The following is a 56,186-nucleotide window of genomic DNA, read 5'->3' on the forward strand; positions in this document are numbered from 1 at the left end:
CCAGCAGGATCCATAGCACCTTCGCGCCGGTCGATGCCCCCGAGCCGAAAATGTTGACGATGGCCCAGATATCCAGGGCCAGAATAATAAGCCCCAGAATCCCACCGTATTCCATACTCATGCTTTTCTCCCGTCTCGCTGACGCACTCGTGAATTGGTATCGGGCAAACGTCGCCCGCGGCGTAAAGTTCCCGGGTGGCGGTCCCGTCAGGACGCCAGTTCGAGCGGCTCCATGGCGGCCAGCACCGCCTTCTTGCGCGACTCGAAGCTCTTGCCCATGGACTGGGCCGCTTCCTCGCTGAGTACCTCGCGGGCCTCGGTGAAGGTCTCGCCCTCTTCCTCTTCCATGTGGTGCTCCATGAGTTCGCAGAGCACGCCGAACTTCGACGCCCACTGGGCGCTGTCGACAGGGACCGAGTCGAGCTCTTCCAGCAGACCGTTGGCGACATGGTGTTCGTTCACCGCCTCGAAGGCTTCGTCGCGCGTGTCGCGCTGCTTCATGAGCGTGTTGTAGAACACGGCCTCCTCGATCTTGTGGTGCGCCCACATCTCGCGCTTGAAAGTGTCGAACAGTTGGCGACGCGTCTTTGCAGCGCGCTCGGTGGTGTCCTTGATCTCCGCCATCAGGCCACGCGCCTCGTCATGATCCTGCTTGATCCGGTCGTAGATGTTCATCATTTCCTCTCGGTGATTGGCAGTGCATCGCGACCGCGCCGCGCGGCGCTGTGACTGTGCGATGGCAACGCCGGGCTGCAGCCGCGAGTTCCGACACGGCGACGTGAGGCCACGGCCATGCGAAAGGGGCCCCGCCTTTCAGCGGAGCCCCTTCCCTTCCGGCCTTGCGGCCACTGCGCGATGCTTACTGCTGGGCCGAAGTCGTGCCGATCTGTTCGGCGTACATGCCGCGAGCAACGATCTCGACGCGGCGGTTGGCCTGCTCGGGCACACCGTCCGGCGTGGACACGGCGGGATCTTCCTCGCCCTTTGCGGCGGTCTTCAGCTCGTCGAGATCGCCGACGGTGATGCCCTCGCGGATCAGCGACTGGCGCACCTGCTCGGCACGACGTTCGGAAAGGTCGATGTTGTAGCCGCTCGGGCCGGCGCGGTCGGCATGGCCTTCAACGAAGACGACGATGTCGTTCAGACCCTTCATCTGCTCGACGAAGGTGTCGACCTTTTCCTGCGACACCGGCCTCAGGTCCGACTTGTCGAAGTCGAAGTACAGCACCATTCGGGCCACTTCCTCGCCGATGACCATGCGCGGCTCCGGCGCGGGCTGCGGCTCAGGAACGACCTCCGCCGTCTGCATGGCGCCATTCAGGTTATCCATCGCGATCTCGAATTCGTCGCGGCAGGCGGCGATATGCGCCGGCTGATGGCCTTCCTCCTGCTGCTCAACCCAGCAGTCGTACTTGGCCTGGGCGATTGCGGCCGCTTCCGGCGCCTTCTCCTTAGCGCCCTTGTCGAAGGCACCCATCAGGTTCTGGCGGGCCGCGACCAGGGCCGGCATGTGCGCCTCGTCGATACCCCACTCGCCCGGATTCTCCGGTGCGATGTTCTTGTGCTCGTTCGCCATCAGCGCCTTCTCGGCGAAGTAGTCGGCGTCGATCCAGTCGTACATCTGGTCCGCTTCGAAGAGGAAAAAGTCACGGTACTCGCGGGCGAGGTAGTCGTCGAAGGACGCACCGGCGGGCTGCATCTCGCGCGCCCGATCCATCTCGTCGCCGTAAAAGATCACCGCATTGGCCGCACCGCTGGCAAACACGACGAAGGAGGATGCGACCCCACCCAACAAAATCTTGCGAAGCATATCTGTCTCCTATTGTTTCTTGTCTGGATCTGCCAAGCATCGCTTGACGGCGGCGGCCCCTCTGTCTTGTCCGCTCCGCCCTCGGCACCGGCGTCTCGCCGCGACCGATCAACCTTGGCGCTCTTTCATTCCGCCCAGTGAATGCATGCGCGGCGCAAAGGTTCCGAAATTGAACGCGAAAAGCGTTTGCTTGAAAGTTGGGCGCAACCCGCACGGCAAAGAAAAACGGCGCGCCGCAGTGCCGCGGGCGCGCCGTTCTGTCTCAGCGAACTGAGAGATCAGTTCATGCGGGCGCTGCTTTCAAAGAACAACGCCTGGCTGATCGCAGCCTTCACCGTCGCCTCCTGAAAGGGCTTGGTGATGAGGAAGGTCGGCTCCGGCCGTTCGCCGGTGAGCAGGCGGTCCGGATAGGCGGTGATGAAGATGACCGGCACTTCGAAGTCGTTGAGGATATCGGTCACCGCATCGATGCCCGATGACCCATCGGCGAGCTGGATGTCCGCCAGCACCAGACCGGGATTGTGGCTGCGCGCGGCGGCGACCGCCGAACTGCGGGTGTCCGCAATGGCGGCAACCTTGTGGCCGAGGCCTTCGACGATGCCCTCAAGGTCCATGGCGATGATGGGTTCATCCTCGATGATCAGCACGTCGGTCGCGGTCTGCCGGTCGATCTCCTCGATGGCCTTGGCCAAAAGGCCCATGATCTCGTCTTCATCGGCGTCCAGGATCTGGCCGGCCTCTTCGCGCGTGAAGCCTTCCATCGCGGTCAGCAGCAACGCCTGGCGCGAACGCGGCGTCAGGGACGACAGCCGCCGCTGGGTTACCTTGACCCGCTGGTCGTCGGCCTCTTCCGGCACCTCGTAAGGCGCCTGCGCGCCGGACCAGATTTTCTGGAAGATGCGATAAAGGCCGACTCGCGGCTCGACGTCCCGGGGGAACTCTTCCGGTGCCTCGAGAATTGCCTCCAAGGAAGCAGCGACGTAACGGTCACCACTGTCCTGGGTGCCGCTCAGCGCACGCGCGTAGCGGCGCAGAAAAGGCAGATGTGGACCGATCGCTTGGGAAATTGACATCGACGAACTGAGCTCCCTTGAAGGTATTCTAACGAAGGCCGGTTCTTCATGGACGGACCTTCTTGACCGTAAATTCCCCCCAAGCAAAAAAGTTCCTCGCAAGCGGAACTTTTTTGCTATCTACACGTTTAAACCACGCAAAGTAGAATGTTTTCATAGACTTGGCGCCAGGGGAAGCATTGCTGGTTGCCATAGAAGGCATCTTAGGAAAAGATACAGCCCGGGATAGGGATATGATGTCAAACGAAGAACGTGAGAAGTCGCCGGCGGGCGGAGCTGCCCCGGGCCGCGCCAGGAAGGCTCCCGCCGGCAAGGAAGACTGGATCGGGGCCAATCTGCGCAAGGTCTACGACGAGGCGCTGAACGAACCGGTGCCCGACCGGTTTCTCTCCATCTTGAAGGAGATCGAGAAGAAGGAACGCGGATCTTGAGCACAAGGGATCCCCATTCCGCCCTCCACGACCAGATCGTCGAGGTCATTCCCAATCTGCGCGCTTTCGCCCGCTCGCTGGTGAGCAATCCGGCCCAAGCTGACGATCTTGTGCAAGGCGCCCTGATGCGCGCCCTCTCGAATCTCGACAAGTTCGAGGAAGGGACTAATCTGCGGGCCTGGATGTTCACCATCCTGCGCAACCTGTTCTATTCCGAACTGCGTAAGCGCAAGCGTGAGGTGGAAGACGCCGATGGCGGCTATGCCGCTACCTTGTCCACGCAGCCCAACCAGATCGCCTCCCTCGAGTTGAAGGATTTCCGCAAGGCCCTCGCCAAGCTTCCCGAGGAGCAGCGTGAGGCGCTAATCCTGATCGGCGCTTCGGGATTTTCCTATGAGGATGCCGCCAACATCTGCGGCTGCGCCATCGGCACCATGAAAAGCCGCGTCAACAGGGGCCGCAACCGGCTGGCCGACCTCCTCCAGATCGATCCGGCCAGCGATCTCGCCGGCGATCAGGCCATGGCGTCCATGCTCGAAAACAAGCAGGCGCTCCTTGCCGGTTGCTGAACTTGCCGCCAGGTAGGCGAAACCCATGCTGCGTTCCCTCAGATCCCGCCTGATTGTTTTGCTGGCGCTTGCGCTGCTGCCGGCCAGCACCCTCGCCATCATTCAGGCGGTGAGCTACTACCGCCAGGTCACGGCGCTGACGGAGCGCAACCTGCTGCAATCCTCGGCGATCATCGCCGCCGAAGAGAAAAACGTCATCGTCGACGCGCGGCGCATCCTGGAAAATCTCGCTACCCTGCGTGAAATTTCCGCCTTTACGCCCGGGGCCTGCGGCCAGACCTTGCTGCGGACCCAGAAAGAAGCGGTGGCGTACAGCCTTCTGGTCGTCCTGCGTCCCGACGGCACGGTCGCATGTTCGACCGATCTCGATTCGCCGGCCACCTTCGCCAATGAGGACTGGTTCACCCGCACGGTCGCCAACGACGGCTTCACCGTCAGCGGCAATGTGGAACTGCCGGGCGGCAGCGGGCCCACCCTGATGACCACCCTGCCGCTGCACGCGCCAGAGGGACCGCTCATCGGCATGGTCGGGCTTGCCCTTAACCAGGCCTGGCTGGGACATCTCGTGAGCCGCCCTGACGGCGGACCATCCCTGGCCAATACCAGCGTCGCGCTGCTCGACCAGCGCGGTGCCGTTCTTGCCGAGTCCGCTGTCGGCAGCCCGGCACGCGATTGGATGCCGGCAGCTTTCGTCGTCGGGACCCGTCTCAGCGGCCAGGCCCAGGTCTTCCGAACCCAGGGCCGCGACGGCATCGAACGCATCTTCGCCCTCGCCCCCCTCTACGAACAGCAGGTCTTCGTTGTGATGGGGGGTGTGTCCGGCCACCTGCTGGCAAACCCCAGCTTCCACCTGGTCGCCGGCCTCGCCTACCCGGTTCTCATGTGGTCCATTGCCATTGCCGTCGCCTGGTTCGCCGTCGAACGCCTGGTCCTGAAGCAGGTTCTGCGCCTGCGCAAGACCGCCAACGCCTATGCCGAGGGCCACTTCGAGGCGCGCACCCCCGGCATCGAGCATGCCCCCCAGGAGATCCGCGAACTCGGCATGACCATGCACAAGATGGCGGACGTCATCTCGCTGCACGAAAGTGAACTGCGCAAGTCGCTGCAGGAGCAGAAGGCACTGCTGCGCGAAGTCTACCACCGGGTGAAGAACAACCTGCAGGTCGTCTCCAGCCTGGTCAATCTACAGGTCTCCCGCGCCAGGAACGAGCACGAGCGCGGCGCCCTGCGCACCACCCAGGATCGCATCCACGCCCTTTCCATGGTGCACAGCAATCTCTACGAGACGCCGGAGTTGCATCAGATCAAGCTGCAGGAGTTCGTGCCGCAGCTCTGCGAGTACCTGCGCCAGGCGCAAGGCGATGCCGCAGAGAGCGTGCGCATGACCTTCGATATCGATACGATCCAAAGCGACCCCGAGCGCGCGGTGCCGCTCGCCCTGCTGATCACGGAAGTGGTCACCAACGCGCTGAAGCACGGCTGGCCGGAAGGCGAACCCGGCCGCCTCGCCGTTGCGCTCAAGCAGGTGGGCGAGGACGGCCTGGAGATGACGATTACCGACGACGGCAGCACCGCCGAATCCGCCTCCCCGGAGAGCCTCGGCGGACGCCTGATTCACGCCTTTGCCAAGCAGCTGGGCGGCAGCGTGACGATCGAAAACGGCAACGGGTTCCACCTGACCCTGCAGGTGCCCAGCAGCGCGGCGCCCTCCTCCCTGTCCTGAGCCGGCGCGGGTGCATCCCGGCCCTCGAACGCGGAACCTTCGCAGCCGACCGGCGTTATCACAGGAATCGGCAACGCAGGCAAATCTGCCCACCGCGTCAAAGGCTTGACCGAAAGTACGCCGCTGGTGCGCCCGCCACGCCATCCTCAAGGCCATATCAAGGAGAGTGCCATGCTTTATTGGGCCCTTGTGTTCTTCATCGTCGCGATCGTGGCCGGCTTCTTCGGCTTCGGCGGTGTCGCCTCCGCTTCGGCCGGCATCGCGCAGATCCTCTTCTTCATCTTCCTGGTGCTGCTGGTCGTCTCACTCATCATGCATCTTGTGCGCGGCCGCCGCGGCTCCATGTAGCCCGCGTCCCCAGCACCAGGCGTGCCGCCCCTCGGTCCGCGTTGCGGCCGTGGGGCCGGCACACGCCTGCATCCCTTCGTAGTCCTCCGCTTAAAGCTCACATCGAACCGGCGGCGCGGCAATCTTCGCCCGCCGCCTTATCCTATGTTGCAGCGGCCGTCACCCGAGCCGGCTAGTCTGGGCAATCGCTGAAGTTGCACAGACTGGCGGCATCCCTGCCGCCTTTCCCCGTTTGAGGAAGGCTTTCCCAGTGACGAAGATGCCAACAAGGCGCGTCCTGCCGCCCATGCTGCGTGTGCTGATCGTCGAGGACAATATGATCATCGCCCTCGATGCCGAAGACATGCTGACGCGCAATGGCGCCGCGGGTGTCGACATCGCCGGCAGCAGCGCCGAGGCTCTGCGTATGCTCGCAGATCCCTCCTACAGCTTCGCGGTGGTCGATCTTCGGCTGCCCAACGCCGAGAGCCTTGCGATTGCATGGCGGCTGCAAGAGTTGGGTATCCCTTTCATCTTTTCCGTCGGCTATGGGGAGCAAGTGATCAATCCGCCGGCATTTCCGGCGGTGCCCGTCGTCGGCAAGCCTTTCAGCGAGTCCTACCTGATGGCGCGCCTCGCCGACCTGCTGGAGGCTGAGGGCAGGCCCTAAAGAGCGGCAGCCGCCGAGATCGCCGTCTCGGTCTTGCGCGGCAAGGGCTGGGCGTCGAGGTAGTGCGGAGAAAACTCGGCGGCGCTGACCAGGGCCTCCAGGTCCTCGATGACCACGCGGTCGCCGCAGATCCGGAGCAAGCCGTTTTCACGCAGGCGGCGCAGAGTGCGGTTCACGTGCACGATACTGAGGCCCAGGGTATCCGCCAGGATCTCCTGGGTCAGCGGCAGTTCGAACGAGTTCAGCCCGGCCTCGTCAACCAGGCGCAATCGGTGCAGCAGCTCCACGATGATGTGCCCGGTGCGCTCGTAGGCGCTACGCCGGCCGATGCGCACGACCTGCTCCGCCAGGATCGCCTCGTCGCGCCCGGCGCACCAGGCGACCGCTGCACCGAGGCGTGGACAATTTCCGAACAGATCGACCAGGAAAGCCGGTTCGACAGGGTGCAACTCCAGGTCTGTCAGTGCGGCGACGGAATGATCCGCCACCTCGAAAAGCGGCGAGAACAGCCCGATGAAATCACCCGGCAGCACGAAATTGAGGATCTGGCGTCGCCCGTCGGACAGCGTCTTGAAGCGGATGGCCCACCCCTGCTTGACGATGTAGCTGTAACCGTAGGGCTCGCCATCGTGGACGAACTCCGTGCCTTCCGGCACGGCCTTCACCCGCTTCTGCATGGCCTCCAGGCAATCGATCTCCGCGTTGCTGAGCTTGATCACAGAACTCAACTTGCGCCCGAGAGCGCCATGGGCCTTCTCAGTCTTCAATGCCATCGTCGTCCCCACTCTCCATCCCTCCGTCCGCCACTGGCGGCCGCGATTTATGCAGCACACAGAAGCCGATTATTAAACGCACGAACCGCCCAACGGTTCCAGCGCGTACGCTTCTTTTCCGCATCTTAGCCTAGGTTAAGAGGTGACCGTAAACAGACTGCCATGATGAGGTTTGCCGCAATGCGTAGCGCAAGGGCGGCCGCACAGCCTTCACGGCAAGCGCTAGGAGGGCCATCGCCCCATGAGCAAGTATCCTGCGACCAAATCCCCTGCGATCGAGCGTCCTGCCACCGATCGCCGCAAGCTGCCGGAAACACAGACGGCTGCTCTCGCCGCGCTGTCGATCAGTGAATCGCTCATTCTGACGCTGGTGGAAACCGGCGCGCTTGAAGCGCAGGCGGCGCGCCGCTGTCTGCTGGACGCCGCCGCCGGCTTCGACACCGGCGCCGCGCCTCGCGAAATCCGCGGTCAGACTGCCGCCCTGATCGACAGCCTGTTGCAGCAGATCGACGCGGTCTCCCCCACCGAAGTATCAGGCGAGGACCAGGACGGCGATGTCCTGCTGCCCCGCTAGGCGCCGCGCCACCTGCAACGAGGGAACCTTTGCCCGCGCTCTCGTGTTTCCATGCCAGAAGCCTCCCCCGTGCGGGAGACAGCCGACAAAGCAATGGAGAGTTGATATGAGCACGCTTTTCGACGGCCTGCGCCGCAATGGCCATAGAGCCTTGCTGGCGGTGATGGTGGCCACTTTCTCCGCCGCAGCGCTTTCAGCCTGCAACACTGTCGAAGGTGCCGGGCAGGACATCGAAAACGCCGGCGAAGCCATCGAAGACAGCGCCAACGATTGATCGATCGGCTTAGCGCTCGCTGTTTCAGATCGGAGGACTACGAGATGACCGATAAGAACGAAGGCGAAGGCAATCGCACCGCCGCTCGCCGTTACAACAAGGACACCACCGAATTCGTCGAGTCCGGCAAGGTCGACGCCAACGCCAAAAAGGCGCGAAAGGCCGTCGAAGGCAAGGAAAACGAAGAGCTCAAGCGTGCCGAGAAGGCCGGCCTGAAGCCAGGCCGCCACTGAGCCAACATTTACCCGGAGCATGAGAAATAGAATGAGCAAGACGATACAGAGGACTGCGGCCGCGACGGCGCTGGCTTTCGTTGCCGCCCTCACCCTTTCCGCCTGTGAAGAGGAAGGCCCCGCCGAGCAGGTGGGCGAGTCGATCGACAACTCGGTTGAAGAGCTTGGCGACGCGGTCGAGGAGGCGGGCGACGACGTGAAGGATGCGACCAACTGATGCGAGCCAACAGGCTGGCGTAGCAATCGAAAAAGGCGGCTCTGCCGCCTTTTTTTGTGTCCTGCCGAAAGAAAGAAGGGCGACCGCGGCTGCGGTCGCCCAAAACCTTGTTGGCGCTTACTGCTTCTTGGGAGCATCCATTACGCCGCTCGCCCAGCGGTCAGCCTCCTTCTCCGCTTCCTCGCGGGCAAGGCCATAGTGCTCCTGCAGGCGCCCGACAAGCTGCTCGCGGCTGCCAGCCACCACGTCCAGTTCGTCGTTCGTGAGGCGACCCCACTTCTCCTGCGCCTTGCCTTTCAGCTGTTTCCAGTTTCCTTCGACCTGGTCCCAGTTCATTGCATATCTCCATTCATTTTGGGTGATGTAAGAACAACGCCGAGCAGCACTGCGCGGTTCCGCCTTGCTCCGTTACCGGCCGGCGATGTCACAGAGCGTCCCCGCGGACATAACGAAGGCGCGCCGCTTGCGCGGCGCGCCTTTTCGCTAGGACCCATCGGGTCCGACTCAACCGTCGTTGGGAGTCAGCACCGCCTCGGCCTGCTCGATCGCCTCAAGACATGCCTGCTCGTCGCCGCTGCCCCGCGCGTCGCGCGCTTCATCGAGGTGGGTCAGCACCGCCGACTTGTCCTTCTCGTTGGTGAACCATTGCTCGCGTGGCGTCGCGGGTCCACCCTCCTGGTAGACAGTCGTGCCGCCATCCTCCTGCACAGCCCCGCCGTTCTTCACCATTTCCTCCGTCGCGGCTTCCTCGCCGCCGGGAACGGCGGGCGCCTGTTCGGCTGCGGCGGCGGTGCCTTCCGGGTTTTCGAGGATCGCGGGATGGCTTTCAACCGCCTCAATGCGTTGGGCACAGTCGGCGTAGGCAGGCAGCGGCAACACGAGGGCGGCTGCCGCCAGCAGGCAAGGCAAGCGGGACATCTGAGGTCCTCCTTTGAAGGGATTACGTATCGGCTGGACAACGTCCCTCGATGAGCGAGGGTTCCCGGAGGCCGCCGTGGCGCGGCTCAGGCGCTGCGCCTGTCGGAAATGTCGCGCGCCTCGGCGACCAGGCGGGCGAGCGCCTGCCGGTCGGCGTCGAGCAGCAGTTTTTCCATGCCGAAGGCCTCTGCGCGCCGGGCTTCGTCCATGATGTCCTCGAGGTAGCAGGGCGCCGCGGACTCGGCCAGGTCCTTCAGCACACCGGCGATCGCGCAGATGACCTCGGCATGGCTTGCACCGTCGCGCATCACAGGCCGAAAGGCGCGCTCCAGCATGGCCGCAAAGCCAGGCCGCGTGAACTCGACACGCCCGTCCGGGCTCTGCGACGGCGGATAATCGCCGGGCGGCCGCTCCCCCGCTATGGCGAGGAGGCTACCCAAGTGCTCAATGCAGGCGAGCGCCGACTGCGGATCATTGATGCCGGGCGACAGGGCGCGGCAGGCGACCTCCGCCAGTAGTTCGAAGCCGAGGCGCGGGTCGCCCTCGTGGCTGCGCTCGAAGCCGACGACGGCCGTCCCCTGGAGGGAGGCGCGCGCCTCGTCGTCGGATACCTTGCCGGTCACCGTCATCAGGCGGCGGTGCGGATGCACGAAGTCGCCTTCCTGGACGCAGAGCCGCACGAAGAGGTCGTGCTCGCAGGCAAGGTTGTGCAGTGTTTCGCTGTCGATCAGCTGGACGTAGCCGGTGCCCGACGGCCGGATCACCATTTCGCTGGCTGCACCCGGCGTGGCCGGCTCGCAGGCCGCCGACGGCGCGGCATCCAGATAGGTCTCCAGCACGCTGCGTGCCTGGCGGTGGATGCTGTGAATAATCCGGTTGACCTTCAGGATCTCGGCGACGTGGTGAATCCACTGCACCAGGTAGCGCACGGCGTTCATCGCCAAGAGCAGGGCGCAGAGAAACGTCATGGTGACACCAGGCCCGGTGACCATGTGAAAGCCGAACAGCAGCAGGGCGGCCAGGGAGAAGACGAAGGTGGCGAGGAAGGTCCCTAGGGCGTTCTGCGTGACCGGGTCGGCCATGATTTCCGGGACCGCACGTGGCGACACCTGGCCGGCAGCGAGGCTCAGCACCAGCATCAGCACCGAAAGGGTGACGGTGGCCACTGTGAGCATACTGCCGGCCAGCAGCTTCAGCAGTTCTTCCACCGTCTCCCGTTCGACATCGGGCAGCCATGTCAAGGTGTCCTTGGGTAGGAAGCCGTCGACCGTGGCCACCAGCAAGGCGACCAGGGCGGCAGCGATGCAGTAGGCACCGGGACGAAACCACAGGGCGGTGCGGACCGCCCGAATCTCGTTCTTCAGGACCGGAAAAAATGCTTCACCCGAACCGGCGACCGCCATCGGCTGCTCCCCCTCGTCTGACGTTTGCCCACAGGAAACGGCTCGGGCCCGGCTTCCCCCAGGCCTTGCGTTTAGGCAATTCCTGGAAGGAACGAATGGACCGCTGGAAAGTTCCTATAAGGCCGGCGTGACGCTTTCCGCCGGTTGCCGATCCGCCGGGCCCGGCCCGGTCGCCAAAGGGGGAGTTCTCGGGATCATGGTCATGTCTGACGGACCGGCGCCAAGCGGCGACAACCGCGCCCTCACGGTCGCAATGGTCACCGTTGCCGCGCTGGCTGTACTGGCAGCCCTCTACTTCGCCCGAACGCTCTTCATCCCGATCACCGTGGCCTGCGTGCTGGCGCTGGTGCTGGCCCCCATCGTGCGCCTGCTGAGCAAGCTGGGCCTGCCGCGGACCCTCGCCTCCGCCGTCGTGGTCCTGACCTGCTGCGGGTTGGCCGCCGCCATTCTCTTCCGCCTGTCGGCGCCGGCCGCCGAGTGGCTCGCCCGCCTGCCTGAGGCCGTGATCCGCCTGCGCTACACCTTCAGCGAGGTCGTCGGAGCCATCCAGGACGTCCGAGAAATCACCCAGGACATGGCGCGCCTGTCGCCGGGTGAGGAGGCCAGTGAGGTCGTCATCCAGGGCCCTGATCTGGCGCAGATTTTCCTCACCAACACAGGCCAGTTGGTGACCATCGTGGTGGTCGCCGCGATCCTGCTGTTCTTCCTGCTTGCCAACGGCTACCTCTTCCTGCTGAAGACGGTCCACATCCTGCCGACGCTGCGCGAGAAGAAGCGCGCCGTCGAGATCGGTCGCGACCTCCAGGTCGAGGTCTCGCGCTACCTCTTGACCATCACGCTCATCAATGTCGGCCTGGGCTGCGTTACCGCCGCCACCATGGCCGCGTTCTCCATGCCCAATCCGCTGCTGTGGGGCGTGATGGCAGCGACGCTGAACTTCATACCCTATGTCGGTGCGATCCTGACCGCCGCGGCGATCCTGCTGGCGGCGGTGCTGACTTTCCTGTCGCCGGTCGAGATCTTCCTGCCGCCGCTCGCCTTCATCGTGCTGACCGCCCTGGAAGGCAATGTCGTCACCCCCGCGGTGGTCGGCCGGCGCCTGACCCTCAATCCGGTCATTGTCTTCGTCTGCCTGCTGTTCTGGGGCTGGCTGTGGGGCGTTGCCGGCCTGCTCATCGCCGTCCCCTTGCTGGTCGTCTTCAAGATCCTCTGCGACCACATCGAGCCGCTGCAGGTGGTCGGCGAGTACCTCAGTTCGCTGCAGCCCACGCCCGCCAGTCCCTCCACGGACGAAAAGCCCGTCGGCAACAGCTGACCGGTGTAACCCAGCCCAGACCCGGCCAAAGAAAACCCGCCGCTGCCGGCAAGGCAGCGGCGGGTCGGGCCCGTATCCGATGGGGTCAGGCGGTCAGGCGAGGCCGAGGAACGACAGCAGCGCCAGCACCACCACCACGACACCGATAATGTAGAAAATATTGTACACGGGAGAGTACTCCTCCAGCTGTCGTCGGGACTAAAACGGGTGGCGGCGGAGAGGCTCGGCCTCTCCGCCGCTGCGCCGTCACGATCAGCTGATGGTGCCGGACCGGCCGGCGCCGGCAGCCTTTGCCACCTCGTCCGCGTCGCGCTGCAGCGAGTCAGCGTCCGGCGCCTTGGCGGCAGCCGTGTCCTTGGCTTTCTTGACCGCGGCCTTGGCGGCCTCCTGGACCTTGCGGCCCTCCTTCACGGCGGCGTCCTTGGCGGCCCGCTTCACCTGGTCGCTGCGTTCGCCGAAGGTGCGGTCCTCACGGCCCGAGCGCGGCAGCGAGGCAGCCACGGCGGCACCCAGGGCGACGCCTGCGGCGGCGACCAGGATCGGGTGGTCATGCACGAAGCGTCCCGTGCTCTCCTTGGCACGCTCCGCCTGGCGGCGCGCCTGGCGGCCCACCTTGCCGGCGCGCTCGCGCACATCGTCGCGCACCGCCGCCGCCCGTTCGCGTAACCTCTGCCCCGTCGAACCTTCGGCACTGGTGAGGTCATCGTAGTCATCGTAATCATCGTAATCATCGTAGTCGTCATAATAGTCCGCCTGCCGCTTGGCCCTGGCGTTGAGGGCCAGCCACAGGATGCCGGCACCGATCATCGCTGCCGGCACGGGATTGTCGCGCACAGTCCGCCCGATTCCGCCGGCGATGGCGCCGCCGTTGCTACGGGCGAAATCGACGACATTGTCGACTACCTCGCCCGGTGAGAGGCGCTGCTGGATGCGCTCGATCTTGTCGTCGATGCTGCGTCGGGTCGAATGGATCTCGTTCTCGATGTTATCGGTCCCGGGAGTGGTCTTCACCATTTCAGAGTCTCCTTAGATTTCTGAGCTGCTGCGCGCGGCGCGCAGCGTGCGTTGCGGAATGAGATTTTTGGCCTGCAGGTTCTTGCGCCCCTGGCGGATCAGCAAAAGAGCTACCAGCGCCAGCACGCCGCCAACAGCGACAGAAGCCAGCCAAGCCGGCATGACGTTGCTGAGCGCGAGGACGACAGCTTGCACCAGGATCAGCAGTGCGCAGAAAGCGACCAGAAGGCCGGTGATGACGGCGTAGAGGCCGGTCTGTGCCTGCTGCAGCTTCTCCGAAGCCTCGGCCTGCGCCAGGCGCAGCTCCTGCCTTACCAACTGGCCGAGGTCGTGAACCAGTCCTGACAGCAGGCCGCCGAGCGAAGAGTCCGCGATGGTCATTCGCCGCCCCCCGCTCCGGCCCCCATGCCGGCACGGGCACCGGGAGTCGCCGACGGCGCCTGCGTCTCCGGCATCTCGGCGATCTCATCCTCCGGCTCTGCCTCGGGCTCGGCTGAACTTTTCAGGAAACGGGCGGCGCCAAAGGCGATCGCAAAACCGGCGCCGAATACCAGCGCGGGGTGCTCACGGGCGAAATCTTCGACGTCATGCCACAGATCGCCCGGATCGCGCCCCTGGAGGCGCTTGGCAAAGCCGCCGACCTCGTCGGCAGTGCGCGCCACGGTCGCCGCACTGCGGCCGTAACCGGCGGCTTCCAGGTCTTCGGCGCCGTGGCTGACGGCATCGGCCAGGGCCGCCACGTAGTCGGCCAGGGCATCGCGCTGTTCGCGAGCCACCTTCCCTGCGGCAGCCTTGGCCTCGCCGGCGACCTGCCGACCTTCTCGCTTCAAAGCGCCGCCGGCCTCCTTCAAGACCGAGGTGCTCTCTGTGGTATCTTCGCTCATTGCTGTCGCCTTTCGATGTCTCACGAGGGTTTGGGAGACAACGAAAGGCCGGCGGAAATGGTTCCGTTTCCGGGCTGGGACAACAAAGAGGCCGCTGGGGGCCGGCCTCAGGCGCCGGGGAAGACTTCCTCAACCGCCTCGCGCATGGCGCCGACGACAATATCCGCCTCGGCCTCGCTGAGGCAAAGCGGCGGCGCGAAGCCGAGAATGTCGCCCTGCGGCATGGCCCGCGCGATGACGCCGCGTTTCAGGAGGGCGGCAGCGACCTTGGGGCCGTGCTGGCCCGCGGGCTCAAAGAACCTGCGCGCGTCCTTATCTTCCACCAGCTCGACGGCGCAGAGCATGCCCTCCCCGCGCACCTCGCCCACCTTGGGATGATCGCCCAGGGCCTTGCGCATCGCCGTATTGAAGTAGCCCCCGGTCGCGCGCGCGTTGCCGACCAAGCCGAGATCGTCGATCAGCTTCAGGTTGGCAATGCCCGCCGCCGCGCCGATGGGGTGCGCCGAATAGGTCCAGCCGTGGCCGATCGCGCCGTTCTCGTCAGTGCCCTGCTCCAGCACTTTCCACACCTTCTCGCCGATGAGAGAAGCCGACAGGGGCGCGTAGGCGGAGGTCAGCCCCTTGGCCGAGGTTATGATGTCCGGCCGGATCCCGTAGTGGTCCGAGCCGAACATCGTGCCGAGACGCCCGAAGCCGGTCACCACCTCGTCGGCGATCAGCAGGATGTCGTACTTCTCCAGGACCTCCTGAATGGCCTTCCAGTAACCTTTGGGCGGCGGCACCAGGCCGCCCGTACCAAGGGCCGGCTCGCCGATGAAAGCGGCGATGGTATCGGGACCCTCGGCCTGGATCAGCTTGTCCAACTCGCTGGCGCAGTGGGCGGAGAATTCCTCCTCGCTCATCGCGTCAACCTTGCGGCGGTAATAGTAGGGCGCTTCGGTATGGATCACCTGGGCGAGCGGCAGATCGAACTTCTTGTGAAACAGCTCCAGGCCCGTCAGCGATCCGGTCATCAGACCGGAGCCGTGATAGCCGCGCCAGCGCGAGATGATCTTCTTCTTCTGCGGGCGTCCGAGGATGTTGTTGTAGTACCAGACCAGCTTGACGTTGGTTTCGTTGGCATCGGAACCCGAAAGGCCGAAGTAGACTTTGCTCATGCCTTTGGGTGCGCGGTCGATCACCATCTTCGCCAGGGTGATCGAGGCCTCGGTGCCGTGGCCGACATAGGCGTGGTAATAGGCCAGTTCCTCGGCCTGCTTGGCGATGGCCTTGGCGATCTCCTTGCGGCCATAACCGACATTCACGCAGTAGAGGCCGGCAAAGGCGTCGAGCAGCCTGTTGCCCTCGCGGTCGCGGATGTAGACTCCCTCGCCGCCGGTGACCACGCGCTGCGGCGCCGCGCCGCGCGCGAACTGCGCCAGATGGGTGGAGGGATGGAAGAAACAGTCCCGGTCCCAAGCTTCCAGTTGATCGTTCTTAAGCATCGTCTCTCACTCTCTTTCCTGTCAGGACCAGTCGCGGCATACGTACTTCACATCGGAGAAGGCCTCAATACCAAGGCGCGATCCCTCGCGTCCCAGGCCCGACTGCTTCATCCCACCGAAGGGGATCGGTGCGCCGGTCACCTTGGTGCGGTTCACCGCCACCATGCCGAATTCCAGCGCCCGTGACAGGCGGTAGATGCGCGCGGGCTCCTTGGTGTGCAGGTAGGCGACCAGGCCGTACTCGGTGGCGTTGGCGCGGGCGACGACCTCGGCCTCCCTGTCAAAAGGCGTGAGGGCCGCCACGGGTCCGAAGGTTTCCTCGCGCAGGATCTTCGCCGCGTCCGGCACATCGGCCAGCACCGTCGGCTGGAAGAACAGCGGACCGAGGTCGTGGACCGCGCCACCGCACAGCAGGCGCGCGCCCTGCGCCAGGGCGTCGGCGACGTGCTCCTCTTGCTTGGTGACAGCCTTGTCGTTCATCAGAGGTCCGATGTCCGGATCGTCCAGGCCCTGGCCGACGGTCAGGGCCGCGGCCCGTTCGGCGAAGCGGCGGCAAAACTCCTCATAGACCGGGCGTTCGATGTAAAAGCGATTGGCACCGAGGCAGTCCTGACCGGAGGTCGCGAACTTCGCTTTCATGGCTTCGTCCACCGCCTTGTCGAGCGGCGCGTCCGCGAACACGATGAAGGGCGCATGGCCGCCCAGTTCCAGGCTGAGGCGTTTGATGGAGGGCGCACACTGCTCGTAGAGCAGGCGGCCGATCTCGGTCGACCCGGTGAAGGAGAGCGCGCGTACCCGGGTGTCCGCAGTCCAGGCCCCCACGATCGGCGCCGGCTTGCCGACCACCACGTTGAAGACGCCAGCCGGAAAGCCGGCGCGCCGCGCGAGTTCGGCCAGCGCCAGGGCCGAAAGCGGCGTCTCGCTGGAGGGATGCGCCACCACGGTGCAGCCGACCGCCAGGGCGGCGGCCGCCTTGCGGGTCAGCATGGCGTTGGGGAAGTTCCACGGCGTCACCAGCGCGGCGACGCCGACCGGCTCACGCCAAAGTTCGACCTCGGCATTGGGCAGATGCGAGGTGACGCTCATGATGTCGGGACGTTTGGCCTCTTCCGCGAAGTACTCGGCGAAGGAAGCGCCGTAGTCGATCTCGCCGCGTGCCTCGGAGAGCGGCTTGCCCTGTTCCAGGGTCATGAGACGCGCGAGGTCTTCCTTGTGCTCAACCATCAGCACGTACCAGCGGCGCAGGATGTCGCTGCGCTGCTGCGGCAGCAGGGCGGCCCAGGGCGCAAAAGCCTGTTGCGCGGCGTCGACGGCGTACCGCGCGCCGGCCTCGCCGAGCGCGGCGACCTCGGCAAGCAGCGTGCCGTGGGCCGGGTTCGTCACGGCGAGGCTACCCGCCTCGCCCGCCTCAACCCACTCGCCGGCGATGTAGGAGGCAGTGGCCAGCAGCCCGGGATCCTCCAGGCCGAGGCCGGTGTCTGGCATCTTGCGCTGCGGCGATAACGTCATCGGGGAAGCCTCCTGGCGGCAGAGGGGAAAACTGGCCGGAGGGTATCGATCCCGGAGAGGAAGGTGGCTCGGATTTGCGGCGACGGCGGCGGCGATTCGGTGGCGTGGCCGCGGCCGGGGTTAATTTTCTTCGGCAACCTGGCGGAGGGCGTCCTCGCGCAGCAGCGCCAGCGGCGGCGGTGCGTCCTTCACCGGCTTGGTCACCACGAAGGTGAAGTAGCGCTTCACGCCGATGCGCCGCTCCAGGATGTCGTCGATGAGGGCCTGGTAGGCGGCGACGTCGCGCGCCACCATCTCCAGGAAATAATCGACGCCGCCGCCGACGGCGACGCAGCGGACCACCTGCGGCAGGGTCCCGATCGCGTCCTCGAAGCGCTGGAAGTCCGCCGCCTGATGGCTTTCCAGCTCGACCTGGACCAGGAAGTGGGAGACCGGGGCGATCTTCTCCAGGGCGACCTCGGCCCGGTAGGCCCGGATGTAGCCGGACTGTTCCAGGCGCTTCAAACGGTCCCAGCAGGCCGCCGGCGACAGGCTGACCCGCCCGGCCAGGGCCGCCTTGGTGATGCGCCCCTCCTGCTGGAGGATGGTGAGAATCTGCAGGTCGCGGTTGTCGAGCTTCATGGCGGGGATCATAGCCCGGTCTGGCGCCAAACCGAAGAATCTTCGGCTGAGCAACCACTGCGAGCAAAGAGAAGACCTGGGGGTGCGCGGACCGGGTCCCCTCGACCACCCAGGAGACTGATAGAAGCGGCTACGGTTTCGCCATAGCCCGGCGATTTTCACTGCCCTTCGGCAAGGCACGAAACGAGGTCGGATCTATGCGCCTGACCTGGCCATGGTCGGGGTTCTCTCGCGAGAATGTGGTCAGATAGCCGCGAGGGTTATTCCTCACGGGTTCCCTGCCGGAAGCACACCCCATGACCGCTTGGATCGTGGTCACATTGTCGAGATCTGGCGCAAGCCACGACTGGCACGCTTCGGGCAGCCTTACCAGGTTCAATATGGACGATCGTTCCTGCACCGACGCCGGCGGCCACTCGTCGAACGGCTTGTCCCAGTCGACAGTGAACGAAGAGCCGTGGTCACCCTGGAAGACGATAATCGAGTCGGGATCGAGAGCGATGATCTCGTCGGCGATCCGCGCAGCGCTCAAATTCGCGCACAACAGATTATCAAGAAAATATGGCTTTGCGCTTTCTGGCCATCCATCCAGATCCAGTTCGTACTCATCCCGCAAGCTGCAGTCCGCCTGGAACAAATAAGGCGCGTGCGGTGACAAGTGATGAACAAATGTGAAAGTCGGCGTCAGCGGCGCGCCTGACTCCTCCAACCGCTTGCGCAGTTTACCCATGGCATCGACGTCTGGCACCTCATCCGCATCGCCAGATCTCGCCGCTGCGGAGATGACCAAGCTTGGGGTGGCACTCCAAAACACGTCAGCCAGGTACGCGCTGCCCTCCGCTTCCGCATAGCACGACACCCAGGGACCTGCACATGGCGCCCAGTAATTTCCTACCAAAAAGAACTCATATCCCTGCTTTCTGGCATCGGCAACAAGGCTCGGTGGAACATGCGCATTCAGAAGCGCCGGATAAGTCAGCCGTCGCTGGCGCCATTCAGCGAGGGTCATCTCATCGGCGATGAAATAGTCTTGAGCAAAAATTGACGCGAGAGTGAAAACGGTCCGATTGTAGGATGAAATAGCTTCTCCCGCGTGATAGAAGCCGCGTTCCTCCATCGCCTCGATAAACGGCGAATTGTCGTAGCCGAAATTCTGCCGGATGGCGGTGCTGCTGCCATATGCATCCAGAATAAAGTAGTAGACGTTTGGCCGAGACTCAGCAGCGATCACACTCGGGTTTCCGGAATTGGCGTATCTGAACAGCACAGTTTGCGTGGCTTCGATTGCCGTTCCCGAGAGCGACGGCAGTGCAAGCGTAAAATTCGCCGTGGCGAAAATGAGGATCGCTATCAGGGCACCAGAGTGCCTTGCCAGCCTGAACAGAAGCGCGGCAAAAATCGCGATTAATACGAAATACAAGCTTACAGGAATCCACTCATCAACAGTCTCCGGAAGCAGCTGATGATAAGGATAGTGATAGAAGAAAAGTAGAAAGAACGCGCCGCTGACCGTGATCAGTGCGCGCGAGAGAGAGTGAGAAGCGTATCTGGACGCACTCAAGTGAAGCAGAACGACTAGGGCGACGACACCTGCAAAGACCAGTGGCACTGTCTGCAGAACGAACCAGGCGAAATTTATGGAGATGAAAGAGCCGTCACCGTAGTTCGTTTTCGCGAAATTGGCGAACGGAAGCAACACCAGAAAGAAGGCCGCAGCGCCCGCGATCCAGATCCGACGATTAGCGCTCATAAGTGAAGATCCTTCTCCCGGATGAGGAGCTTTGCGCTTCTGAAGTAATCGTGGCGACGCGCGCAAGCTCCTGCCGAAACTTCTCTTCCGTGTAGTGCAGGAACATATCGCCTCGATGGGCAAGCATCCCCTGCACCATGGGATCGCTCTTGGGAACAAATTCGAGCAGGCCCTTCGGTGCCAGATCGACCATCCATTTAATGGCCGCGGAGAAGGGAATGTTCTTCCCGATGGCCAGGTGGTGAAAGACAGCCAGCGCAATGACCGCATCAGGCTGCACCCGCTCGACGAAAGCGCCGCGCTCGCTCGCGGCCCATCCCTGAGAGGAACTGGGGTTCGTCAGGTCCTGATAGATCGGCAAAATCGGCAAACGCTGTTCGTCCGCTCGAGACACCGCCGCTTCCAAGGCGCCTTGGTCGAAATCCACCCCGACGGTCGATTTGGCGCCTGCCGCAATGGACAGTTCACTGAAGTCGCCGCTATTGCAGCCGAGGTCGACGAGAAGCGCGGGCTTTGCGTTTTCAACGAAGGCTCTTACCGCCGTCCGCTTGCGCTCGGCATCTTCTGGCAGATAGGAATTGTTGAACTCGTAGTCCTTCCAATAGGTAGTCTCCAAACCTCTCGGTCGGAGCGACCGGACATAGCTCAGCATGCCTCTGAGAATGCCCTTCAACGATGCCAGGGGAAGCTGCCCCTGTTTGGCAGCGAGACCACCGTCGTGCGACTTGATCCGCCGCATCAGTCGCGCGTGCATGAAGACATGCATCTGTGCCTGAAGAGAGAATCGGGCACGTGCCGGAAGGAGCTTGGCGAGTGATACGAGGTCGAGACCACTTAAGTTGCCTCTGTACCATTCGTTGAAGGGGACGCCTCGGTACGCGGTCAACAGCAAGGGAGCAAGGAATTCCTCGCAGAACTGCTTATAGCCCGACCAGTAAGAGCCTGCCTTGTAGCGCCGGAAAGACAGCACATCGATGAAGAGAGGACGCGTGCCGACGAACTGCACGTTATAGGCACTGGAATCGGAAAGATCGAAGCCTTCCTCCAGGGCTTCGAGATGGATCTCGAGATGAAGTTCCGCCGCCCGTTTCAGAAGCGAAAACGGCCACTCAAAGGGATATGAAATCACCTCGAGCCGCTCGTGTTCGATGACAAGGGGGAACTCGCCAGGGATCGCCGACGTCACGCTTTTCCGGTCGTGGTCGGACGGCACCCAGGTCTGGACGATTGAAGCACCCGCGCGCCGCCTGAAGAACGGGGCGTCAAGGACCGCCTTGGTCTCCTCCGCCTTCTCGGGTGTGATTACGCGAAATATGCGATCGCCCTGCCGGACAACACGACCGGCAGGGTCCCGAAACGATCCGGGATCGAAGGCAGCCACAGCCGCCTACTTGTCGTCGGAATCCCCGGCCGCGAGGCTGTGCTGCGCCCCACGCCCGAGCGTCCTGGAAAAGAATGATTTGACGCGCTGCCAATAGATAGCGCCCGCTGCGGCGGCGGCGGCGATGCCACCGATAATTCCCTGCAAGATGATACTTGCGGTGCCCGGGTCCAAGTACGCGTGGGCATCATGGGCGAAGGTGACCAGTCCGATCCCCGACAAAACTACAACCATAAATGCGTTTCGTAGCATGGAGCTCCCCCCGCCAATGCTTTCAATGCGTTACGCTGCCGTTCAAAACGGACTGCATTTACAACCTTCGAATGAGAAGATGAATATTAGGTGAATGGAGAATAGGTTTCTCGCGCCAGAGCTGCCGGCACGCCGGCCTCTGCCAGCGACCGCACCTTTAGAAGCAGCTGCTCTATTCCGCTTAGCTCTGGGGGCTCTGCAGCAGCGTCACGCCACCGCTTCGGCGAGCAGCGGCATCAGCAGGGAGAAGAGCTCGGCCTGGGAGGAGATGGCGCACTTCTTGTAGAGCTGCTTGCGGAAGACCTTCACGGTCTGCGGGCTGATGCCCAGCCTGAGGCCGATCGAGACCGAGGAATGCCCCTTCAGGATCAGCATGGCGATCTCGGCCTGGCGCGGGCTGAGGGCAATACCGTGCGCGCCGCGCAACCGCTCGATCAGCCGCTGGGTCAGACCCGTCTCGGTGAAGTCGCCGCTGGAGCTCAGGCTCGACCAACGCTGCTCGATCAGTCCGCAGACGATCGGCGCGATACGCTCGGCGCAATCGAGGTCGCGCGCGGTGAAGCGGCGGCCGGAGGTCGCGTCGCGGCCGAGGCAGATCTGCACCGAGACGCCCTCGCCCGGATAGGCCACGTAGGCGATCTCGTCGACCAGGGTCGTCGCCTGGTAATAGACCGCGAAGTACTCGTTGCGCTGGAACTGGTCGGGCGCGATGTCGCGCAGCCGGTAGAGGCCAGCCGGCGCGCGGTCGACATGCAGCGCATGAAACGGATCCAGCAGGTAGGCGCCGCCGATGTAGTCGGTCTCGAGCCGTGCATGCACCCGGCGCTCCGCGGCCTGGGTAAAAAGGGCCTGCGGCACCCGGTCCTGGAAATAAGCGAGCATCGTCGTGTTGTCGATCTCGAAGCAGCGCGCCAGCCACTGGTAGAGGGCGCCTTCGAAGCTGTCGTCCTGCAGGCGCGCGATGGCACGGCCGAGGTAGCCCTCGGTCAGGTTCGGCAGATGCCGCATCATACCTCTCCAGGGGTATATACCCCCCAAACGACCCTCTATTAGGGTATTACTGGCATTTTGGGTGGTATTCGGCAAGGGGCGCCGCGTATGGGGGGCAGCAGGGTCGCGATTTCCATCGACAGGGTGGTGAAGCGCTACGGCGATTTCATCGCCCTGCACGGCGTCTCGCTCGACATTCTGGCCGACGAATTCTTCACGCTGCTCGGCCCGTCGGGCTGCGGCAAGACCACCCTGCTGCGCTCGATCGCCGGCTTCGAGGAGATCAGCGAGGGATCAATCCGCCTTCACGGCGAGGACATCGCCGCGCTGCCGCCCCATAAGAGGCCGGTCAATACGGTGTTCCAGCACTACGCGCTCTTTCCGCACATGACGGTGCTGGAGAACGCCATGTTCGGCACCTTACGGCTGGGCTGGAGCCGCCAGGAGTCCGAGCAGCGCGCGCGGCAGGTGCTCGACCTGGTCCGGCTCTCCGACTTCGTGCAGCGCAAGCCAGCGCAGCTCTCCGGCGGCCAGCAGCAGCGCGTCGCCCTTGCCCGCGCGCTCGCCCCGCGCCCCAAAGTGCTGCTGCTGGACGAGCCGCTCTCCGCCCTCGACCTGAAGCTGCGTCAGGCGGTGCGCGGCGAGTTGAAGCAGCTGCAACGCGAGACCGGCATCGCCTTCGTCTTCGTCACCCACGACCAGGAAGAAGCGCTCACCATGTCCGACCGCATCGCGGTGATGTCGGACGGGCGAGTACAGCAGGTCGGCACGCCACGCGAAATCTACGAGGCGCCGGTGAACCGCTTCGTAGCCGATTTCATCGGCGAGACCAACCTCATCGAGGTCGAGGTCCTGGAAGTTTGCGACGGCCAGGCCCGGATCCGCCTGCCCGGCGGCCACGCCCTCGCCTGTCCCGCCGCGCCGGGCGCCGCACCGGGCAGCGGCCATATCTCGCTGCGCCCGGAACGGGTCTCGCTCTGCCCGCCCGATGGTGGCGAGATCCGGGCGCAGGTCGAGCACCAGGTTTATCTCGGCACCGACATCCAGCTGCTGACCCGACTGCCGGACGGCGAGCCCATGGTGGTGCGGGTGCAGAACAGCGATGCCGACCGGCTGCCGCAGTCCGGCGCCCAGGTCGGGCTGAAGCTGGAGGCGGACGCGGCGCGTCTGCTGGCTGACTGATGGCGGCCGCGCCCGGCAGCGGCGGCGGCTCGTCCGCCATCTACCACCGCAGCGCGGTGCGCCTGATGCTGCCGACCTGGATCGTCATCGGCATCCTGCTGCTGCTGCCGGTGCTGCTGATGGGCGTCTACTCCTTCCTGACCAAGGAGTTCCGTGGCGGCGTCATCTGGAGCCCGACGCTGGCCGCCTACGACCAGTTCTTCCTCGATCGCGGTCTCTTCGGTGACGAGCCGCCGAGCATCGAGTGGACCTACATCGGCATCTTCTGGCGCTCGATCTGGCAGGCCGGCACCGCCACCCTGCTGTGCTTTGCCGTCGGCTTCCCGACCGCGTGGTTCATCGCCACGCGTCCGGCGCAGCACCGCACCGTCTGGCTGTTCCTAGTCACCATCCCCTACTGGGTGAACCTGCTGATTCGCACTGTTTCCATGAAGTTCCTGATCCGCGACGAGGGGCCGCTGAACGCGATGCTGTTGTGGAGCGGCGTGATCGACCAGCCGCTGGGACTGGTCAACACCAACCTCGCCGTGCTGCTCGGTCTCTTCTACAGCTACCTGCCCTTCATGGTGCTGCCGATCTACGCCGCCGTCGAACGCTACGACTTCGCGCTCTCCGAGGCGGCAGCCGATCTCTACGCCGGCACCTGGACCACCCTGCGCCTCGTCATCCTGCCCGCGGTGCGCCCCGGCATCATCGCCGGAGCGATCCTCGTCTTCGTGCCTTCGCTGGGTGCCTTCCTCGCACCCGACCTGCTGGGCGGCGCCAAGACCTTCATGATCGGCTCGCTTATCGAGGAGCAGTTCAAAGGCGCGGCCGGCAACTGGCCCTTCGGCGCCGCGGTCGCGATGATCCTCATGACCATCGTCATGGGCGTGCTGCTGATCTACGCCCGCGGCCAGACACGGCGGTCGCAGTGATGGCCAAGGCCCGCACCGACCTGCGCCGCTTCACCGGCTTCTTCCCGATGACGGTGCTGTGCCTCGTCGTGCTCTATGCGCCGCTGGCCGTGGTGGCGGTCTACAGCTTCAACGCCTCCACCTCGATCACCCTGTGGGGCGGCTTCTCGCTGGACTGGTACCGCGACGTATTCTCCGGCCCGGAAGCGCCAAAGTTCCGCCAGGCCACGATCAACTCCCTGGTCGTGGCGGTGGTCGCGGGACTGGCCGCCACGCTGATCGCGACCTCGGCCGCCGTGGCGATGCACCGGGCCGGCCGCTTCCGCGGCAAGACCGCGAGCTTCGCCCTCATCAACCTGCCGCTGATGGTCCCCGAGGTGGTCACCGCCGTCGCCAGCCTGATCTTCTTCACGGTGATCGGCTTTCCCGGCGGCATCGGCACCATCCTGCTGGCGCACATCACCTTCTGCATTCCCTTCGCCTACCTGCCGATCGCGGCGCGGCTTGCGACGCTGCCGGACAGCTACGAGCAGGCGGCGATGGACCTCTACGCCACGCCATGGGAAAGCTTCCGCCTGGTGCTGCTGCCGCTAATGGTGCCGGGCATCATGTCCGGCTTCCTCCTGGCCTTCATCATTTCCCTCGACGACTTCCTGATCACCAACTTCGTCAAGGGGGCCGGCGTCGAGACCCTGCCGACCGCCATCTTCGGTGCGGTCAAGCAGGGCATCAAGCCGAACATCATGGCCATCTCGACCCTGATGCTCGCCATTTCCGTCGTCTTCGTCGCGCTCTCGTGGCTGATCGGGCGCAACGGCAAGACCCAACAATAACCAGCCAAGGAAACAGTGGAGACCGTTATGAAAAAACTCATCGCCGCCTCAGTCATGGTGCTCTGCTCCGCCACGGCCGCCTCCACGGCCGCCCGGGCCGAAGGGCAGCTGATGCTCTATAACTGGTTCGAGTACATGCCGCAGGAACTGCTGGACAAGTTCACCGCGGAGACCGGCATCACGGTCACCATGGACACCTTCGACAGCAACGAGGCGCTGCTGGCCACCCTCAAGGCCGGCAAGCTCGGCAGCTACGACCTCGCGGTGCCCGGCGACTACATGGTCGAGATCCTCGGCGATGCCGGCATGCTCGACACCTTCACAGCGGAGGAAGTGCCGAATCTGAAGAACGTCGCCGCGGAGTGGATGGACGTGCCCTTCGATCCGGGCCGCAAGAGCTCGATCCCCTACCAGTGGGGCAGCACCTCCTTCGCCGTCAACCGCGACATCTACAAGGGTGCCATCGACAGCACGGCGATCATCTTCAACCCGCCGGCCGAGCTGAAGGGCAAGATCAACGTGCTCGATACCTCGGGCGAAACCCTCACCCTGGCATCGCTCCACCTCGGCATTCCCCAGTGCACCGCGGACCGCGAGCAGCTGAAGGAACTCAATGCCCTGGTGATGGAAGCCAAGGCAAGCTGGGCCTCCTTCGGGTCCGACGTCGCCAAGGACGTCTTGGTCTCCGGCGATGCCGCCGCCGGCATGATCTGGTCGGGCTTCGCCTCCAAGGCGCGCGACGAGGGCGCGCCCATCGAGTACGCCTTTCCCAAGGAAGGCTACATCGTGTGGATGGACAACCTCGCCCTGCTGAAGGACGCCCCCAACCGCGACAGCGCGCTGGCCTTCCTGAACTTCATGCTGGAGCCGGAAAACGCCGCGACGCTGACCAACTATGCGAAGTACTCGGCCGGCGTGACGGGCGTGGAGCCGTTCCTCGAGCCTGACGTCGCCAACTCGCCGGAGTCCAACCCGCCGGCCGGCCCGAAGGGCGTCTTCGTCCAGGCCTGCCCGCAAGAGGTCCAGGTGCTCTACGACGCCATCTGGACCAACCTGAAGAAATAGCGGCCCGTGCCATGAAGCTCGCGCTCCATCAGGGCCCCGCCATCGGCGGGGCCACGGAGGAGACCTTCGGCGTGATCCAGTCCCGGCTGGCCGCGGCAGCGGCCGCCGGGGCCCGGATGATCGTTTTCCCGGAACTCTTCCTGCCCGGCTATAACCGGCCGGACCTGCACGGCCCCCTCGCCCAGCCGCAGGGCGGCGCGTGGGGGCAGCGCCTCTGTGCGCTCACCCGCGCGGCGGGCTGCGGCCTCGCCATCGGCTGGGCCGAGCGTGACGGCGAGTGCGTATACAACGCGGCGAGTTGTTTTTCCGCCGCCGGCGAGCAGATTGCCCACTACCGCAAGATCCAGCTGTTTGGGCCGATGGAAAACACAAGCTTCCGGCCCGGCGGCGGCTATTGCCTCTTCGACCTGGAGGGACTGAAAGCCGCGCTCCTCATCTGCTACGACGTCGAGTTCGCCCCCCACTGCCGCGCCCTGGCCGAACAGGGTGTGGAGCTGATCCTCGTGCCGACCGCCAACCCGGCGGGCTTCGAGCACGTCTCGGCGCTGCTGGTCCCGGCGCGCGCCGTCGAGATGGGACTCACCATCGTCTACGCCAACTACTGCGGCCGGGAGGGCGACATCGCCTATGCCGGGCGCTCGGTGGTCGCCGGGCCGGACGGACAAATCCTGGCCGCCGCCGGGCCTGGCGAGACGCTGCTGGTCACCGATCTCGCGGTAACCGCCGCGATTCCGCAAACGCTGCTATCGCGGCAGCTCGACGACTACAGGACACCCCAGCCATGAACCTCACGACCGACGCCATCCTGACCGCCGACAGTCACCTCATCCAGTCCTTCTGCGACCTCAACGCGCTGAAGCAGAACGGCGCGCGGACGGTGATCACGCATGCCAAAGGCGCCATGGTGCGCGACAGCGACGGGCGCGAGCTGATCGACGGCATCGCGGGGCTGTGGTGCGTGAACGTCGGCCACGGGCGGCGCGAGATCATCGACGCGATCACCCGGCAGCTCGAAACGCTCGACTTCTACTCCACCTTCTACAACTTCACCCACCCCTCGGCGGCAATGCTGGCCGAGAAGCTGGCGAGCCTCGCGCCGGGCAACCTGAACCGGGTCTACTTCGCCAATTCCGGCTCGGTCGCCAACGACACCGCGATCCGCATGCTGCAGCACTACAACATCCGCCTCGGACGCCCGGAAAAGCGCAAGGTGCTGAGCCGCGTGGGCGCCTATCACGGCTCGACCCATCTGACCATCGCGATGACCACGCCGGCCTATTCCAAGGGCTGGTTCGGCGCGCACGACCTGGTGCATCACCTGCGCTCGCCCCACTACTGGCGCGAGGGCGGCGACATGACCGAGGCCGAGTTCCTCGACGCGCTGATGGATGACATGCGCGACAGCATCGAGCGCATCGGCGCCGAGAACATCTGCGCCTTCGCCGCCGAGCCCATCATGGGCGCCGGGGGCGTCATCACCGCGCCCGCCGGCTATCACCGGCGTGCCCGGCAGATCTGCGACGACTACGACATCAAGTACGTCGCCGACGAGGTGGTGACGGCTTTCGGCCGCCTCGGGCACTTCTTCGCCTCCGAGGACGTCTTCGGCATGGTGCCCGACATCATCACCACCGCGAAGGGTCTCACCTCCGGCTACCAGCCGCTCTCTGCGACCATCATATCCGACGAAATCTACGAGGTGATCTCCGGCCCCGGCGAGAAGTTCCTGCACGGCATGACCTACTCCGGCCACCCGGCGGCCGCGGCCGCCGGCCTCGCCAACATCGCCCTGATGGAGGCGGAGAAGATCCCCGAACGGGTGCGCCAGACCGGCAGGCAGTTCGAGACGCTGCTGCGCGAGCTCACCGACCTCGACATCGTCGGCGAGGTGCGCGGCAGCCACTTCATGATGGGGATCGAGTTCGTCCGCGATAAGCGCACCAAGGCGTCGTTCTCCGACGAAGCCGCGATCGGCATGAAGGCGGCCGCAGCGGCGCAGAAGCGCGGCCTCATCGCCCGGCCGCTCGGCAACGTCCTCATCCTCTCGCCGACCCTGGTGATGACGCCGGAGCTAATCGATCGGACCGGCGACATCCTGCGCGACAGTATCAAAGAGATTACCAGCGCTCTCTGACGGGCCGGACAGACCACGCTTTCCGGACGCTGAACTGCACAGCCCTCTGCATATCTTTGTGAGGATTCTTTCCGCGTCACGTTGTCCGTCGGCGCGGTGACAGTCTCCGCCCCGAGAAGGGAGCCCCGCCTTCCTTGGGGGCGGGCGGGGCTCCTGGGGCGCACGCTCTCGGGGGTACGAATATCGAGCGCCCCTTCACGCCAAGTCGGGAAGAGGACAGATAGGCGTGTTGTTCGCAACGTGCGACAGGCTCTTTGGTTCCGCGGGCAAAGTTTCGTTGCGCTCTGCGCGGCAGCCACGACGGGGACCTTAAGAGCCGGTCCCCTCTGCAGCGGACAGCAGAAGGGCGACGGGGAAGGACGCGAGCAGCCGCGAGGCCTGCAGTGGCTCTCGTCCCCCATAGGTCTCCCCTGTGACAACATCCCGCAGCTTCCCTTCCAGCGTTCCGCCTTGCAGGGCCACGCCGGTATCCCCCCAGCTTTCCGCGGGGATCACGGGAACGTCCGTGCCCTCAACAAGGCCCAGCACCCTGCGCGGAACCACCACCACCAGGCGCGCGTCTCCTGCCCTCCGCTGAAAGGCGACAATACTCTCGGCGCGTGAGCCTTTCACTTCGAGGGACTCGTAGCAGCCTTCCGCGAAAAGTTCTGGATGCTGCCGGCGGGCACGCAGGCCGGCCGACAGCAGGGCCATTTTCGGCGCCCCCGAAAGCCAATCTTCCATCAGAGCCGCCGTTTCGCCGGCGGCCCCTTTATCGAGCAGCGACTCCCGCAGGGGGAAGTCCACCGGCCGCCGGTTGTCCGGGTCGGTCAGGCTGAAATCCCAGAGCTCACAGCCCTGATAGATGTCCGGGATGCCTGGCGCTGTCAGCTTAAGGGTAAGCTGCGACAGGCTGTTGACCGCGCCGGCCAGCCACAGCGGCCTGCAGGTCTTTGCAAAATCTGTCAGGAACTCACCGCCGCTCTCGACCGTGAGAAGCGCCGAGACGAAGCCGGCCACCGCCTCCTCGTACGCTGTGTTCGTGTTGGTCCAGGTGGTTCTGCTTTTGGCTTCCCGGCAGGCCTTTTCCATATAGGCGAGGAAGCGCTCGCGCAGATCCGCCAGTTCGCGAGCCGCCGCCTCCGAGGACAGCGGCTCCCGAACCAAGTTGGCCGGCCAGGCCCCGGCGAGGGCCTGGTAGAACAGCCACTCGATCTCCGGCTCCGGCGCTTCCCCCTCCGGCAGGGCGGTGCGGTGTTGCACATTCATGGCGCTCCAGCGCGCGGTTGCCTGGCGCCAGCGGCCCGGCATCTCGCTGAGGGCGTACAGCCGGGCCCGGGCATCCTCGCCGCGCTTGGTGTCATGGGTCGCCGTCGCGGAGAGCCCGGCGGGTTGCGTTGCCTGGCGCTCCGTCATCGCCGCATGGAAATCCGCCAGGGGCGCACCGAAATGATCCGCTGCGCCGCCCACCTCGTTCAAGGCGACCAGCCGGTTGTAGCGGTAGAACAAAGTGTCCTCGACGGCCTTGGCCATGACCGGCCCCGTCGTCTGCTGGAAGCGGGCGACGAATTTATCCGCCGAGGGTCTCTCCTCGTCATCGGCGCCCTCCGGCAGCAGCAGTCCGGCAACGAACGCCAGAGCCTCCGGCTCTCCGGTCTGCTCCGAGATCCCGGCACCATCGATCGCCTGCTGCAGGTAGCGCCGGTCCAGCGCATCCGGCCCCTGCTGGACGATGTAGCTGCGGTAGACCGGCAGATGCACGATGATCTCGGTGATCGAGCGTTTCAGCGCGTCCTCACCGAGATCCCGCGTCGCGATCGATTGTGCCGCGAGGTCCCGCGCCATGGCCGTCAGGTCCGAAAGCTCGCCCGCGAGATTGAAGCCGAGGATCTCCCGCTTGGCCTGCGCCGCTTCGGCCGCGTAGTCGCTGGTGCGTCCGACGAACCCGTCGTAGGCGGCCGTCAGCGACTCATAGCCTGCGCTGTCCGCGAAGAGGTCGGCCAGAGCGGCGATGAACTCGTAGCCCGTGGTGCCGGAAACCGCCCAGTCGGGCCGCAGCGGCTCGCCGGGCTCCAGAATCTTCTCCACCAGCAGGTAGCAGTCACCATCACAGCCCACGGTCTCCTGGAACCGCTCGAAATAGCCCTTCGGATCGCTCAGCCCGTCGACATGATCGAGGCGCACGCCGGCAACCTGGCCGTCGCGGATCAGCTGAAACAGGCGCTCGTGCACCTGGGCAAAGACGGCGGGATCCTCGACCCGCAGGCCGACCAGCTCGGCGATTTCGAAGAACCGTCGGTGCGTCAGTGCCTCCCGCGCCAGCCGCCAGTGGGCCAGCCGCCAGACCTGGGCCTCGTGGATTTCGTGCAGTGCGCCCGTATCGCTCTGTGCGGCCGACAGGGCATCCGCAATCGCCGCGGACACCGCCGGCTGCCGCGCGGCCTCGGCAAGTTCCCGCTGCAGGGCGGGGCCACTCTCCGGCGTTGCTCCGGCAAAACGCTGCCCGAGCCGCCGGAGGACGGGATCCGCGCTCGACGCGAGGAGCCGGGCATAGGACGGCGGCGTGAGGGGCATGGTACGGTCGTAGAAGCGGAAACCGAGACGGCCTTTTCCGGCGTCGAAGCCAAGCCCAAAGACGCCGCTCTCCAGCGCCTCGCCGTAACCGGAGCCCAGCACCGGCAGCATCAGCTTGGAGGCCGACCAGTCTATGTCGAAGACCCGGGCGTGGGCACTGGCCTCGCCCCATTCGAGTACCGACCACCACCACGCATTGGATTCCACCGCCGCCATGTGATTGGGCACGAAGTCGAGCAGAAGACTCAAACCGGCCTCCCGCAGCGCCCCGCAGAGGCGCTCGAAGCCTGCGTCACCGCCGATGGCCGGCTCCATCACAGCGAAGTCCACGCCGTCATAGCCGTGCGTCGACCCCTCGGCGGCGGCAAAGAGAGGCGAGGCATAGAGATGGCTGACGCCCAAGCGGGCGAGATAGGGCGCCAGGGAGGCGGCCCGGTCGAAGTCCATGCCGTTGCGGAACTGCAGGCGATAGGTCGCCCGCGGCAAGTTGCGATCCGTCATGCGCCGCGCTGTGCCTCAGGCTCTTCAAGTACGACGCGCAGCGACCAGCCCGTCAGCGCCGCGCCTTCGCCGTCATCGACGGTCTCGAACAATACCCGGCCGGCAACCTTCATAGGGGCGGGCAACGGCCGGTCGGTCAGGTTGGCCAGCAGCGTGAGGCGCGAGCCGTCGCCCAGCCGCCAGTCGACGGCGAAACTGCTCGCCTCGCCGAGCTCCGCCCGGCCGGAATCACCCTGCATGCCGGCAAGCCGGGGGACGATCTCTTTGCGGCGAATCTCGAGCAGGCGGCGCAGCAGGCTGTGCCGGGCGCGGCCTTCCGCTGTCGCCAGGCGATCCCAGTCGAGGCGCGAGGCGGCGAAGGTGGTCTGGGCGTTCGGATCGGGAATCCTGTCCCGCGTCGCCTCGTCGGCGAAAGCGGGAAAGCGGCGGAACTCCCGGCGGCGTCCCTCGCGCACCGCATCGGCCAGTTCACCGTGGAAGTCGGTGAAGAACGCAAAGGGCCGGATCTCGCCCCACTCCTCCCCCATGAACAACATCGGGACCTGCGGCGATAGCAGCAGGATGGCGGTCAGCGTTTCTACGGCGCGCGGCGACGCCAGATCCGTCAGCCGCTCGCCGAACGCCCGATTGCCGGTCTGATCATGGTTCTGCAGGAAGTTCACGAAGGCCAGCGGCGGCAGGTGTCCGCTCGGCTCACCGCGTGCCGCGCCATCCCAAAAACGCGACGTCTCGCCCTGATAGATGAACCCGCTGGCAAGCGCGCGGGCCAGACCCGCCGCCGGATGGTCGGTGTAATCGGCGTAGTAGCCCTCGGCCTCCCCGGTCGCCGCCACGTGCGCCGCGTGATGGAAGTCGTCGTTCCATTCCGCCGTGTAGCGGACCGGCCTGCCCGCCTCGTCGCGGCGGTGCAGCCGCGTGATGTTGCGATCGTCTTCAGTCGTCAGGTGAATGTGGCGGTCCGGCAGCCGCTCGCGCACCCGGCGCGCGATGGCTTCCAGGATGTGCTCTTCGGAGGGGTCTTCGATCTGGTTGATGGCATCCAGCCGCAGGCCGTCGAGACGGTACTCCTCCAGCCAATAGAGCGCGTTGTCCACGAAGAAATCGCGCACCGCCGGCTGCTCGTAGGCGATGGCCGGTCCCCACGGGGTCTCGCGCGCGGCGTTGAAGAAATCTTCCGCGTAGGCGTGCAGATGGTTGCCGTCCGGCCCGAAGTGATTGTAGACGACGTCCAGCAGCACCATGAGCCCCTGCTCGTGCGCCGTGTCGACCAGCGCCTTCAGCCCATCGGGCCCGCCATAACACGTATGGGGCGCATACAGCAGCACGCCGTCATAGCCCCATCCCCGGTTGCCGCCGAACTGTGCCACCGGCAGGAGCTCGATCGCCGTCACGCCCGTCTCTGCCAGATGCCGGAGTTTCTCGGCCACGCCGGCGAAGGTGCCGGCCTCGCTGAAGGTGCCCGTGTGCAGTTCGTAGATGACCGCCTCTTCCCAGGGGCGACCGCGCCAGGCGGCGCTGCGCCAGGCGTAGGCGGCGGGGTCGATCAGCAGCGAGTCCTCGTGCACGCCGCCGGCCTGGGCGCGGGCCGCCGGGTCGGGCAAGCGCCGGCCGTCCGCCAGCTGGAATGCGTAGCGCTCGCCGGCAGCGATGCGGTCGGTCGTGACTTCAAACCAGCCGTCACGCTGGCGGCGCATCGGCAGGACGTCGGACTCGCCGCAGCACACCGCCAGATCCCGCACATTCGGCGCCCAGAGGCGGAAGCGCACTTCCTTCGAATCCAGAACCTCGGCGCCCCACTGCTTGCGGTAGGCGAATCTATTTCCTGTCATGCACTGCGCCCGACCAGGAGGAACAAGGCACGTCCAGGAAGCTCGACCTCCGCTTCCGCCTGGAACTCGCCATCGGCCACCCCGATGCGCCCCGATGCGGTATCGACGATCAGGCGCCAGCGATCCGCGACGTCCCCGCCGGGAAGCCGGAACGACAGCGTCTCGTGATGGGCGTTCAGCAGCAGCAGTGTACGTTCCATGCGGACATCGCACATCAGCATGGCGATACTCTTGGCATGCGGATCCTCCCAGTCTTCCGGAGACATGGGCGTGGCGTCGGGCTTCAACCAGATGAGGTCCTGGCAATCCGAATCGCCCACCGGCTGCCCGTGCAGGAATGCTCCCTGACGCAGGACAGGAAGCGACTTGCGCAGCCGGATCATGCCTTCCAGGAAGGCGCGCAGGCCCCGGTCGCGGTCCGAAATCTCCTCCCATTCCAGCCAGGTATGCTCCTCGTCCTGGCAATAGGCGTTGTTGTTGCCCAGCTGGCCGCGGCCGATTTCGTCACCCATGAGGATCATCGGCGTGCCCTGCGAAACCATCATCGTGGCCATGAAGTTGCGGCACATGCGGTCGCGCAGATCGAGCACCTCGGGGTCGTCGGTCGGCCCCTCGACCCCGCAGTTCCAGCTGCGGTTGTCCGAGTGGCCGTCGGCGTTGCCTTCCTGATTGGCCTCGTTGTGCTTGTCGTTGTAGGAGACGAGATCCTTCAGCGTGAAGCCATCGTGGGCGGTGATGAAATTCACGCTGGCCCAGGGGCGCCGGCCGCCGTGGTCGAACAGGTGGGCGCTTGCCGAGAGGCTGGAGACCGCCTGAGCGAGCGCGCCCTCCTCTCCAATCCAGTAGGACCGCATGGCGTCCCGGTAGTGCCCGTTCCACTCTGCCCAGCCCGGCGGGAAGCCGCCCAGGCGGAATCCGTCCGGGCCAACATCCCAGGGTTCGGCGATCAGCTTCACCCGCGAGAGCACGGGGTCCTGCCGCACCGCGTCGAAGAACACCGCATGCTCGTCGAAGGTGTCCCGCTCGCGGCCGAGCGCCGTGGCCAGATCGAAGCGGAAGCCATCGACATGCACCTCCTCGACCCAATAGCGCAGTGAGTCCATGACCATTTGAAGGACGCGCGAGTTCTTCAGGTTCAAGGTGTTGCCGCAACCGGTGACGTCGTAGTAGTAGCGCGGGTCGCTGTCGAGGATGTAGTAGCTGGCGTTGTCCACACCGCGAAACGCGAGAGTCGGCCCCATATGGTTGCCCTCCGCCGTGTGGTTGTAGACCACGTCGAGAATGACCTCGATTCCCGCTTCGTGCAGGCGGCGGACGGCGAGCTTGAACTCGTGGATGTCCCCCTCCGGCGAGATGTAGCGGGTCGCCGGCGCGAAGAAGCCGATGGTGTTGTAGCCCCAATAGTTCTTGAGCCCCTTGTCGATCAGGTGGCGGTCGTCGATGAACGCCTGGATCGGCATCAGCTCGATCGCGGTCACCCCGAGACGCACCAGGTGATCGATCACCCGGGGATCGGCCAGGCCGGCAAAGGTGCCGCGCAGGGGCGACGGCAGGTCGCGCATCTTCGCCGTCATGCCCTTTACGTGCGCTTCGTAGATGATGGTCTCGGCCCAGGGCCGCTGCGGCGCGATGTCGGCGCCCCAGGTGACGGCCGGATCGAGCACAACGCACTTCGGCATGATGAAAGCCGAATTGCGCCGGTCCATGACCAGGTCCTCGCGCGGGTGCCCGACCCGATAACCGAAGGCGGCATCGTGCCAGCGCAGCTCGCCGTGGAGCGCCTTGGCGTAGGGATCGAGCAACAGCTTGTTGGGGTTGAAGCGGTGCCCCGCCTGCGGCTCGTAGGGGCCGTGCACGCGGTAACCGTAAAGCTGCCCGGGCCGGGCATCGTGCAGATAACCGTGCCAGACCTGATGCGTGTACTCCGGCAGCGCGATGCGCTCGAGCTCGCGCCGGCCGTTGCTGTCGAAAAGACAGAGTTCCACCTTCTCGGCATGAGCCGAGAAAAGCGCAAAGTTGACGCCCGATCCGTCCCAGGTCGCGCCGAGCGGATAGGAATAGCCCCCGGAAAGTCGTCTCAAGCACCGCCCTCCCGCGCCGGAGTCAGCATCAGTGCGCCCAGGGGTGGCAGGGTCAGCTCGATCGAATGCGGTTGGTCATGCAACCCTTGGCTGCCGGCGGCGATGCCGCCGTCGTTGCCGACATTCGAACCACCATAGATCTCGGCATCGCTGTTGAGGACCTCGCGCCAGTATCCGCCTTCAGGCACACCCAGGCGGTAGTTGCGCCTGACCTCCGGCGTGAAGTTCAGGATCACCAGCACGGGCGCCGTCCCTTCCTCCCCTTTACGCAGGAAGGCGAGCACGCTCTGGGCCGCGTTGCTGGCGTCGATCCACTGAAATCCGCGCTCGTCGCAGTCGCGCTGATGCAGGGCCGGAAGGTCCCGGTAAACCCGGTTGAGGTCACGCAGCAGCGCCATCATCCCAGCATGCAGCGGGCTTTCCGTCAGGTGCCAGTCCACGCTGCCGTCGTGGTCCCACTCCCGTTCCTGGGCGATCTCGCCACCCATGAACAGCAGCTTCTTGCCGGGATGGCCCCACATGAAGGCGTAGTAGGCCCGCAGGTTCGCGAACTTCTGCCACTGGTCTCCCGGCATCTTGTTCAACAGCGAGCCCTTTCCGTAGACCACCTCGTCGTGACTGAGCGGCAGGATGAAGTTCTCGCTGAAGGCGTAGACCAAGCTGAAGGTGATCTGGTCCTGGTGATGGCGCCGATAAATGGGGTCCTTGCGCATGTACTCCAGAGTGTCGTGCATCCAGCCCATATTCCATTTGTAGGCAAAGCCAAGGCCATCCTCATCCGTCGGCCGGCTCACACCGGGCCAAGCGGTCGATTCTTCGGCGATGCAGCCGGTGCCCGGAAACTCGGTGGCGATGTTCGCATTGGTCTGGCGCAGAAAGGCGATGGCGTCGAGATTCTCGTTGCCGCCGTAGCGGTTGGGAATCCACTCCTCCGGCTCGCGACTGTAGTCGAGATAAAGCATCGAGGCGACGGCATCCACGCGCAGCGCATCCACATGATAGCGCGACAGCCAGAACAGAGCGTTCGCCTGCAGGAAGTTCGAGACCTCGCGGCGGCCAAAATTGTAGATCAGAGTGTTCCAGTCATGGTGGAAGCCCAGGCGAGGATCCTCGTGCTCGTAGAGGGCCGTGCCGTCGAAGCGGCCCAGGCCGTGCTCATCCGAGGGAAAATGCGCCGGGACCCAATCGATGATGACACCGATGCCCTCCTGATGGCAGCGGTCAACGAAGCGCGCGAAGGCCTCGGGCGGACCGAAGCGCCTGGTGGGGGCGAAGAGCCCCAGCGGCTGATAACCCCAGGATCCGCCGAAGGGATGCTCCGAAACCGGCAGCAGTTCGATGTGGGTGAAGCCGAGGTCCTTCACGTGGGCAATCAGCTGATCGGCGAGCCGGTCGTAATCCAGCGGCTCTCCCTCCTCACCGCGCCGCCACGAGCCGGCGTGCACTTCGTAAATCGAGATGGGTTCCGCGACGTCCAGGGCGGCGCCACGGCGCTGCAGCCAGGCGCCATCCCGCCAGTCGTGTTCCACCAGGCCATGCACCCGCGACGACGTGGCCGGCGGCTGCTCCTGTTCGAAGGCGAGCGGGTCGGCCTTGAGCGGAAGGCGCTGTCCGCGGGCATCGATGATCTCGTACTTGTAGAGCGCCCCGCGCTGGAGATCCGGAATGAAGAGCTCCCAGACGCCGACCTCGTGGCGCTTGCGCATCGGGTGACAGCGTCCGTCCCAATTGTTGAAGTCCCCTACCACGCTCACGCGCTGCGCATTGGGCGCCCAGACCGCAAAGCTGACGCCCTCGACGCCCTCCAGGGTCACCGGGTGAGCGCCCAGGCGATGATAAATCTGCCGGTGCGAGCCCTCGGCCATGAGATGAAGGTCGAGCTCCCCCAGCACCGGCGGAAAACGGTAGGGATCTTCCATTTCCTGCGAGCCATCACCAAAGCGCGCGCGCAGTCTGTACGGGAAACGGTTCTTGCGCCGCGGCACCGGCCCGGCGAAGAACCCGCCGTCATGCAGTTGGCGCAACTCGGCGACGCGGCGTCCCGACTTGCGGTCGGTCACCTCGACCGCGTCGGCCCCGGGCACGAAGGCGCGCACCGTTAGCCGCCCTTCCTCCGCTCCGTGCATGCCGAGAATATGAAAGGGATCGCCGTGCGCGCCGCGCACCAGCGCGTCGATCTCGGCGGGATCCGGCAGCTGGCCGATCGGTGATTCGCTGTGGTCGCTCATGAGGCACCCCCATTTCTGCCGACGAGATCGAGAAGCCCCCGCAAGGGAATCGGCAGCCAGGCCGGCCGGTTTGCGGCCTCGTAGCCGATCTCATAGACGGCTTTCTGCACCGTGAAGAGACGCAGCAGAGCATCGGTCGTCTCTCTGTCGCTGGGATGGGTCGGCATCTGCGAGGCGAGCTCAAGATAAGCCGCCAGGAAGGCCTCGCTGGCCTGGTCGCGCCAGGCAAAGGCACGCAGCCGCTCGTCCTCGGCGATTTCGCCCGCCACCGCCTGGCGCCGGTCGAGGGCCGCCCAGGCCAGATAGTCGAAGGAGCGCAGCATGCCGGCGACGTCGCGCAGCGGCGAGGTCTTCTCGCGGCGTTCGTCCAGGGAGCGTTGCGGCTCCCCTTCGAAATCGATGATCGACACGTCGTCCTTGTTGATGAGCACCTGGCCCAGGTGGTAGTCGCCGTGGATGCGGGAGATGCCGCCGTCGGGCGTCAACTCCGCCACCGCTTTCGCCTGGGAAAGAAGCTCATCCCGCGCCTCGAGAACCGCTTCGCGCACCTGCTCGGCCTCAGGCGTCAGTTTCTTCAGAGTCCTCAGCATGGAGATCTGCTGCTTGATTTCTCCGGCAACCGCCTTCGACCACGCCTTGAGGTCTGCTGCCCGCAACGGCTTGGTCGCAAAGGCCGGAATATCCGTCGGGAAAGCGAAGGCAGCGTGGAGCTCCGCAGTACGCCGTCCCAGCGTGTCGGCCATGTCCAGCGGATAGGCAAAGGGCCGGGAGTCCGCTTCCTCTTCACCGTCTGCGGCGATTGCGAAGAGCTCGAGATCGCGCGTGAGCGCCTCCAGCAGCACCCGCCACGCATCGCCCTGATTGTGAACCATGGAAAAAGCCGTGGCGAGGGTCACATCTTCGCCATCGCCTGTGGTGTAGCTGGCCGAACCAAGATAAGCCGGCGTCGCCTCGAAGCCTGCGGTGCGCGTGAGAAAGCGGCCGACCTCAACATCGGGCTGTTCGCCGCTCTGCAGGCGCCGATAGAGCTTCAGCACCACCTGGTCGTCGATGATCACCGACACGTTGCTTTGCTCAGCCCCCAGCCGCCGGACCTGCCCCGGAAGGTCGAGCGCTTTCAGCTCCTCCGTCGCATCGAAGCGGATCTCGCCCGTCTCCATCTTGGCCGGTTTTCCGGTGCGCATCGCGTTCATCAGTTCAGCCGCGAAGCTGTCGTCGAAGGCGCCATCGATCACGGCACCAAGGTGCGGCCCCTTGCGCGCCTTGGCAAGGGTGTAGGACAGCAGCGGCGCCCCGGGGCGCAGATGCTCGGAGCCCCAGGTAATGGATAGAGGCAGGAAATAGCGGCTTTCCGCCTTGTCGGTTGCAACGTCGATGATCGAAAGGGCCGACTGCTTGCGGCCGAGGCTGCCGAGGCGGTTGACGGCCACCGACCTGATCGGGCTGCCCTTGTCGCCGAACCACCGCTGCAGCGGCAAGTAGGCCGGCAGCACGTCTTTGCTCAACTGACGCCCTTCCCGGCCGGTCATGATCTGCCGTGCGGTGCCGTCGGTGGTGGTAAGGGTGATGAAGTCCGGCAGCGTTTCCGGCGTCTCCGCATGCCAGCCTGGCGCCTCAGCCTCCGCATCGAGGCTGAACCAGAAGAATGCATAGGCAGGCAGCGTCAGGAGGTAGGGCAAGTCGCCAATCGGCGGGAACGGTGTGCGGCCGGTCAGCTCCACCGGCACGATCCCGCGGAACTCGCTGAGATCGAGTTCCACCGCCTGGGCGGTACGCGCCAGGTTTGCGACGCAGAGCACCCTCTCCTCCCCCAGCTCGCGCACATAGGCCAGGATCTTCCGGTTGGAGGGATAGAGAAAACGAATCTCGCCGCGGCCGAAGGCCTTCGACTGCGACCGGATCGCCACCATGCGGCGCATCCAGTTCAAGAGAGAGGAGGCGTCCTTCTCCTGCGCTTCCACGTTGATGGCCTGGTAGCCGTAGACCGGGTCCATGATGGCCGGAAGATAGAGCTGCTGGGGATTCGCCCGCGAGAAGCCGCCGTTGCGGTCCGCCGTCCACTGCATCGGCGTGCGCACCCCGTCGCGATCGCCGAGGTAGTAGTTGTCGCCCATACGGATCTCGTCGCCGTAGTAGAGGACCGGCGTGCCGGGCATCGACAGCAATAGCGCGTTCATCAACTCGATCTTGCGGCGGTCGTTTCCCATGAGCGGCGCCAGCCGGCGCCGGATGCCGAGATTGATGCGGGCGCGCTCGTCGTCGGCATAGGTGCGCCAGAGGTAGTCCCGCTCCTCCTCGGTCACCATCTCCAGGGTCAATTCGTCGTGGTTGCGCAGGAAGATCGCCCACTGGCAGCTTTCGGGAATATCGGGCATCTGCCGCACGATATCGGTAATCGGGTGGCGATCTTCCTGGGCCAGACCCATGTACATCCGCGGCATCAGGGGAAAGTGAAAGGCCATGTGGCATTCGTCCCCGTCACCGAAATAGACCGCGGTGTCCTCCGGCCACTGGTTGGCCTCCGCCAGCAGCATGCGGTCGTCATAGCGATCGTCCAGCGCGGCGCGAATCTTCTTCAGGACTACGTGGGTTTCCGGCAGGTTCTCGTTGTTGGTCCCATCGCGCTCAACCAGATAGGGAATCGCATCGAGGCGCAGGCCGTCGACGCCCATGTCGAGCCACCAGTACATGACCTTGATGACTTCATGCAGCACGCGCGGATTGTCGAAGTTCAGATCCGGCTGGTGGGAATAGAAGCGATGCCAGAAATAGGCTTTCGCGACCGGATCCCAGGTCCAGTTCGAGGTTTCGGTGTCGAGAAAGATGATGCGGGTGTCGGGGTAACGCTCGTCGGTATCGCTCCAGACGTAAAAATCCCGAGCGGCGGAACCGGCCTTGGCATGGCGCGCGCGCTGAAACCACGGGTGCTGGTCGGAGGTGTGATTGATCACCAGTTCGGTAATCACCCTGAGGCCGCGACGGTGGGCCTCCTTCACGAACTGGCGGAAGTCCCGCATGTTGCCATAGGCGGGATTCACCTTCCGGTAATCGGCGATGTCGTAGCCGTCATCACGCAGCGGCGAGGGATAGAACGGCAGCAGCCAGATTGCCGTGGCGCCAAGCGCCTGAATGTAGTCCAGGCGTTGCATGAGGCCGCGGAAGTCGCCCACGCCGTCGTCGGTCGAATCTTGGAACGCCTTGACGTGCAGCTGATAGATGACGGCATCCTTGTACCACTCCGGCTCCTTGCCGACCGCCACCGATGCCGCAGGACGCTTTCCCTGTCTCAGATTTTCCGGCGTGCGAGCATCCATCAGAGCACGCCCTCCTCGGCAATCAGCCGCCAGATGGCGTACGGCCGCACCTGCGGGTCCAGTTCAACGTGCTGAACCTTGCCGTGCCAGGTAAAGCGGTCGCCGGTGACCAGATCCTCGACGCCGATCGAGGCGTCGTCCGGCAGGCCGAACTCCCACAGCGGCACCTCGAAGCCGGCCCCCTGGGTCGCATGAGGGTCCAGGTTCACGGCAATCAGAACGAAACTCGAAAGGTCAGGCGTGCGCCGGCCGTAGACAAGGATGTTGTCGTTCCAGGCGTTGTAGAACTCCAGGTTGGTGAAGTCGCTCAGCGCCGGGTTGCCGCGCCGCAGACGGTTCACCAGTGCGACGTCCTCGCGGATATTGCCCGGCCGATCCCAGTCCCAGGCACGAATCTGGTATTTCTCGGAATCCAGGTACTCTTCCTTGCCCGGCACCGCGGCGGCCTCGCAAAGCTCGAAACCGTTGTAGATACCGTAATTGCCGGCCAGCGTCGCAGCGAGCACCAGCCTGATGCGGAAGCCCGGCCGGCCGCTTTCCTGCAGGAAGCGAGGATTGATGTCGGGGGTGTTGACGAAGAAGTTCGGCCGGTAGTAGTGACGCGCCTCGGTTCTCGTCAGCTCGGTCAGATACTCCGTCAGTTCCTGCTTGGTGTTGCGCCAGGTGAAATAGGTATAGGATTGGGTGAATCCCACCTTGGCCAGCCGCTTCATCATCTTCGGCCGCGTGAAGGCCTCAGCCAGGAATATGACGTCCGGATAGCGCGCCTGCACCTCCCGGATCATCCACTCCCAGAACGGCAACGGCTTGGTATGGGGATTGTCCACGCGGAAGATGCGCACCCTGTGCTCTGCCCAGAACAGCACGATGTCACGCAGCTTGTACCAGAGGGAAGGCAGAGCCCCGCGATAGAAGTGGACATTGACAATGTCCTCGTACTTCTTCGGCGGATTCTCCGCGAACTTGATGGTGCCGTCCGGACGCCAGTCGAACCACTCCGGGTGCTCCTTGATCCAGGGATGGTCGGGCGCACACTGGATGGCGAAGTCGAGCGCGATTTCCAGGCCGTGTTCTGCCGCGGCATCGATCAGCCGCGCAAAGTCGTCGAAGTCGCCGAGTTCGGGATGAATGGCGTCGTGCCCGCCTTCCCGCGATCCGATGGCGTAAGGGCTGCCGGGATCGCCTTCCTGCGCCTGCAGCGAATTGTTGCGCCCCTTGCGATTGACCTCGCCGATCGGATGGATCGGCGGCAGGTACAGGACGTCGAAGCCAAGGTCGCGGATATAGGGCAGTCGTTCGATAACGTCGTCGAACGTCCCGTGCCGCGCCGGATCGCCGGACTGCGACCGCGGCATGAGCTCGTACCAGGCGCTGAAAGCCGCGGCGGGGCGATCGACCCAAATCGGCAGACTCTTCCCATAGCGGGTCAGGTTCGTGCGCGGCCCCGCACGGCGGTAAAGGGCGGCGATTTTCTCACCGCGCATCAATTGCAACCGTGCCTCATCATCGGGCGCCTGGGCCAGCTGATCCAGGAACGCGCGGAACTGTGCAGCCGCACCCACGGTTTTGGCGCGCTCCCCTTCGGCCGCCTGCTCGATCAGGTGCATACCTTCCCGGATCTCGCTCGGCACCGTTTGGCCCGCCTCGACCTTGCGGCGCACCTCATCGCGCCAGGTCGCAAAGAGGTCGCGCCAGGCGATGATGGTGAACTCATAGGGAGCCTGCCGTGCGATCGGAACCTCGCCGCGCCAGCGGTCATTGTCATGAAACCTCAAGGGGGATTCCGACCATTGCTCCTCATCTGACGCGCGAAACAGCACCGCGGCGTCCACCTTGTCGTGGCCGTCGCAAAAAATATCCGCCTCGACCGCGACCGTGCCGCCGACCACCGCCTTTGCTGGGTATCGACCACCGTTGATTTCGGGCGAGACGTCTTCTACCGCCACTCGACTGCGCGCGAGCTCTGTCAGCGATTCGTCGGATGCCGACGGTTCACGACCGCCCTGCGTCTCTCGAAGATCGGCCGCCGGATGCCGAGCGTGACTCTCCGACTGGCGATCGTGGCTTTTTTGCTTCGCGCGAGAGATCTTCTCCTCCTCAGCAAACTGCGATGCCGTTGTGGTGCAAATACCCTGCTGGCGGGATACACTTGTCCAACGCGCTTCTCGGCGATCCGTTCCGATAACTTGCAATAAGAGAGAAATCTTAGACCGCGCGTCAAACAACCGTCGCGACGGGCCGGCAGTGTCAGCGATCTTCTTGCAGGATGAACTTGTAGAATTTGCTGGCACTGCCGTCCTCCGCTTCCTCTTGGTAGAGAAAAGCGAGTTCCTGCTTGTGCACGATCTCGAAGAATCTATCCCATCCGATGAGCTCAAGCCCCGCCTCCGGCTTTCCAAAGGCAATCCGCGGGACGCTCCCGTCGGGAATTGCGGCGACGCGTGCCGGATGCCCGCCGCGCTGTTCGGTCCACCGTCGGATTATGACCGGGTTGCTGGTTCTCCTTGTCGTACCACTCATGATGGACCCTCCCTTTCTCCGCTCACCAAGTTGGCAGCGTTATTATGAATAACGTTTCCAAACGCAGTATGTTCCTGAGATGGAAGGTTCGCCGGGGAGCCGGAACGGTGGGCTTGGCGGCGGCAAAACACGCCAGCCTGTCAGAAAGCTTTTGTAGAGAGTGGAAGGGCGGAGGCGTTCTTCGGCCAGGCCCGGGCCTTTCAGACCCGCTCGCGCACCATTGCATCCCGCGCCATCGCGTCGTGGCGGAGGGTCATTTCTTCGGCTACGTCGTCGCTGATCACGCGCGCGGCGAGCGGAAAGATCTCTGCCGCTTCGCGCTCGAAGTGCGAACGCACCGCTTGCTCCAGAGTGTTTCTGGCACGCGCGCACTCCGGATCGCTCGGCTCAAGATCGGTAATGGTCCGAAGCAGCTTGAGGATTTCGCGATGCTCGCTCACCGCCTGGCCTATGACCAAATCGACCCCTTGGCTGGTGGCGGCTGCCGACTCCCTTACCGCGGAGTAAAATACAGACTCCTCAAATTTCGTCAGCGCAGCGAAGAACCGACCCAGCACGCTGTAGAGCGCGTCCCGATCCTCCGCCGAACCGTTGACCGCGCGAAGACGCCCGAACACTTCTTCCACGGCCGCCCTGTCTTCTTTCAGTCTCGCTATGATGTGCGCCATGGCCGCCTCGCGTGTGGCTGATGGGTGAAAAACGCCACATCAGCCCAGCGGTTCCCGCCGTGAATGCCCCCGGCGCCGAGCTACTGCGCTGCCTCACGGCAAGGTGTAGCGCAGACTCGGCCAGTAGATGATACCGGCCGCACTGTGCTCGGGCGCGCCCTCAGGGGTCATCGCCACCCGGCGAAAGTCTGCCCGGACGGTGACCGGTCCCTCGCCTCGCGCGCCGGCGAAGCGGCCGGAGCCTCCGGCGATCTGGAAGTCGCCGTCGCAGCCGACAAGGTGCACGCCCTTGCAGGTCAGGGTGCCGTAAAGCCGGCTTTCGTCGCCGGCCTGGAAAGCACAGCGCGCCGTCGCGCTCTGCCGGCCGCTGTCCAGTTCGATCTCCACGGTCGCCGGGCAGCTGATGGCGCCGGCCAGAACCGGACCGCGCTCGGTTTCCACGTAGACAGGCCCTGCAAAGATGCCGGTGAAAGACGCCTGCGTCTCTCCCGTTTGCACGAGCGCCCCTTCGACCTGCCAGACCGAGAAGGCGGCCACCGTCTGCTCCTCTGCGACCGCGGGCGGCACAGCAATCCCAACCAGGACCGCGGCGAACGTCGCACCCAGAAAAGACTGTCGCTTCAGGGCGCCTAAGGCCAGTAATGTCGCTGACATCGATTACACCTTTCTCTGCAACAGCGGGTTCGACATTGCGCCGCGGCGCGAGCCGCTCAGTCGTCGAAGTCGATATAGATCGCGTCGGCGCCGAGAGACAGCGCCAGGCCTTCCCGCTCGGTCACCAGGTGCAGGGAGACGCCCTCGGCGTTCTGCAGCCAAAGTTCGCCGGTATCGTGATCGCCCGCAACCGCGCCGTAGCGTCCCTGGGCATAGGCACCGGGAAAGGCGTCGATGGTCTTGAGATCGTAGACCTCCCCTGTCGCCGTCATCTTGGAAATGCCGATCCCGCCGATGCCCAGGCCGCCGATGGTGAAAGGATACTTCTTGCCGCCGAAATCAAGAGTGCCGCCGCCCAAATTGCCGCTGCCGATCAACGCAATCTGAACCTGCTCTATGAAGACCTTGCCAGACAGCGTCCGCTGCTCTTGGGCCTGCGCCGCCTGCAACAACAGCACCGCCGCCACGGCGGCGCTCAGGCCCCACAGTCGCGGCGAGAAGCTTGCAGCGAAACGGCGGACCAACGTACCGCCACGGGTCGGCTCAGTCTTCCCAGTCATTGTCACTGCTCCTTGTTGCTGCCGTCTCGCCTATTGAGGCGGCGCCGACAATCGGTCTCTTGGCCCCGGTCAGCGTTCCGCTGGATACACTTCCCACACCTCCGCACCGACCAGCACCGCCTCATCGGTCGGTTGCAGCTTATTGACGCGCATGATGGCCCGCAGGGAGTCAACATACTCGCTGCCGCGCTCGGAATAGGAGGTCAGGGTCTCCGCAAGGTCCCAGCCGGTTACCGCCGCGTTCCGCGCGCGGGTCCGGGCGCGTTGCGCGCGCAGCTCGGCGTAAGCCTGGTTGGTATTGATGTTCAGCAGATAGGCCTCGACAGACTGCAGCGGCGTATCGAAGGCCGCAATGCGGTAGTCGCCCAGACCCTCGCGCTGCTCCTTTGGCTTGATGCCCTTGCCGCCCCAGGTCCACTGCCCAAAAAGCGCGTTTCCCTCGGCCGCGAAGCGCGAAGTGCCCCAGCCGCTCTCCTCCGCGCCCTGGGCCAGCACCAGTGAAGGCGGCACCGCGTCAACCCGCGTCACCAGTTCGGCCAGCGCCTCATCATCCACACCGTCGACCTTGTAGCGCTCGGCCAGTCCAGTAAGCCACACTCCTTCCTCGCCACCCGGCTCCTTCGCTTCCACGATCGCAAGCAAGCGCTGGCGGTCGGCCAAAATCTTCTCGTTGGCGCGCAGAACCAGCGGGCCCAGGCTGCGGAAGAAGATTCGCTTCTTCTGGACGACCTCGATGTTCTGGCTGTTCAGCTTCCAGTTCGGCCCGACATCCATCAGGTAGATGCGGGGAATCTCGCGAATTCCGGATTGCCAGGACTCCGGCGTGTAATCGAGCTTCTCGAAGAGGGCGAGCAGTTCTTCCGGGCTGGCGACTTCGACACGTTCCTGCGCCGCGGCGGGACCGGCAAGCCAGAGCGTCGCAAGAATCCCAGCCCCGCACAGAATCCGGCGCATTCCGTCAATCCACGGCAGCTGCTCCTTCGGTCGGTGATTGGGCATGGTGGCTGTCCTATTGGTTTCTGGCCAACGCAACGCCGGCGGCCGCGCCCTCGTGGTGATCATCGCCATCCTTGGACGCGACGGTGACGCGCGGCTCGGCGAACTCGATTCCGTTCTCCTGAAAGGCCTTTTGGATGCGCGCGAAGGCTTCGCGCCGCAGAATGAACTGCTCGCCTGGCCGCGACACGAACTTCACGCTCGTGATGAAGCCGGCGGCATCGGTATCGACCGCCCCCTGGGACTTCAACGGCTCCAGGAACATCGGACCGAGTTCCGGATCCTCCTGCATCGCCTCACCCACCTTCTTGATCGCTTTGCGCATCTTGTTGAGGTCGGTGTTGAAGGGAACGTGGATCTTGATTTTTATACGCACCCAATCGCGGCTGTGATTGGTGATGTTGCCCATCGAACCGAAGGGGATCGTGTGCAGCGGTCCGTTATGGTGACGCAGCTGCACCGAGCGCAGCGAGATCTTCTCGACCACACCCTTGCCGGCGGCGCTTTGGATGTATTCGCCCTTTCGGAAGGCATCTTCGACCAGATAGAAGAGTCCGGTGATGATGTCCTTGACCAACGTCTGGGCGCCAAAGCCCACCGCGAGCCCGATGACGCCGGCGCCGGCCAGCAGCGGTCCGATGTTGACCCCCAGGGCGGCGAGCGCCATCAGCACAGACATCGTGATGATGGCGACGAAGAGGAAGGCCCGGATCACGGGCAGCACGGTGGCGATGCGTGACCCCGGCTTGCCCATCGGGTCCTCGTTGGCTTCCTCCGCCTCTTCCACCGCGTAGTGGTCGAGGGCAAGCTTGCTGCCCTGCCATATGGTCCAGCCTAGCAGCGCCGCACCGCCGATCTGGAGAAGGGCTGCCGCCGCCCGGGACAGCAGGCCCGCCTCGGCACCGGCGAACGGATCGGCGCCCCAGGCCCGCGCGAGGAACGCGAAGGTGGCCAGCAGGATCACGCCCTGGCCAAAGGCCTTCAGCGCCCCCGCCGATCCCAGCGAGCGGCCATCCTCGCCGCGCGACAACAGGACGTCGTCGATCAGGGCGCCGTAGCCACCGAGGGCAAAGGGCACAAGGGAGATGACCATGAAAGAGCCCACCGCGAGCGAGGCGACGCGCGATTCCACCGTCAACAGGCCGGCATAGATCACCCCCGCGAAGTCGACGACAACCAGGACGCAAAAGACGATGTGCCAGATGTTGGCAGAGAGATCGACCACCCCCGATGGCTCTCCGCTTTTTGGCTTCCAGGCCTGTAGGATCAGATCGTGGAACGGCCGACGCACCTGGACGATGGCGACGATGCGCACGACGGCGGCGAGCAGGGCGACACCGATGCCGAGCAGTGCGGCGCTCTCCCAACTCGCACCGGACGAGACGAGAACGTCCCTGAAACCATTCGCCGCCGCGATGATCGTGACCACGCTGGCCACCCAACGCCAGACCAGCCGCACCGCGTCGTCCGGCATCGATACCAGCCGCAGAGCCGGGCGGTACGGCGCGAGGATGAATCGGCCGATGGTGAGAACCACGCGCGCCTTCACAACCGCCGCGACAACGATGGCCAGCGTCAAGCGGGGCGTCGCCAGGGCCGGCAGCAGCAGCCAGCCGATCAACAGAGCGCCGCCTGCAAAGGCGGCGATGCCCAGCACCTCCACGCCGACCCAGGCAAGGCCATAGCCGGCCCGTCGGGAAAAGCGCAGCGGCTGCGCTTGCGCGCACAGCCGGCGCCAGCGGGACAGCAGCCGATCCACGCCCCATTCACAGGCGGCGCCGACCGCCAGCGCCACCAGCATGGCGGCAATGACCAGCAGGCTACCCGTGCCGGTCTGCTCGGCAGACAGGCCGCGCCACCATGTCGCGATCAGCTCCGGCAGGTCGCGCCAGCTCGCAAGCGCCGCATCCCATCGCCCCATCGCCACGGCGACTTGGCTTTCGGCCGTCAGAGCGTCCGTCGCCTGATCCGTGTCGGCGATCGCCACCGGCCGCTCGAGGGCTGCCAGAGCTTCGATGAGTGCCTGGCGGTCGTTTGAATCCATCTCCGCCGGGAGGGTGACGACGATGGAGCCGGTATTGCTCTCCTGCGCCGCCGGCGTCCCGCACGACAGGGACAAGGCAACCGCCGCAGCTGCCACCAGGCGCGGGATCGGTGAACTCCGCATTGTCGGCTTTGCTCCCCAAGAAAGGCGGCAGGAAGGCGGCCCAGCCCTTACTCCTCGCAAGTCTACGGAGCGCGCCAGCTGGGAGACATTGGACCAAGGGGCAATACCTCGGCCCGGCGGGCATGGCGCAACAGGGGGGTGACGGAAGGCCCTGGCCCGCTAGGCTCCTTCCTCGACCGCCAGGTCGATGGCGTGCCGCAGCACTTCTCCGTCGATCGGCTTGCGCAGGTACCCGGCGGCCCCGGCCAACAGGCAGCGCCGACGCATGCCGGGCTCATGGTGTCCCGTCACGATGACGACGGGCAGCCGTTCGTCGAGCTTTTTGAGGCGCTGCTGAACTTCCAGGCCGCTCAGGCCCGGCATGTGCAGGTCCAGGACCACGCAGTCGGGACGCAGCATGCCGAGAGACTGCAGAAAGTCCTCGCCAGAGGCAAAGGCTTCGACGCTGACGTCCAGCACTGTGAGAATGCGTTGCAGCGCGCGGCGCACTGAGGAATCGTCGTCCACGACAGCAACACGAAGCGGTTGCTTGCTCATCGTGGCTCATACTATGGCCTGCTCCGCGACAGAAGAAGTCGGACCAAGGTCCATTCCTCCCCATCATCGACGGGGAGTGCCGATCTTACGGCGCGCCTAGTGCGGACGCGCCTCGGTGCCGCGCAGATTGAGCGGCATCGGCAGGGGGGACGCGCCCACCCGGTCGGCGATACGGGCCAGATCGACGACGGAGCGCACGCCAAGCTTGTTCATGACCCTGGCCCTGTGCACCTTGATGGTCTTTTCGGCCGTACCGAGTTCGTAGGCGACCTGCTTGTTGAGCCAACCTGCAGCAACGAGGTCGAAAACCTGGCGCTCGCGTGGCGTCAACGACGCAAGGCGCTTGCTGATCAGTTCCTTCTCGGCGCGCTCGGCACGGCCCATGCCATCCTCTGCGATGGCCTTGAAAACCGCCGCAAGCAGTTCCTCCTGCAAGCAGGGCTTGGTCAAGAAGTCCACCGCGCCGGCCTTCATGGCCAGCACACCCGACGACAGATCGCCGTGGCCTGAGAGAAAGATGATCGACCGCCCGCAGGCAGCGAGTTTCTCCTGCAGGCAAAGCCCGTCCATGTCCGGCATCAGAAGGTCGAGGATGACACAGCCGCAGCGCTCCACATCGTGTGCGTCCAGGAACTGCTCCGGCGTTGCATGGGGCTGTACCTCGAACCCGAAGCCGCTCAGCAGCCGCGTCAGCGACCGCAGAATAGAGGGGTCGTCATCGACGAGATAGACGACCGGCTGTTGCTCTGACATCCCCGTTCCTTCCCTGAACACCGTGCTCCCTGCGATGCAAAGCGGCTGTGGGGGCTGCTACCTGCCACCCGGGCCAAGGCGCTCATCTCCCTTGCATCGGGAGATTGTTACAGGATTGTTTCCCTGCAACCTTTAGAATAGTCGAGCCCGATTATGACAAGAAGTCCAGTGATTTTTTCGGATTCTCCAGTAATCGTCTAGCGAATATGTCTAACTTTCAAACAGGACCCATTCGAAGCCAGCAGCTTCCCCGAAGCGTCCCCGACCCATGGGACCTTGGTCCGATTGCGGGGAACCCGAGCGCTCCTAAGCTGCACGAACGCTTACGCAGCCGGCCCGACGGAGTGCTGCCGCAAGCGAATTTTGGAGGATCCAGGCATGCCTCTGGTTCGTGCTCTTGCCGCCGAGTGCTTCGGCACTTTCTGGCTGGTGCTCGGCGGCTGCGGCGCTGCCGTGCTGGCCGCTGCCGTTCCGCAGCTGGGGATCGGATTTGCCGGCGTCGCGTTCGCCTTCGGCCTCACCGTGGTCACCATGGCCTACGCGCTGGGCCACGTGTCCGGCGGGCACTTCAATCCAGCCGTGACCCTCGGTCTCTGGGCTGCCGGGCGTTTCAGGCCCGCGCAGGTCATTCCCTACTGGATCGCACAGGTTGCCGGTGCCATCGTTGCCGCGGCCGTCCTCTATCTCGTCGCCAGCGGTCGGGCCGGCTTCGATCTCGCCGCCGGCTTTGCAGCGAACGGCTATGGCGAGCACTCACCTGGGGGTTATTCGATGCTCTCGGCACTGGTCATCGAGATCGTGCTGACCTTCGGCTTCCTCATCGTCATCCTCGGCGCCACGGACCGCCGGGCGCCGGCCGGCTTCGCGCCCCTGGCCATCGGCCTCGCCCTTACCCTCATTCATCTAATCAGCATTCCCGTCACCAACACATCGGTGAACCCGGCGCGCAGTACGGGGCCGGCGCTCTTCGTCGGCGGATGGGCGCTCATGCAGCTTTGGGCCTTTTGGGCCGCGCCCCTGATCGGCGCCATCGCGGCCGGCCTCAGCTACCGGGCGCTTTGGGAAGCGGGACCTGAAGAACCGGCACACGGTATCGTGGCTGCGCCGACCATCCCGCCCCTGGCTGGCTCTGCATCCAGCAAGTGATACGCTCTCATTTTTTGGAGTAGCGGCTATACTGGCCTGACATGCGCTGTCGTCACGGGCCAAAACTCCATGGCGTACCTACTCTGCCGCCGCCTGCTGGGGCTGCTGATTCTCTGCTACTGCGGCGCATCCGGCGCGGCCGCCCAGGATCGGCCGCAGATTCTCGTCTTGGCGGCAGGCGACAGCATGCTGCCGGCGACCCGCATCATGTCCGACGAAATTCTCCACGGCCTCCAGACCGGCCTGCGAAGCGAGGTCGACATCTTCGTCGAGTTCCTCGACGCCCTCCGCTTTCCGGGCGCCGACTACGAAAGTATGATGGGAGAGCTGCTGCAGAAGAAACATGGCAGCAAGCAGTTCGATCTGATCTACGCCCTCGGCCCGCCGGCCTACGACTTCGTAGCCGCGCGGCGCGAGACGCCGTACCTCAGCGCCCCGGTTGTGTTCCTGGCGATGCGCGAAGGGACCATCCAAAGCCTGCCGCCGATGCCCAATGCGACCGGCATCGTCAGCCGCTTCGATCTCTTGGAAACCGTCAAGCTGGCCAAACTTCTGCAACCGGGCCTCCAGAACCTCTTCGTCGTTACGGGTGCCAGCAGTTTCGACAGATCCTGGGAGGAGGTCGCGCGCAGGGAGCTTCCAGCCGCCGCCGACGGTCTCAACGTCAGCTTCCTTGCTGCGCTGCCCCTAAGGGAGCTGATGGCGCGCCTCGACTCCATCCCAAAGGGATCCGCGCTGCTTTACTTGACCATGTTCGAGGAGCCTGACGGCACGGCCCATATGGCGCCCGACATCGCGGCCAGCCTCGCGCAAGCGGCGCCGGTCTACAGTGTCTACAGCACCTACCTGGACCGCGGAATCGTCGGCGGCCACATGGATACCTTCGAAGGAGTCGGTCAGGCCGGCGCGGATCTTGGCCTGCGAATTCTCGCCGGCGAAGAAGCCGACAGCATCCCGCCTGAACCGGTGGGTCAGCAGGCCTATGTCGTCAACTGGCCCGCCTTGCAGAGGTGGAGCCTGGACCCCGGGCTTCTTCCCGCCGAGACCATATTCCGCAACCAACACCCCTCCGTGTGGGACGAATACCGCGACCAGATCCTCATCTTTATCACGCTGCTGGTGCTGCAGACCCTCTTGATCATCGCCCTGATGACCCAGGGCCGACGCCGCCGTCTGGCCGAAACGCGCCTGATGGAAAGCGAGGACCGCATGCGCCTGGCTGCAAGTTCGGCCAACCTCGGACTCTGGCACTGGGACAGCGACAGCAACAAGGTTTGGATGACCGACCACTGCCGACGCATGCTCGGCCTTCCGGTCTATGCGGAACTGACCATCGAATCGCTGCTGGCGGCCGTTCAACGCGACGACAGATATCTGCTCCGGCGGCAGATCGAGCAGTCGGCGCGCTGGGAGAAACCCTTCGATACAGAATGCCGCATCATACTCGCTGACGGCAGCATTCGATGGCTCAGCGTCAAGGGGCAGTCCACGCGCAAGCCGTCGACGCCGACCGAGCAGATCACTGGGGTGGTCATCGACATTTCCGAGCGCAAGGCCGAGCAGATCGAGGCCGAGCAGCAGCGCAGTCAGCTCACCCACCTGACGCGCGTGGCCATTCTCGGGGAGCTGTCCGGGGCCATGGCGCACGAACTGAACCAGCCTCTAGCCGCCATCCTCAGCAATGCCCAGGCGGCGCAGAGGCTGCTGGAGCGCGACCCGCTGAATCTCGAAGAGACTCGTGCCATCATGGCGGATATCGTCGCCGACGACCTGCGTGCCGGAGAGGTCATCCAGCGCCTCCGCAACCTGCTGAAACGCGGCAAGATCAAACCGGAACGTCTGGACGTCAGCGAGCTGACTGGAGAGGCGCTCGAACTGGCCCGCAGCGAACTGGTGACACACCAGGTCTCGCTCGCGACCGAGTTGGAGCCTGACCTGCCTGCAGTCCTTGGCGATCGGATCCAGCTGCAGCAGGTCTTGCTCAACCTCATCGTCAACGCCTGCGAGGCGATGCGTGAGACGCCCCCCGCCCAACGCGTGCTCTCCGTTCGAAGCTGTGAGGGTAAGAACCGCGAGATCGAGATCATCGTCACCGATCATGGCAAGGGAATCGCCCCCGAGATCGTCGACCAGCTCTTTGAACCCTTTGCCACCACGAAGAAAGAGGGTCTCGGCCTGGGGCTCTCCGTCTCCCGCGCCATCGTTCTGGCTCACAACGGACACCTGCGCGCCCGCAACGGCAAGAGCGGCGGCGCCATCTTCAGCGTGGTACTGCCCTCCGAGGGCTGAACAGAACGGCGGCTCGACAAGAATGCCGCCGCCCAGCCTGGTGGCAGCGGCGGCGGCAGAAGTCAGGGAGAGGAGGAACGTCCGTGGCCGTTCCCGGGAGGCCTGCGCTTAAAGCTCTTGTGCCCTTTGCTCGTCCCGCTCCTATGGCTCAAGCTTGATTTCAACGCGACGGTTGCGGATCTCGGGAGCCTGCACGGCGACCACGGGGTCGGCCTTGCCGTAGCCCTGTCCGACGATCTTGCCAGCCTCGACGCCACTCTCAACCAGGAAGTTGATGACGGCGTTCGCACGCTGCTCCGACAGGACCTGGTTATAGGCGTCACTGCCGACGAGGTCGGTATAGCCGCCGATGTCGATGGTTTCGTAGCCGGCTTTCTTGGCCGTCAGCACCACGTCGGCCAGCACGGTGCGCGCATCCGGCGACAGGTCGGCTTCATCGAAGTCGAAGAGAACGGTGAAGGCGGCCGCCTCCGGTGTCATCGGCTCCGGTGCCGGTGGCGGCACAACGGCCACCTCCGGCTTCGCCTCAAGCTCGGCCATGGCGGTCATGAAGCGATCGCGACAGGCGGCGATATCCGCCGGCTGGAAGTTCTCTTCCTGCTCCTGCATCCAGCAGTCGAAACTGACCTGGGCCTCGGCTGCCGTCAGCGGCTTGTGCTGCGATGCACCTTCGGACATGGCGGTCATCAGGCGCAGGCGGGCGTCCGTCAACTCACCCTTCTTGTCGGCCGGCAGAGCCCGCGCCTCGATCATTTCAGGCTGCACGTTCTTACCATCCGACAGCTCCAGCGCCCGCATCGCGAAGTGGTCGGAGTCCCTGTAGTCGCCCTCGTTGTATTCATCCTCGGCGAGCTTGACGTAGCCGTCGTGCAGGTTGCGCTCGAAGGCGGTTCCTTGCGACGGACTCATCTCCGCCTTCTCCAACTCCGTGCCCGCGCAACTCGCGAGCAGCATCACGCTGGCCACCGCCATGACCGCCCTGATTGTTCCTGTCATTTTCGAAGCTCCCCTATCTGGCTTACTCTTGTCTGAATTGGAGCCGCGCCGCGCGCCTGCTCCAGGTACCTCAGAATCCTGCAACTAGCGCCGCCTGGCGAGTTGGACTTTGGTCCCACCACCCGGCAATTGCGGCGCGTTTCGCTTTGGGTACGACCTAGGTCCAATGCAACCGCCGGCTCTGTCGGATTAACGTGCGACCAGACCCGCTATCGTTGGGAGAAGGTGAACGGCATGCTCGCAAGGACCGCAAACGCATTGGCCGCAGCGCTGCTCGTGACGAGTTTTGTCGTGATCGCGGGGTTCGGTGCGGGCACGGCGCCGTCGCATGCGCAGGAGTCCCAGGAGCTCGCCAAGCAGCTGGCCAATCCCGTCGCCAATCTCATGAGCTTTCCGCTCCAAATCAACTATGACGAGGGTTTCGGGCCGGATGGCCACGGCCAGCGCCTGCTGACGAATATCCAGCCGGTGATTCCCATTGAGATCTCGGAAGACTGGCTGGTGATATCGCGCACCATCCTGCCGGTTGTATGGCAGGACGACGTGGTGCCCGGTGAGGGGTCGCAATTCGGGCTCGGGGATACCGTGCAAAGCCTGTTCTTCTCCCCGAAAGAACCGGGGCCTTTCGGCCTGATCTGGGGTGTCGGCCCGGTGCTCTACGTGCCGACGGCCACGGAAGATACCCTGGGTGCGGAGAAGTGGGGTGCGGGGCCCACCGCCGTGGCGCTCAGACAACAGGGTCCCTGGACCTATGGACTGCTGGCCAATCACATCTGGTCCTTCGCCGGCGAGGATAACCGCAGCGACGTCAACGCAACTTTCCTGCAACCCTTCCTGAACTACACCTTTCCCAGCGCGACGACGATCTTCCTCAACACCGAGACGACCTACGACTGGACCGCTGAAGAGGCTTCGGTCCCGATCAACTTCGGGGTGAACCAGCTCTTCACCATCGGCGGTCAGGCTTTTCAGATCGGCGCCGGGCTCCGTTATTGGGCCGACGCCCCCGATGGTGGTCCCGACGACATCGGCTTCCGCATCAATCTCGTTGCGCTGTTTCCGGTGAAATAGATGACATGACGGTGGCGGGACGAAGAGACCCACGCGACATGCTCAAGACCGCCGGCCAGGCGACGGCCGGCCTCCGGGAAACCTGCGCCGCGATCGTCCTTTGCTCTGCGGCCGCACTCCCTGCCCGCGCGGCGGACGACTGGGAGTTCGCCATCGCACCCTATCTGCTGGCGCCCAGCATCAACGGTGAAGCCGGTATGGGCCGTTTCATCGATGGCGCCGATGTGGACGTCGACTCGCGCGACATCTTCGAGCACCTGGATCTCGGCGCGATGATTCACGCCGAGGTGCGCCACCGCAGCGGCTTCGGCGCCATCGTCGATTACTCCTTCATGGACCTCTCCGGCGAGGCAGATGGTGCGGTCGTACCCGGGGCGAAGCTCAAGGCGGAGGTGTTCCAGGGCGTCTTCGAGGCCTTCGCCAGCTACCGCTTCGACATCACGCCGGAGCACAAGGTCGATGCCTACGGCGGTATCCGGTGGTGGCACATCGACGTCGAGCTGAAACGGCGCAACGCGCCGGGCTTCAACGTGACCGAGGACAAGGGCGACGACTGGGTCGATCCGGTCTTCGGGGCGCGCTGGGTCGCCGAGTGGTGGCCCGGCTGGCGCAGCAGCCTGGCCGGCGACATCGGCGGATTCGGCGTGAGCTCCGATTTCAGCGCCAGTGCTCAGGCGCTGATCATCTACGACGCTTGGGAGAACGTTTCCGTCGCCGCCGGCTATCGCGCGCTCTGGGTCGACTATGACAACGGCAAGGGCGGTACGCCCGACTACTTTTCTTACGACACGGTGACACACGGGCCGCAGATAGGCGTGATCTTCCGCTTCTGAGACAGACCGGATAGGCCCCTGGTCCAATACCGCCCCCTCGCTTCGGCCCTTACTCTTTCGGGCCAACGGAGCGGCAATTTGATACGTAGGGAGACAGCACGATGAGACAGACCAATAAGCGGGGCCTGCGGCATGGCCTCGGCATTCTCCTGTTTGCTGCTGCGGCAACCCTAGCTACTCCGCCG

General features: G+C 64.7%; 54 protein-coding genes (2 of these 54 running past the window's edge). 21 read left to right on the forward strand and 33 right to left on the reverse strand.

The features are described from left to right. The 4 genes from WDC82_RS22995 to WDC82_RS23010 all read right to left on the reverse strand — a co-directional run. Nucleotides 1-121: the 5' portion of a PLDc N-terminal domain-containing protein gene (locus WDC82_RS22995; protein ID WP_340119759.1), read on the reverse strand. 74 nt of this gene lie to the left of the window's left edge; only the first 121 of its 195 coding nucleotides appear in the window; it begins with the start codon at nt 119-121; its stop codon lies off the left edge, out of view. A gap of 86 nt (nt 122-207) precedes the next feature. Further along, nucleotides 208-675 (reverse strand): hemerythrin domain-containing protein, encoded by a 468-nt coding sequence (locus tag WDC82_RS23000; protein ID WP_340119760.1) that lies wholly within the window; start codon nt 673-675, stop codon nt 208-210. 184 nt (nt 676-859) lie between these two features. Beyond that, entirely contained in the window at nt 860-1,810 is a 951-nt protein-coding gene (locus WDC82_RS23005; RefSeq protein WP_340119761.1) for an OmpA family protein, read from the reverse strand. A 278-nt stretch (nt 1,811-2,088) separates the two neighbouring features. Continuing rightward, nucleotides 2,089-2,883: a response regulator gene (locus WDC82_RS23010; protein ID WP_340119762.1), complete on the reverse strand. Its 795-nt coding sequence runs from the start codon at nt 2,881-2,883 to the stop codon at nt 2,089-2,091. 236 nt (nt 2,884-3,119) lie between these two features. On the opposite strand from WDC82_RS23010, the gene WDC82_RS23015 reads away from it, so the two are divergent. The 5 genes from WDC82_RS23015 (at nt 3,120) to WDC82_RS23035 (ending at nt 6,603) form a co-directional block, all read left to right on the forward strand. Continuing rightward, nucleotides 3,120-3,314 carry a NepR family anti-sigma factor gene (locus WDC82_RS23015; protein WP_340119763.1) on the forward strand — a complete coding sequence of 65 codons (195 nt, stop codon included), beginning with the start codon at nt 3,120-3,122 and terminating at the stop codon, nt 3,312-3,314. After that, nucleotides 3,311-3,883, forward strand: a complete 573-nt coding sequence (locus tag WDC82_RS23020; protein WP_340119764.1) for a sigma-70 family RNA polymerase sigma factor — start codon at nt 3,311-3,313, stop codon at nt 3,881-3,883. Before WDC82_RS23015 ends, WDC82_RS23020 begins: the two co-directional genes overlap by 4 nt. A gap of 25 nt (nt 3,884-3,908) precedes the next feature. Continuing rightward, a complete protein-coding gene (locus WDC82_RS23025) occupies nt 3,909-5,606 on the forward strand; it encodes a histidine kinase dimerization/phosphoacceptor domain -containing protein (RefSeq protein ID WP_340119765.1) in 1,698 nt (565 codons plus the stop codon). Between the two features lie 171 nt (nt 5,607-5,777). Next, nucleotides 5,778-5,954, forward strand: a complete 177-nt coding sequence (locus WDC82_RS23030) for a DUF1328 domain-containing protein (protein WP_340119766.1) — start codon at nt 5,778-5,780, stop codon at nt 5,952-5,954. A gap of 250 nt (nt 5,955-6,204) precedes the next feature. Further along, a complete protein-coding gene (locus WDC82_RS23035; RefSeq protein WP_340119767.1) occupies nt 6,205-6,603 on the forward strand; it encodes a response regulator in 399 nt (132 codons plus the stop codon). On the opposite strand, the gene WDC82_RS23040 is transcribed toward WDC82_RS23035, so the two are convergent. Further along, nucleotides 6,600-7,376, reverse strand: a complete 777-nt coding sequence (locus WDC82_RS23040) for a Crp/Fnr family transcriptional regulator (protein WP_340119768.1) — start codon at nt 7,374-7,376, stop codon at nt 6,600-6,602. The genes WDC82_RS23035 and WDC82_RS23040 overlap by 4 nt on opposite strands. A gap of 241 nt (nt 7,377-7,617) precedes the next feature. Here WDC82_RS23040 and WDC82_RS23045 point away from each other — a divergent pair, with 241 nt between their 5' ends. The 4 genes from WDC82_RS23045 to WDC82_RS23060 all read left to right on the forward strand — a co-directional run bounded on the left by WDC82_RS23045 (nt 7,618) and on the right by WDC82_RS23060 (nt 8,674). Continuing rightward, nucleotides 7,618-7,950, forward strand: a complete 333-nt coding sequence (locus WDC82_RS23045; protein ID WP_340119769.1) for a hypothetical protein — start codon at nt 7,618-7,620, stop codon at nt 7,948-7,950. A 106-nt stretch (nt 7,951-8,056) separates the two neighbouring features. Next, a complete protein-coding gene (locus WDC82_RS23050) occupies nt 8,057-8,224 on the forward strand; it encodes an entericidin A/B family lipoprotein (RefSeq protein ID WP_340119770.1) in 168 nt (55 codons plus the stop codon). 44 nt (nt 8,225-8,268) lie between these two features. Beyond that, nucleotides 8,269-8,457, forward strand: a complete 189-nt coding sequence (locus WDC82_RS23055; RefSeq protein ID WP_340119771.1) for a hypothetical protein — start codon at nt 8,269-8,271, stop codon at nt 8,455-8,457. Nucleotides 8,458-8,488: 31 nt separating this feature from the next. After that, nucleotides 8,489-8,674 carry a hypothetical protein gene (locus tag WDC82_RS23060; RefSeq protein ID WP_340119772.1) on the forward strand — a complete coding sequence of 62 codons (186 nt, stop codon included), beginning with the start codon at nt 8,489-8,491 and terminating at the stop codon, nt 8,672-8,674. Nucleotides 8,675-8,791: 117 nt separating this feature from the next. On the opposite strand, the gene WDC82_RS23065 is transcribed toward WDC82_RS23060, so the two are convergent. The 3 genes from WDC82_RS23065 to WDC82_RS23075 all read right to left on the reverse strand — a co-directional run bounded on the left by WDC82_RS23065 (nt 8,792) and on the right by WDC82_RS23075 (nt 10,995). Beyond that, nucleotides 8,792-9,010, reverse strand: coding sequence for a CsbD family protein (locus tag WDC82_RS23065; RefSeq protein ID WP_340119773.1), 219 nt, complete (start codon nt 9,008-9,010; stop codon nt 8,792-8,794). 168 nt (nt 9,011-9,178) lie between these two features. Beyond that, nucleotides 9,179-9,592, reverse strand: coding sequence for a hypothetical protein (locus WDC82_RS23070; protein WP_340119774.1), 414 nt, complete (start codon nt 9,590-9,592; stop codon nt 9,179-9,181). Nucleotides 9,593-9,678: 86 nt separating this feature from the next. Beyond that, nucleotides 9,679-10,995, reverse strand: coding sequence for a DUF2254 domain-containing protein (locus WDC82_RS23075; protein WP_340119775.1), 1,317 nt, complete (start codon nt 10,993-10,995; stop codon nt 9,679-9,681). Nucleotides 10,996-11,197: 202 nt separating this feature from the next. On the opposite strand from WDC82_RS23075, the gene WDC82_RS23080 reads away from it, so the two are divergent. Further along, the gene (locus WDC82_RS23080; protein WP_340119776.1) at nt 11,198-12,310 is read left to right on the forward strand and encodes an AI-2E family transporter; all 1,113 of its coding nucleotides are present in this window, start codon (nt 11,198-11,200) and stop codon (nt 12,308-12,310) included. A 252-nt stretch (nt 12,311-12,562) separates the two neighbouring features. Here the strand turns inward: WDC82_RS23080 and WDC82_RS23085 are convergent, their stop codons facing one another. The 10 genes from WDC82_RS23085 to WDC82_RS23130 all read right to left on the reverse strand — a co-directional run bounded on the left by WDC82_RS23085 (nt 12,563) and on the right by WDC82_RS23130 (nt 22,213). After that, complete coding sequence (locus WDC82_RS23085) at nt 12,563-13,324, reverse strand: hypothetical protein (RefSeq protein ID WP_340119777.1); 762 nt, start codon at nt 13,322-13,324, stop codon at nt 12,563-12,565. 12 nt (nt 13,325-13,336) lie between these two features. Then, nucleotides 13,337-13,705, reverse strand: a complete 369-nt coding sequence (locus WDC82_RS23090; RefSeq protein WP_340119778.1) for a phage holin family protein — start codon at nt 13,703-13,705, stop codon at nt 13,337-13,339. Beyond that, the gene (locus WDC82_RS23095; protein ID WP_340119779.1) at nt 13,702-14,208 is read right to left on the reverse strand and encodes a hypothetical protein; all 507 of its coding nucleotides are present in this window, start codon (nt 14,206-14,208) and stop codon (nt 13,702-13,704) included. The genes WDC82_RS23090 and WDC82_RS23095 overlap by 4 nt, the downstream gene beginning before the upstream one ends. A gap of 107 nt (nt 14,209-14,315) precedes the next feature. Then, on the reverse strand, nt 14,316-15,692 hold the full coding sequence (locus WDC82_RS23100) for an aspartate aminotransferase family protein (protein WP_340119780.1): 1,377 nt from the start codon (nt 15,690-15,692) through the stop codon (nt 14,316-14,318). A 21-nt stretch (nt 15,693-15,713) separates the two neighbouring features. Next, nucleotides 15,714-17,201, reverse strand: a complete 1,488-nt coding sequence (locus WDC82_RS23105; RefSeq protein ID WP_340119781.1) for an NAD-dependent succinate-semialdehyde dehydrogenase — start codon at nt 17,199-17,201, stop codon at nt 15,714-15,716. 120 nt (nt 17,202-17,321) lie between these two features. Continuing rightward, nucleotides 17,322-17,822, reverse strand: a complete 501-nt coding sequence (locus WDC82_RS23110) for an Lrp/AsnC family transcriptional regulator (RefSeq protein ID WP_340119782.1) — start codon at nt 17,820-17,822, stop codon at nt 17,322-17,324. 130 nt (nt 17,823-17,952) lie between these two features. After that, nucleotides 17,953-19,572, reverse strand: a complete 1,620-nt coding sequence (locus WDC82_RS23115; protein WP_340119783.1) for a hypothetical protein — start codon at nt 19,570-19,572, stop codon at nt 17,953-17,955. Next, nucleotides 19,562-20,953 carry a class I SAM-dependent methyltransferase gene (locus WDC82_RS23120; RefSeq protein WP_340119784.1) on the reverse strand — a complete coding sequence of 464 codons (1,392 nt, stop codon included), beginning with the start codon at nt 20,951-20,953 and terminating at the stop codon, nt 19,562-19,564. Before WDC82_RS23120 ends, WDC82_RS23115 begins: the two co-directional genes overlap by 11 nt. Before the next feature lie 6 nt (nt 20,954-20,959). Next, complete coding sequence (locus WDC82_RS23125; protein ID WP_340119785.1) at nt 20,960-21,187, reverse strand: hypothetical protein; 228 nt, start codon at nt 21,185-21,187, stop codon at nt 20,960-20,962. A 225-nt stretch (nt 21,188-21,412) separates the two neighbouring features. Beyond that, entirely contained in the window at nt 21,413-22,213 is an 801-nt protein-coding gene (locus WDC82_RS23130) for a helix-turn-helix transcriptional regulator (protein WP_340119786.1), read from the reverse strand. 90 nt (nt 22,214-22,303) lie between these two features. Here WDC82_RS23130 and WDC82_RS23135 point away from each other — a divergent pair, with 90 nt between their 5' ends. The 6 genes from WDC82_RS23135 to WDC82_RS23160 are packed head-to-tail and all read left to right on the forward strand — an operon-like array spanning nt 22,304 to nt 28,305. Then, nucleotides 22,304-23,377, forward strand: a complete 1,074-nt coding sequence (locus WDC82_RS23135) for an ABC transporter ATP-binding protein (protein ID WP_340119787.1) — start codon at nt 22,304-22,306, stop codon at nt 23,375-23,377. Then, nucleotides 23,377-24,294: an ABC transporter permease gene (locus tag WDC82_RS23140; protein ID WP_340119788.1), complete on the forward strand. Its 918-nt coding sequence runs from the start codon at nt 23,377-23,379 to the stop codon at nt 24,292-24,294. The genes WDC82_RS23135 and WDC82_RS23140 overlap by 1 nt, the downstream gene beginning before the upstream one ends. Beyond that, nucleotides 24,294-25,106 carry an ABC transporter permease gene (locus WDC82_RS23145; RefSeq protein ID WP_340119789.1) on the forward strand — a complete coding sequence of 271 codons (813 nt, stop codon included), beginning with the start codon at nt 24,294-24,296 and terminating at the stop codon, nt 25,104-25,106. Before WDC82_RS23140 ends, WDC82_RS23145 begins: the two co-directional genes overlap by 1 nt. Nucleotides 25,107-25,133: 27 nt before the next feature. Continuing rightward, nucleotides 25,134-26,171 carry an extracellular solute-binding protein gene (locus WDC82_RS23150; protein ID WP_340119790.1) on the forward strand — a complete coding sequence of 346 codons (1,038 nt, stop codon included), beginning with the start codon at nt 25,134-25,136 and terminating at the stop codon, nt 26,169-26,171. Nucleotides 26,172-26,182: 11 nt separating this feature from the next. Continuing rightward, nucleotides 26,183-26,956, forward strand: a complete 774-nt coding sequence (locus WDC82_RS23155) for a carbon-nitrogen hydrolase family protein (RefSeq protein ID WP_340119791.1) — start codon at nt 26,183-26,185, stop codon at nt 26,954-26,956. Further along, nucleotides 26,953-28,305 (forward strand): aminotransferase class III-fold pyridoxal phosphate-dependent enzyme, encoded by a 1,353-nt coding sequence (locus tag WDC82_RS23160; protein WP_340119792.1) that lies wholly within the window; start codon nt 26,953-26,955, stop codon nt 28,303-28,305. The genes WDC82_RS23155 and WDC82_RS23160 overlap by 4 nt, the downstream gene beginning before the upstream one ends. 309 nt (nt 28,306-28,614) lie before the next feature. On the opposite strand, the gene treY is transcribed toward WDC82_RS23160, so the two are convergent. From treY to WDC82_RS23230, 14 genes are all read right to left on the reverse strand, one after another. Beyond that, entirely contained in the window at nt 28,615-31,359 is a 2,745-nt protein-coding gene (gene treY, locus WDC82_RS23165) for a malto-oligosyltrehalose synthase (RefSeq protein WP_340119793.1), read from the reverse strand. Next, the gene (gene treZ, locus WDC82_RS23170; RefSeq protein ID WP_340119794.1) at nt 31,356-33,188 is read right to left on the reverse strand and encodes a malto-oligosyltrehalose trehalohydrolase; all 1,833 of its coding nucleotides are present in this window, start codon (nt 33,186-33,188) and stop codon (nt 31,356-31,358) included. Before treZ ends, treY begins: the two co-directional genes overlap by 4 nt. Continuing rightward, nucleotides 33,185-35,269: a glycogen debranching protein GlgX gene (glgX, locus tag WDC82_RS23175; protein ID WP_340119795.1), complete on the reverse strand. Its 2,085-nt coding sequence runs from the start codon at nt 35,267-35,269 to the stop codon at nt 33,185-33,187. Before glgX ends, treZ begins: the two co-directional genes overlap by 4 nt. Continuing rightward, nucleotides 35,266-37,497: a 1,4-alpha-glucan branching protein GlgB gene (gene glgB, locus WDC82_RS23180; RefSeq protein ID WP_340119796.1), complete on the reverse strand. Its 2,232-nt coding sequence runs from the start codon at nt 37,495-37,497 to the stop codon at nt 35,266-35,268. Before glgB ends, glgX begins: the two co-directional genes overlap by 4 nt. Next, a complete protein-coding gene (gene treS / locus WDC82_RS23185; protein WP_340119797.1) occupies nt 37,494-40,811 on the reverse strand; it encodes a maltose alpha-D-glucosyltransferase in 3,318 nt (1,105 codons plus the stop codon). The genes glgB and treS overlap by 4 nt, the downstream gene beginning before the upstream one ends. After that, nucleotides 40,811-43,003, reverse strand: coding sequence for an alpha-1,4-glucan--maltose-1-phosphate maltosyltransferase (locus tag WDC82_RS23190; RefSeq protein WP_340119798.1), 2,193 nt, complete (start codon nt 43,001-43,003; stop codon nt 40,811-40,813). The genes treS and WDC82_RS23190 overlap by 1 nt, the downstream gene beginning before the upstream one ends. A 55-nt stretch (nt 43,004-43,058) precedes the next feature. Continuing rightward, nucleotides 43,059-43,331, reverse strand: a complete 273-nt coding sequence (locus WDC82_RS23195; RefSeq protein ID WP_340119799.1) for a hypothetical protein — start codon at nt 43,329-43,331, stop codon at nt 43,059-43,061. Between the two features lie 200 nt (nt 43,332-43,531). After that, nucleotides 43,532-43,999, reverse strand: coding sequence for a hemerythrin domain-containing protein (locus WDC82_RS23200; protein WP_340119800.1), 468 nt, complete (start codon nt 43,997-43,999; stop codon nt 43,532-43,534). Nucleotides 44,000-44,092: 93 nt separating this feature from the next. Further along, a complete protein-coding gene (locus WDC82_RS23205) occupies nt 44,093-44,653 on the reverse strand; it encodes a hypothetical protein (RefSeq protein ID WP_340119801.1) in 561 nt (186 codons plus the stop codon). 56 nt (nt 44,654-44,709) lie between these two features. Further along, entirely contained in the window at nt 44,710-45,213 is a 504-nt protein-coding gene (locus WDC82_RS23210) for a hypothetical protein (RefSeq protein WP_340119802.1), read from the reverse strand. 69 nt (nt 45,214-45,282) lie between these two features. Then, on the reverse strand, nt 45,283-46,281 hold the full coding sequence (locus WDC82_RS23215) for a glucosaminidase domain-containing protein (protein WP_340119803.1): 999 nt from the start codon (nt 46,279-46,281) through the stop codon (nt 45,283-45,285). Further along, nucleotides 46,223-48,376, reverse strand: coding sequence for a mechanosensitive ion channel domain-containing protein (locus WDC82_RS23220; RefSeq protein WP_340119804.1), 2,154 nt, complete (start codon nt 48,374-48,376; stop codon nt 46,223-46,225). The genes WDC82_RS23215 and WDC82_RS23220 overlap by 59 nt, the downstream gene beginning before the upstream one ends. 159 nt (nt 48,377-48,535) lie before the next feature. Further along, a complete protein-coding gene (locus WDC82_RS23225) occupies nt 48,536-48,913 on the reverse strand; it encodes a response regulator (RefSeq protein WP_340119805.1) in 378 nt (125 codons plus the stop codon). A gap of 96 nt (nt 48,914-49,009) precedes the next feature. Beyond that, nucleotides 49,010-49,666: a response regulator gene (locus WDC82_RS23230; protein ID WP_340119806.1), complete on the reverse strand. Its 657-nt coding sequence runs from the start codon at nt 49,664-49,666 to the stop codon at nt 49,010-49,012. Nucleotides 49,667-50,044: 378 nt separating this feature from the next. On the opposite strand from WDC82_RS23230, the gene aqpZ reads away from it, so the two are divergent. Next, nucleotides 50,045-50,812, forward strand: a complete 768-nt coding sequence (gene aqpZ, locus WDC82_RS23235) for an aquaporin Z (RefSeq protein WP_340119807.1) — start codon at nt 50,045-50,047, stop codon at nt 50,810-50,812. A 69-nt stretch (nt 50,813-50,881) separates the two neighbouring features. Then, entirely contained in the window at nt 50,882-53,101 is a 2,220-nt protein-coding gene (locus WDC82_RS23240; RefSeq protein WP_340119808.1) for an ABC transporter substrate binding protein, read from the forward strand. 141 nt (nt 53,102-53,242) lie between these two features. Here the strand turns inward: WDC82_RS23240 and WDC82_RS23245 are convergent, their stop codons facing one another. After that, nucleotides 53,243-54,097: an OmpA family protein gene (locus WDC82_RS23245; protein ID WP_340119809.1), complete on the reverse strand. Its 855-nt coding sequence runs from the start codon at nt 54,095-54,097 to the stop codon at nt 53,243-53,245. 225 nt (nt 54,098-54,322) lie between these two features. On the opposite strand from WDC82_RS23245, the gene WDC82_RS23250 reads away from it, so the two are divergent. From WDC82_RS23250 to WDC82_RS23260, 3 genes are all read left to right on the forward strand, one after another. Continuing rightward, on the forward strand, nt 54,323-55,168 hold the full coding sequence (locus WDC82_RS23250; RefSeq protein WP_340119810.1) for a transporter: 846 nt from the start codon (nt 54,323-54,325) through the stop codon (nt 55,166-55,168). 38 nt (nt 55,169-55,206) lie between these two features. Further along, nucleotides 55,207-56,001, forward strand: coding sequence for a hypothetical protein (locus tag WDC82_RS23255; protein WP_340119811.1), 795 nt, complete (start codon nt 55,207-55,209; stop codon nt 55,999-56,001). Between the two features lie 101 nt (nt 56,002-56,102). Beyond that, nucleotides 56,103-56,186, forward strand: partial view of an arylsulfatase gene (locus WDC82_RS23260; protein WP_340119812.1) — the 5' portion only. The gene runs 1,506 nt beyond the window's last position; the window shows 84 of its 1,590 coding nt (coding positions 1-84); its start codon is at nt 56,103-56,105; the stop codon falls past the right edge of the window.

The sequence above is a fragment of the Pelagibius sp. 7325 genome (assembly GCF_037652055.1).
GTDB lineage: Bacteria > Pseudomonadota > Alphaproteobacteria > Kiloniellales > Kiloniellaceae > Pelagibius.

What these genes read in the sequence shown, in the direction of transcription:
- WDC82_RS23085 (WP_340119777.1), bottom strand. Translation starts at nt 13,324, where the DNA reads ATGGTGAAGACCACTCCCGGGACCGATAACATCGAGAACGAGATCCAT.
- WDC82_RS23005 (WP_340119761.1), bottom strand. Translation starts at nt 1,810, where the DNA reads ATGCTTCGCAAGATTTTGTTGGGTGGGGTCGCATCCTCCTTCGTCGTG.
- WDC82_RS23100 (WP_340119780.1), bottom strand. Translation starts at nt 15,692, where the DNA reads ATGCTTAAGAACGATCAACTGGAAGCTTGGGACCGGGACTGTTTCTTC.
- WDC82_RS23060 (WP_340119772.1), top strand. Translation starts at nt 8,489, where the DNA reads ATGAGCAAGACGATACAGAGGACTGCGGCCGCGACGGCGCTGGCTTTC.
- WDC82_RS23095 (WP_340119779.1), bottom strand. Translation starts at nt 14,208, where the DNA reads ATGAGCGAAGATACCACAGAGAGCACCTCGGTCTTGAAGGAGGCCGGC.
- treS (WP_340119797.1), bottom strand. Translation starts at nt 40,811, where the DNA reads ATGGATGCTCGCACGCCGGAAAATCTGAGACAGGGAAAGCGTCCTGCG.
- WDC82_RS23255 (WP_340119811.1), top strand. Translation starts at nt 55,207, where the DNA reads ATGCTCAAGACCGCCGGCCAGGCGACGGCCGGCCTCCGGGAAACCTGC.
- WDC82_RS23145 (WP_340119789.1), top strand. Translation starts at nt 24,294, where the DNA reads ATGGCCAAGGCCCGCACCGACCTGCGCCGCTTCACCGGCTTCTTCCCG.
- WDC82_RS23160 (WP_340119792.1), top strand. Translation starts at nt 26,953, where the DNA reads ATGAACCTCACGACCGACGCCATCCTGACCGCCGACAGTCACCTCATC.
- WDC82_RS23045 (WP_340119769.1), top strand. Translation starts at nt 7,618, where the DNA reads ATGAGCAAGTATCCTGCGACCAAATCCCCTGCGATCGAGCGTCCTGCC.
- treZ (WP_340119794.1), bottom strand. Translation starts at nt 33,188, where the DNA reads ATGACAGGAAATAGATTCGCCTACCGCAAGCAGTGGGGCGCCGAGGTT.
- aqpZ (WP_340119807.1), top strand. Translation starts at nt 50,045, where the DNA reads ATGCCTCTGGTTCGTGCTCTTGCCGCCGAGTGCTTCGGCACTTTCTGG.
- WDC82_RS23010 (WP_340119762.1), bottom strand. Translation starts at nt 2,883, where the DNA reads ATGTCAATTTCCCAAGCGATCGGTCCACATCTGCCTTTTCTGCGCCGC.
- WDC82_RS23215 (WP_340119803.1), bottom strand. Translation starts at nt 46,281, where the DNA reads ATGGCGATGATCACCACGAGGGCGCGGCCGCCGGCGTTGCGTTGGCCA.
- WDC82_RS23080 (WP_340119776.1), top strand. Translation starts at nt 11,198, where the DNA reads ATGTCTGACGGACCGGCGCCAAGCGGCGACAACCGCGCCCTCACGGTC.
- glgB (WP_340119796.1), bottom strand. Translation starts at nt 37,497, where the DNA reads ATGAGCGACCACAGCGAATCACCGATCGGCCAGCTGCCGGATCCCGCC.
- WDC82_RS23125 (WP_340119785.1), bottom strand. Translation starts at nt 21,187, where the DNA reads ATGGTTGTAGTTTTGTCGGGGATCGGACTGGTCACCTTCGCCCATGAT.
- WDC82_RS23220 (WP_340119804.1), bottom strand. Translation starts at nt 48,376, where the DNA reads ATGCGGAGTTCACCGATCCCGCGCCTGGTGGCAGCTGCGGCGGTTGCC.
- WDC82_RS23210 (WP_340119802.1), bottom strand. Translation starts at nt 45,213, where the DNA reads ATGACTGGGAAGACTGAGCCGACCCGTGGCGGTACGTTGGTCCGCCGT.
- WDC82_RS23015 (WP_340119763.1), top strand. Translation starts at nt 3,120, where the DNA reads ATGTCAAACGAAGAACGTGAGAAGTCGCCGGCGGGCGGAGCTGCCCCG.
- WDC82_RS23070 (WP_340119774.1), bottom strand. Translation starts at nt 9,592, where the DNA reads ATGTCCCGCTTGCCTTGCCTGCTGGCGGCAGCCGCCCTCGTGTTGCCG.
- WDC82_RS23135 (WP_340119787.1), top strand. Translation starts at nt 22,304, where the DNA reads ATGGGGGGCAGCAGGGTCGCGATTTCCATCGACAGGGTGGTGAAGCGC.
- WDC82_RS23105 (WP_340119781.1), bottom strand. Translation starts at nt 17,201, where the DNA reads ATGACGTTATCGCCGCAGCGCAAGATGCCAGACACCGGCCTCGGCCTG.
- WDC82_RS23110 (WP_340119782.1), bottom strand. Translation starts at nt 17,822, where the DNA reads ATGAAGCTCGACAACCGCGACCTGCAGATTCTCACCATCCTCCAGCAG.
- WDC82_RS23205 (WP_340119801.1), bottom strand. Translation starts at nt 44,653, where the DNA reads ATGTCAGCGACATTACTGGCCTTAGGCGCCCTGAAGCGACAGTCTTTT.
- WDC82_RS23240 (WP_340119808.1), top strand. Translation starts at nt 50,882, where the DNA reads ATGGCGTACCTACTCTGCCGCCGCCTGCTGGGGCTGCTGATTCTCTGC.
- WDC82_RS23040 (WP_340119768.1), bottom strand. Translation starts at nt 7,376, where the DNA reads ATGGCATTGAAGACTGAGAAGGCCCATGGCGCTCTCGGGCGCAAGTTG.
- WDC82_RS23230 (WP_340119806.1), bottom strand. Translation starts at nt 49,666, where the DNA reads ATGTCAGAGCAACAGCCGGTCGTCTATCTCGTCGATGACGACCCCTCT.
- WDC82_RS23055 (WP_340119771.1), top strand. Translation starts at nt 8,269, where the DNA reads ATGACCGATAAGAACGAAGGCGAAGGCAATCGCACCGCCGCTCGCCGT.
- WDC82_RS23140 (WP_340119788.1), top strand. Translation starts at nt 23,377, where the DNA reads ATGGCGGCCGCGCCCGGCAGCGGCGGCGGCTCGTCCGCCATCTACCAC.
- WDC82_RS23075 (WP_340119775.1), bottom strand. Translation starts at nt 10,995, where the DNA reads ATGGCGGTCGCCGGTTCGGGTGAAGCATTTTTTCCGGTCCTGAAGAAC.
- WDC82_RS23155 (WP_340119791.1), top strand. Translation starts at nt 26,183, where the DNA reads ATGAAGCTCGCGCTCCATCAGGGCCCCGCCATCGGCGGGGCCACGGAG.
- treY (WP_340119793.1), bottom strand. Translation starts at nt 31,359, where the DNA reads ATGACGGATCGCAACTTGCCGCGGGCGACCTATCGCCTGCAGTTCCGC.
- WDC82_RS23090 (WP_340119778.1), bottom strand. Translation starts at nt 13,705, where the DNA reads ATGACCATCGCGGACTCTTCGCTCGGCGGCCTGCTGTCAGGACTGGTT.
- WDC82_RS23065 (WP_340119773.1), bottom strand. Translation starts at nt 9,010, where the DNA reads ATGAACTGGGACCAGGTCGAAGGAAACTGGAAACAGCTGAAAGGCAAG.
- WDC82_RS23030 (WP_340119766.1), top strand. Translation starts at nt 5,778, where the DNA reads ATGCTTTATTGGGCCCTTGTGTTCTTCATCGTCGCGATCGTGGCCGGC.
- WDC82_RS23200 (WP_340119800.1), bottom strand. Translation starts at nt 43,999, where the DNA reads ATGGCGCACATCATAGCGAGACTGAAAGAAGACAGGGCGGCCGTGGAA.
- WDC82_RS23000 (WP_340119760.1), bottom strand. Translation starts at nt 675, where the DNA reads ATGAACATCTACGACCGGATCAAGCAGGATCATGACGAGGCGCGTGGC.
- WDC82_RS23245 (WP_340119809.1), bottom strand. Translation starts at nt 54,097, where the DNA reads ATGACAGGAACAATCAGGGCGGTCATGGCGGTGGCCAGCGTGATGCTG.
- WDC82_RS23130 (WP_340119786.1), bottom strand. Translation starts at nt 22,213, where the DNA reads ATGCGGCATCTGCCGAACCTGACCGAGGGCTACCTCGGCCGTGCCATC.
- WDC82_RS23050 (WP_340119770.1), top strand. Translation starts at nt 8,057, where the DNA reads ATGAGCACGCTTTTCGACGGCCTGCGCCGCAATGGCCATAGAGCCTTG.
- WDC82_RS23195 (WP_340119799.1), bottom strand. Translation starts at nt 43,331, where the DNA reads ATGAGTGGTACGACAAGGAGAACCAGCAACCCGGTCATAATCCGACGG.
- WDC82_RS23150 (WP_340119790.1), top strand. Translation starts at nt 25,134, where the DNA reads ATGAAAAAACTCATCGCCGCCTCAGTCATGGTGCTCTGCTCCGCCACG.
- WDC82_RS23025 (WP_340119765.1), top strand. Translation starts at nt 3,909, where the DNA reads ATGCTGCGTTCCCTCAGATCCCGCCTGATTGTTTTGCTGGCGCTTGCG.
- WDC82_RS23115 (WP_340119783.1), bottom strand. Translation starts at nt 19,572, where the DNA reads ATGAGCGCTAATCGTCGGATCTGGATCGCGGGCGCTGCGGCCTTCTTT.
- WDC82_RS23225 (WP_340119805.1), bottom strand. Translation starts at nt 48,913, where the DNA reads ATGAGCAAGCAACCGCTTCGTGTTGCTGTCGTGGACGACGATTCCTCA.